The organism is Sphingomonas sp. UNC305MFCol5.2 (genome assembly GCF_000712135.1).
Classification (GTDB): Bacteria; Pseudomonadota; Alphaproteobacteria; order Sphingomonadales; family Sphingomonadaceae; genus Sphingomonas.
In genome coordinates this window covers 1-56020 of the sequence record NZ_JOOE01000003.1, presented here as the reverse complement: position 1 = coordinate 56020, position 56020 = coordinate 1, and the positions used below count along the sequence as shown (strand labels likewise).

The 56020-nt window shown below is 66.4% G+C and carries 58 protein-coding genes (1 of these 58 cut by a window edge); 27 read left to right on the top strand and 31 right to left on the bottom strand.

Going from position 1 to position 56020, the window contains the following annotated elements; translation table 11 throughout:
• From BR78_RS0111990 to hisB, 9 genes are all read right to left on the bottom strand, one after another.
• Positions 1-61, bottom strand: partial view of an amino acid permease gene (locus BR78_RS0111990; RefSeq protein WP_025560145.1) — the 5' portion only. 1466 nt of this gene lie to the left of the window's left edge; 61 of the gene's 1527 nt are visible here — the first part of the coding sequence; it begins with the start codon at positions 59-61; its stop codon lies off the left edge, out of view.
• A gap of 100 nt (positions 62-161) precedes the next feature.
• Complete coding sequence (locus tag BR78_RS0111985; protein ID WP_025560146.1) at positions 162-539, bottom strand: histidine triad nucleotide-binding protein; 378 nt, start codon at positions 537-539, stop codon at positions 162-164.
• The gene (locus BR78_RS0111980) at positions 529-849 is read right to left on the bottom strand and encodes a phosphoribosyl-ATP diphosphatase (RefSeq protein ID WP_025560147.1); all 321 of its coding nucleotides are present in this window, start codon (positions 847-849) and stop codon (positions 529-531) included. The genes BR78_RS0111985 and BR78_RS0111980 overlap by 11 nt, the downstream gene beginning before the upstream one ends.
• A 32-nt stretch (positions 850-881) precedes the next feature.
• The gene (locus BR78_RS0111975; protein ID WP_025560148.1) at positions 882-1073 is read right to left on the bottom strand and encodes a hypothetical protein; all 192 of its coding nucleotides are present in this window, start codon (positions 1071-1073) and stop codon (positions 882-884) included.
• A gap of 43 nt (positions 1074-1116) precedes the next feature.
• Positions 1117-1875, bottom strand: a complete 759-nt coding sequence (hisF, locus tag BR78_RS0111970) for an imidazole glycerol phosphate synthase subunit HisF (RefSeq protein ID WP_025560150.1) — start codon at positions 1873-1875, stop codon at positions 1117-1119.
• A gap of 109 nt (positions 1876-1984) precedes the next feature.
• Complete coding sequence (gene hisA / locus BR78_RS0111965; protein WP_029725102.1) at positions 1985-2731, bottom strand: 1-(5-phosphoribosyl)-5-[(5-phosphoribosylamino)methylideneamino]imidazole-4-carboxamide isomerase; 747 nt, start codon at positions 2729-2731, stop codon at positions 1985-1987.
• Positions 2719-3321 (bottom strand): imidazole glycerol phosphate synthase subunit HisH, encoded by a 603-nt coding sequence (hisH, locus tag BR78_RS0111960; RefSeq protein ID WP_025560152.1) that lies wholly within the window; start codon positions 3319-3321, stop codon positions 2719-2721. Before hisH ends, hisA begins: the two co-directional genes overlap by 13 nt.
• On the bottom strand, positions 3318-3590 hold the full coding sequence (locus BR78_RS0111955; RefSeq protein WP_025560153.1) for a YciI family protein: 273 nt from the start codon (positions 3588-3590) through the stop codon (positions 3318-3320). The genes hisH and BR78_RS0111955 overlap by 4 nt, the downstream gene beginning before the upstream one ends.
• Entirely contained in the window at positions 3590-4177 is a 588-nt protein-coding gene (hisB, locus tag BR78_RS0111950; RefSeq protein WP_025560155.1) for an imidazoleglycerol-phosphate dehydratase HisB, read from the bottom strand. Before hisB ends, BR78_RS0111955 begins: the two co-directional genes overlap by 1 nt.
• 100 nt (positions 4178-4277) lie before the next feature.
• On the opposite strand from hisB, the gene BR78_RS0111945 reads away from it, so the two are divergent.
• From BR78_RS0111945 to BR78_RS21745, 5 genes are all read left to right on the top strand, one after another.
• Complete coding sequence (locus BR78_RS0111945) at positions 4278-4760, top strand: SspB family protein (RefSeq protein ID WP_025495413.1); 483 nt, start codon at positions 4278-4280, stop codon at positions 4758-4760.
• Between the two features lie 224 nt (positions 4761-4984).
• Positions 4985-6376, top strand: coding sequence for a class II fumarate hydratase (gene fumC / locus BR78_RS0111940; RefSeq protein ID WP_025560156.1), 1392 nt, complete (start codon positions 4985-4987; stop codon positions 6374-6376).
• Between the two features lie 88 nt (positions 6377-6464).
• Entirely contained in the window at positions 6465-6659 is a 195-nt protein-coding gene (locus BR78_RS20520; RefSeq protein WP_025495418.1) for a hypothetical protein, read from the top strand.
• Between the two features lie 62 nt (positions 6660-6721).
• Positions 6722-7372: a guanylate kinase gene (gene gmk, locus BR78_RS0111930; RefSeq protein WP_029724736.1), complete on the top strand. Its 651-nt coding sequence runs from the start codon at positions 6722-6724 to the stop codon at positions 7370-7372.
• Positions 7373-7431: 59 nt separating this feature from the next.
• On the top strand, positions 7432-7608 hold the full coding sequence (locus BR78_RS21745; RefSeq protein ID WP_156022308.1) for a hypothetical protein: 177 nt from the start codon (positions 7432-7434) through the stop codon (positions 7606-7608).
• A gap of 3 nt (positions 7609-7611) precedes the next feature.
• Here BR78_RS21745 and BR78_RS0111920 read toward each other — a convergent pair whose 3' ends face one another.
• The 7 genes from BR78_RS0111920 to BR78_RS0111890 are packed head-to-tail and all read right to left on the bottom strand — an operon-like array spanning position 7612 to position 12028.
• Positions 7612-8292 carry an ATP12 family chaperone protein gene (locus tag BR78_RS0111920; protein WP_029936536.1) on the bottom strand — a complete coding sequence of 227 codons (681 nt, stop codon included), beginning with the start codon at positions 8290-8292 and terminating at the stop codon, positions 7612-7614.
• Positions 8289-8516 (bottom strand): hypothetical protein, encoded by a 228-nt coding sequence (locus BR78_RS0111915; protein WP_025560158.1) that lies wholly within the window; start codon positions 8514-8516, stop codon positions 8289-8291. Before BR78_RS0111915 ends, BR78_RS0111920 begins: the two co-directional genes overlap by 4 nt.
• On the bottom strand, positions 8513-9172 hold the full coding sequence (locus BR78_RS0111910) for an HAD-IA family hydrolase (RefSeq protein WP_025560159.1): 660 nt from the start codon (positions 9170-9172) through the stop codon (positions 8513-8515). Before BR78_RS0111910 ends, BR78_RS0111915 begins: the two co-directional genes overlap by 4 nt.
• Positions 9169-9768: an FMN-binding negative transcriptional regulator gene (locus tag BR78_RS0111905; RefSeq protein WP_029936535.1), complete on the bottom strand. Its 600-nt coding sequence runs from the start codon at positions 9766-9768 to the stop codon at positions 9169-9171. Before BR78_RS0111905 ends, BR78_RS0111910 begins: the two co-directional genes overlap by 4 nt.
• A gap of 1 nt (position 9769) precedes the next feature.
• The gene (locus BR78_RS0111900) at positions 9770-10861 is read right to left on the bottom strand and encodes an RluA family pseudouridine synthase (protein WP_025560161.1); all 1092 of its coding nucleotides are present in this window, start codon (positions 10859-10861) and stop codon (positions 9770-9772) included.
• Positions 10858-11235 carry a fluoride efflux transporter CrcB gene (crcB, locus tag BR78_RS0111895; protein WP_025560162.1) on the bottom strand — a complete coding sequence of 126 codons (378 nt, stop codon included), beginning with the start codon at positions 11233-11235 and terminating at the stop codon, positions 10858-10860. The genes BR78_RS0111900 and crcB overlap by 4 nt, the downstream gene beginning before the upstream one ends.
• Positions 11236-11293: 58 nt before the next feature.
• The gene (locus BR78_RS0111890) at positions 11294-12028 is read right to left on the bottom strand and encodes a hypothetical protein (RefSeq protein WP_025560163.1); all 735 of its coding nucleotides are present in this window, start codon (positions 12026-12028) and stop codon (positions 11294-11296) included.
• Between the two features lie 120 nt (positions 12029-12148).
• Between BR78_RS0111890 and BR78_RS0111885 the strand changes: the two genes are divergently transcribed.
• Positions 12149-12376, top strand: a complete 228-nt coding sequence (locus tag BR78_RS0111885; protein WP_025560164.1) for a hypothetical protein — start codon at positions 12149-12151, stop codon at positions 12374-12376.
• Between the two features lie 434 nt (positions 12377-12810).
• Here BR78_RS0111885 and BR78_RS0111880 read toward each other — a convergent pair whose 3' ends face one another.
• Positions 12811-13362, bottom strand: coding sequence for a glycine zipper 2TM domain-containing protein (locus tag BR78_RS0111880; protein WP_029724570.1), 552 nt, complete (start codon positions 13360-13362; stop codon positions 12811-12813).
• Between the two features lie 117 nt (positions 13363-13479).
• Entirely contained in the window at positions 13480-14304 is an 825-nt protein-coding gene (locus BR78_RS0111875) for a class I mannose-6-phosphate isomerase (RefSeq protein WP_025560166.1), read from the bottom strand.
• Between the two features lie 168 nt (positions 14305-14472).
• On the opposite strand from BR78_RS0111875, the gene BR78_RS0111870 reads away from it, so the two are divergent.
• The 10 genes from BR78_RS0111870 (at position 14473) to BR78_RS0111825 (ending at position 24898) form a co-directional block, all read left to right on the top strand.
• Positions 14473-15282: an outer membrane protein assembly factor BamD gene (locus BR78_RS0111870; RefSeq protein ID WP_025560167.1), complete on the top strand. Its 810-nt coding sequence runs from the start codon at positions 14473-14475 to the stop codon at positions 15280-15282.
• A gap of 51 nt (positions 15283-15333) precedes the next feature.
• On the top strand, positions 15334-16995 hold the full coding sequence (gene recN, locus BR78_RS0111865; protein ID WP_025560168.1) for a DNA repair protein RecN: 1662 nt from the start codon (positions 15334-15336) through the stop codon (positions 16993-16995).
• 140 nt (positions 16996-17135) lie between these two features.
• On the top strand, positions 17136-17501 hold the full coding sequence (locus BR78_RS0111860; protein ID WP_025560169.1) for a hypothetical protein: 366 nt from the start codon (positions 17136-17138) through the stop codon (positions 17499-17501).
• Between the two features lie 138 nt (positions 17502-17639).
• Complete coding sequence (locus BR78_RS0111855) at positions 17640-18362, top strand: response regulator (protein WP_025560170.1); 723 nt, start codon at positions 17640-17642, stop codon at positions 18360-18362.
• Positions 18359-19690 (top strand): ATP-binding protein, encoded by a 1332-nt coding sequence (locus tag BR78_RS0111850; protein ID WP_029936534.1) that lies wholly within the window; start codon positions 18359-18361, stop codon positions 19688-19690. Before BR78_RS0111855 ends, BR78_RS0111850 begins: the two co-directional genes overlap by 4 nt.
• 156 nt (positions 19691-19846) lie before the next feature.
• Entirely contained in the window at positions 19847-20962 is a 1116-nt protein-coding gene (locus BR78_RS0111845; RefSeq protein WP_025560172.1) for a Gfo/Idh/MocA family protein, read from the top strand.
• Positions 20963-21023: 61 nt separating this feature from the next.
• Complete coding sequence (locus tag BR78_RS0111840; protein WP_025560173.1) at positions 21024-22367, top strand: GntT/GntP/DsdX family permease; 1344 nt, start codon at positions 21024-21026, stop codon at positions 22365-22367.
• Positions 22368-22377: 10 nt separating this feature from the next.
• Positions 22378-23394, top strand: a complete 1017-nt coding sequence (locus tag BR78_RS0111835; RefSeq protein WP_029725106.1) for an SMP-30/gluconolactonase/LRE family protein — start codon at positions 22378-22380, stop codon at positions 23392-23394.
• A gap of 29 nt (positions 23395-23423) precedes the next feature.
• Complete coding sequence (locus BR78_RS0111830) at positions 23424-24170, top strand: NUDIX hydrolase (RefSeq protein ID WP_025560176.1); 747 nt, start codon at positions 23424-23426, stop codon at positions 24168-24170.
• The gene (locus tag BR78_RS0111825; RefSeq protein WP_025560177.1) at positions 24167-24898 is read left to right on the top strand and encodes an extensin-like domain-containing protein; all 732 of its coding nucleotides are present in this window, start codon (positions 24167-24169) and stop codon (positions 24896-24898) included. The genes BR78_RS0111830 and BR78_RS0111825 overlap by 4 nt, the downstream gene beginning before the upstream one ends.
• Before the next feature lie 19 nt (positions 24899-24917).
• Here BR78_RS0111825 and BR78_RS0111820 read toward each other — a convergent pair whose 3' ends face one another.
• A complete protein-coding gene (locus BR78_RS0111820) occupies positions 24918-25469 on the bottom strand; it encodes a hypothetical protein (protein WP_025560178.1) in 552 nt (183 codons plus the stop codon).
• Positions 25470-25876: 407 nt separating this feature from the next.
• Here BR78_RS0111820 and BR78_RS0111815 point away from each other — a divergent pair, with 407 nt between their 5' ends.
• A complete protein-coding gene (locus BR78_RS0111815) occupies positions 25877-26446 on the top strand; it encodes a CHAP domain-containing protein (RefSeq protein ID WP_025560179.1) in 570 nt (189 codons plus the stop codon).
• On the opposite strand, the gene msrB is transcribed toward BR78_RS0111815, so the two are convergent.
• The 4 genes from msrB to BR78_RS0111795 form a co-directional block, all read right to left on the bottom strand.
• Positions 26443-26922: a peptide-methionine (R)-S-oxide reductase MsrB gene (gene msrB, locus BR78_RS0111810; RefSeq protein WP_025560180.1), complete on the bottom strand. Its 480-nt coding sequence runs from the start codon at positions 26920-26922 to the stop codon at positions 26443-26445. The two genes, BR78_RS0111815 and msrB, sit on opposite strands and share 4 nt — an antisense overlap.
• Positions 26923-27055: 133 nt before the next feature.
• The gene (locus BR78_RS0111805; RefSeq protein ID WP_025560181.1) at positions 27056-28291 is read right to left on the bottom strand and encodes a cytochrome P450; all 1236 of its coding nucleotides are present in this window, start codon (positions 28289-28291) and stop codon (positions 27056-27058) included.
• A 30-nt stretch (positions 28292-28321) separates the two neighbouring features.
• The gene (locus tag BR78_RS0111800; protein ID WP_025560182.1) at positions 28322-29566 is read right to left on the bottom strand and encodes an ABC transporter permease; all 1245 of its coding nucleotides are present in this window, start codon (positions 29564-29566) and stop codon (positions 28322-28324) included.
• Positions 29563-30480, bottom strand: a complete 918-nt coding sequence (locus BR78_RS0111795; protein WP_025560183.1) for an ABC transporter ATP-binding protein — start codon at positions 30478-30480, stop codon at positions 29563-29565. The genes BR78_RS0111800 and BR78_RS0111795 overlap by 4 nt, the downstream gene beginning before the upstream one ends.
• Before the next feature lie 39 nt (positions 30481-30519).
• Between BR78_RS0111795 and queG the strand changes: the two genes are divergently transcribed.
• Complete coding sequence (queG, locus tag BR78_RS0111790) at positions 30520-31587, top strand: tRNA epoxyqueuosine(34) reductase QueG (RefSeq protein WP_025560184.1); 1068 nt, start codon at positions 30520-30522, stop codon at positions 31585-31587.
• Between the two features lie 88 nt (positions 31588-31675).
• Here queG and BR78_RS0111785 read toward each other — a convergent pair whose 3' ends face one another.
• Both BR78_RS0111785 and BR78_RS0111780 read right to left on the bottom strand, forming a co-directional pair.
• Positions 31676-32062, bottom strand: coding sequence for a hypothetical protein (locus BR78_RS0111785; RefSeq protein WP_025560185.1), 387 nt, complete (start codon positions 32060-32062; stop codon positions 31676-31678).
• Entirely contained in the window at positions 32059-32751 is a 693-nt protein-coding gene (locus BR78_RS0111780; protein WP_025560186.1) for an EI24 domain-containing protein, read from the bottom strand. The genes BR78_RS0111785 and BR78_RS0111780 overlap by 4 nt, the downstream gene beginning before the upstream one ends.
• A 56-nt stretch (positions 32752-32807) precedes the next feature.
• On the opposite strand from BR78_RS0111780, the gene BR78_RS0111775 reads away from it, so the two are divergent.
• The 3 genes from BR78_RS0111775 to BR78_RS0111765 all read left to right on the top strand — a co-directional run bounded on the left by BR78_RS0111775 (position 32808) and on the right by BR78_RS0111765 (position 37528).
• On the top strand, positions 32808-33797 hold the full coding sequence (locus BR78_RS0111775) for an adenosine kinase (RefSeq protein WP_025587663.1): 990 nt from the start codon (positions 32808-32810) through the stop codon (positions 33795-33797).
• 126 nt (positions 33798-33923) lie between these two features.
• Entirely contained in the window at positions 33924-35159 is a 1236-nt protein-coding gene (locus BR78_RS0111770) for an HD-GYP domain-containing protein (protein WP_025561218.1), read from the top strand.
• A gap of 221 nt (positions 35160-35380) precedes the next feature.
• The gene (locus BR78_RS0111765) at positions 35381-37528 is read left to right on the top strand and encodes a TonB-dependent siderophore receptor (RefSeq protein WP_029727505.1); all 2148 of its coding nucleotides are present in this window, start codon (positions 35381-35383) and stop codon (positions 37526-37528) included.
• Positions 37529-37571: 43 nt separating this feature from the next.
• On the opposite strand, the gene purD is transcribed toward BR78_RS0111765, so the two are convergent.
• Positions 37572-38846 carry a phosphoribosylamine--glycine ligase gene (purD, locus tag BR78_RS0111760; protein WP_025587659.1) on the bottom strand — a complete coding sequence of 425 codons (1275 nt, stop codon included), beginning with the start codon at positions 38844-38846 and terminating at the stop codon, positions 37572-37574.
• Here purD and xseA point away from each other — a divergent pair.
• The 4 genes from xseA (at position 38845) to BR78_RS0111740 (ending at position 44545) form a co-directional block, all read left to right on the top strand.
• On the top strand, positions 38845-40227 hold the full coding sequence (xseA, locus tag BR78_RS0111755; protein ID WP_025587604.1) for an exodeoxyribonuclease VII large subunit: 1383 nt from the start codon (positions 38845-38847) through the stop codon (positions 40225-40227). The genes purD and xseA overlap by 2 nt on opposite strands.
• Positions 40228-40251: 24 nt before the next feature.
• Positions 40252-40452 carry a DUF2093 domain-containing protein gene (locus BR78_RS0111750; protein WP_025587602.1) on the top strand — a complete coding sequence of 67 codons (201 nt, stop codon included), beginning with the start codon at positions 40252-40254 and terminating at the stop codon, positions 40450-40452.
• On the top strand, positions 40449-41312 hold the full coding sequence (locus BR78_RS0111745; RefSeq protein ID WP_025587600.1) for a M23 family metallopeptidase: 864 nt from the start codon (positions 40449-40451) through the stop codon (positions 41310-41312). Before BR78_RS0111750 ends, BR78_RS0111745 begins: the two co-directional genes overlap by 4 nt.
• 263 nt (positions 41313-41575) lie before the next feature.
• Positions 41576-44545 carry a TonB-dependent receptor plug domain-containing protein gene (locus BR78_RS0111740; RefSeq protein WP_025587599.1) on the top strand — a complete coding sequence of 990 codons (2970 nt, stop codon included), beginning with the start codon at positions 41576-41578 and terminating at the stop codon, positions 44543-44545.
• 72 nt (positions 44546-44617) lie between these two features.
• Here the strand turns inward: BR78_RS0111740 and clpB are convergent, their stop codons facing one another.
• From clpB to BR78_RS0111725, 3 genes are all read right to left on the bottom strand, one after another.
• Positions 44618-47197, bottom strand: coding sequence for an ATP-dependent chaperone ClpB (gene clpB, locus BR78_RS0111735; RefSeq protein ID WP_025587598.1), 2580 nt, complete (start codon positions 47195-47197; stop codon positions 44618-44620).
• A 68-nt stretch (positions 47198-47265) separates the two neighbouring features.
• On the bottom strand, positions 47266-49755 hold the full coding sequence (locus BR78_RS21985) for an eCIS core domain-containing protein (protein ID WP_197021366.1): 2490 nt from the start codon (positions 49753-49755) through the stop codon (positions 47266-47268).
• Between the two features lie 119 nt (positions 49756-49874).
• Complete coding sequence (locus tag BR78_RS0111725; RefSeq protein WP_025587595.1) at positions 49875-50954, bottom strand: M28 family metallopeptidase; 1080 nt, start codon at positions 50952-50954, stop codon at positions 49875-49877.
• 142 nt (positions 50955-51096) lie between these two features.
• Between BR78_RS0111725 and BR78_RS0111720 the strand changes: the two genes are divergently transcribed.
• Together BR78_RS0111720 and BR78_RS0111715 are read left to right on the top strand one after the other, a co-directional pair.
• Positions 51097-53961: a M16 family metallopeptidase gene (locus tag BR78_RS0111720; protein WP_025587593.1), complete on the top strand. Its 2865-nt coding sequence runs from the start codon at positions 51097-51099 to the stop codon at positions 53959-53961.
• Between the two features lie 23 nt (positions 53962-53984).
• Positions 53985-54284 carry a hypothetical protein gene (locus BR78_RS0111715; protein WP_029936533.1) on the top strand — a complete coding sequence of 100 codons (300 nt, stop codon included), beginning with the start codon at positions 53985-53987 and terminating at the stop codon, positions 54282-54284.
• Positions 54285-54369: 85 nt separating this feature from the next.
• Here the strand turns inward: BR78_RS0111715 and BR78_RS0111710 are convergent, their stop codons facing one another.
• Positions 54370-55443 carry a 5-(carboxyamino)imidazole ribonucleotide synthase gene (locus tag BR78_RS0111710; protein ID WP_025587484.1) on the bottom strand — a complete coding sequence of 358 codons (1074 nt, stop codon included), beginning with the start codon at positions 55441-55443 and terminating at the stop codon, positions 54370-54372.
• Positions 55440-55925, bottom strand: a complete 486-nt coding sequence (gene purE, locus BR78_RS0111705) for a 5-(carboxyamino)imidazole ribonucleotide mutase (RefSeq protein ID WP_025587486.1) — start codon at positions 55923-55925, stop codon at positions 55440-55442. Before purE ends, BR78_RS0111710 begins: the two co-directional genes overlap by 4 nt.
• Positions 55926-56020: the final 95 nt, after the last annotated feature.

Here is a 56020-nt window from a genome sequence, read left to right as displayed (position 1 = left end):
GCGATTTCTTCTCTGCCGTCGCCAGAATGGCGTCGAGTGGTTTTACGCGCCCGAATATCATTGAGTGGTCCCCTTCGCGGCGCAATCTCCGCGCCGCCCCGAATTTGAAAGGCGCGAGCCTAGCCGCAAAAGCCGCGTGCGCAATCCCTTAGTGCAGCGGCTCAGCGCGCGAGCATCGGCCCCAGCGGGCGCCCGGCGAAGATATGGACGTGGAGGTGCGGCACTTCCTGATGCGCGTCCTGCCCGATATTGGCGAGCAGCCGGTAGCCCGGCGCCACCATCCCCGCCGCGCGCGCGACATGGCCCACTGCGCGGACGAAACCAGCGATCTCGGCGTCCGGGGCCTTGGCCGCGAAATCGTCCCAGCTGACATAAGGGCCCTTGGGGATCACGAGGATGTGCTGCGGCGCCTGCGGATTGATGTCGTGGAAGGCGAGGGCGAAATCGTCCTCATAGACCCTGTTCGACGGAATCTCGCCGCGCAGGATCTTCGCGAAGATGTTCTGGTCGTCATAGGGCAGAGTGGCGTCAATCGGCATTTCGGCTCGCCTTTTCATCGATGCCCGACACGCCTTCGCGGCGGGCGAGCTCGGCGCGGACGTCGTCGAGGCTGAGCCCCGCATCGGCGAGCAGCACCGCGAGGTGGAAGATCAGGTCGGCGGCCTCGCTGACGATTCCCGCCTTGTCGTCGGTGACGGCGGCGATCACCGTCTCGACGGCTTCCTCGCCCAGTTTCTGCGCGATCTTGGCGCGGCCCCGGGCGGTCAGCCGGGCGACATAGGAGCTGTCCGGATCGCCGCCGCGGCGTTCGCGGATCACGGCTTCGAGCGCGTCGAAAGTATCTGCCATGCCGCTCCGGCTGCGGGACCGACGCGCCTCTGTCAATCCTTCGGCGCTTTGCCGCGGAAGCGCGCGCGCAGCCGATTGCGCACGAACCAGACGGCGAAGGCGGCGCAGGCGAACAATGCCAGGTCCGAAAGCTCGGGCATCGAGCGGCTGCCCGCGACGCCGCTGTGCGGGGCAGCGGCGAAAGCGGGAGTGGCGATCAGCAGGACGAATGCGATGCGGAGCATGGGGCGAGTATAGGACGGGCGAGTTGGAGAAGCGTTAAATCCGCTACTTGCGCACCGGGATCCCCGCCGCTGCCAGCGCGGCATGCGCCTCGGCGATGGTCGCCTCGCCGAAGTGGAAGATCGATGCGGCGAGGACTGCCGAGGCATGGCCATCGCGAATGCCTTCGACGAGATGCCGGAGATTGCCGACGCCGCCGCTCGCCACCACCGGCACCGTCACCTGGTCGGCAATCGCGCGGATCAGTTCGAGGTCATAGCCGTCGCGGGTGCCGTCGCGGTCCATCGAAGTGACGAGCAACTCGCCGGCGCCGAGTTCGGCCAGCCGCAGCGCATGCTCGATTGCGTCGATCCCGGTTTCGCGGCGCCCGCCATGGGTGAATACTTCCCATCGCTCGCCCACGCGTCGGGCATCGACCGAGGCGACGACGCATTGCGAGCCCATGCGATCGGCGATCTCGGCGACCACTTCGGGGCGCGAGACAGCGGCCGAATTGACCGCGACCTTGTCGGCGCCCGCGAGCAGCAGCGCGCGCGCATCCTCGACATTGCGCACCCCGCCGCCGACGGTGAGCGGCATGAAGCAAACCTCGGCGGTGCGGCGGACGACGTCGACCATCGTGCCGCGGCCCTCATGGCTCGCGCCGATATCGAGGAAGCAGAGCTCGTCCGCGCCGGCGGCGTCATAGGCGCGCGCCTGCTCGACCGGATCGCCGGCATCGATCAAATCGACGAAGTTGACGCCCTTCACGACACGGCCGTTCGCCACGTCGAGACAGGGGATCACGCGCGCGCGGACGGTCATCTGGGGAGGACTCCAAGTCCGTTCGTTTCGAGCGCAGTCGAGAAACCGAAACCGGGGGAGATGTGACCGTTTCTCGACTTCGCTCGAAACGAACGGGAGGAGAGCGAAGTCATCCCTTGGCCACCTCGATCGCCCAGGCGAGATCGAGCCGGCCATCGTACAGCGCCCGCCCGGTGATCACGCCCTCGACACCGTCCGCGACATGGCCCTTGAGCGCGTGGATGTCGCCGATGTCGGTCACGCCGCCGCTGGCGATCACGGGAATCGTCACCGCGCGGGCGAGTGCTACCGTCGCCTCGACATTGCAGCCCTTGAGCAGTCCGTCGCGGCCGACATCGGTGAACAGCAGGGCCGCCACGCCGGCATCCTCGAAGCGGCTGGCGAGATCGACCACCGACACGTCGGACACATCGGCCCAGCCGCGCGTCGCGACCAGCCCGTCGCGCGCATCGACGGCGACGACGATCCGGCCGGGATTGTCACGCGCCGCTTCGCCGACCAGATCGGGATTCTCCAGCGCAGCGGTGCCGATCACCACGCGTTCGACGCCGAGATCGAGCCAGCGCTCGATCGATTCGCGATTGCGGATGCCGCCACCCAATTGGACCTTGCCGCCGAAGCGCCCGAGGATCGACGCAACCGCCGCGCCATTCACCGATTCGCCCGCGAACGCGCCGTCGAGATCGACGACGTGGAGCCATTCGGCGCCGGCAGCCATGAAGATCTCGGCCTGCGCGGCGGGATCGTCGCCATAGACGGTGGCGCGGTCCATATCGCCCTCGGCGAGGCGGACGACTTGCCCGGCCTTGAGATCGATGGCGGGGAAGACGATCAGGCCAGAACTTACGGCGCCCATGTGAGGAACCTCTCCAGCAGCGCGATGCCGTAGCGCTGGCTCTTTTCGGGATGGAACTGGACGCCGACGAAATTGTCGCGGCCGATTGCGGCGGTTACCGTGCCGCCATGCTCGGTGGTCGCCAGCACCGAATCGCCATCGAAGGCGAAGCTGTGCAGGAAATAGGCCTCGCCGGCTTCGATCAGTGGATGATCGGCGGCGGGGATCACATCGTTCCAGCCCATGTGCGGGACGCGGACGTCGGAAGAGGGGAGCAGGGGGCGAACCACCCCGGGGATCCAGCCGAGCCCCTGGTGGACGCCATGTTCCTCGCCGGTATCGGCCATCAGCTGCATGCCGACGCAGACACCGAGAAACGGCGCACCGTCGTGCCGGACGCGACGGTCCAGCGCTTCCACCATGCCCGGGATCGCGCGCAATCCTGCGGCGCAGGCAGCGAAGGCGCCGACGCCGGGCAACACGATACGATCGGCCTGCGCCACCGCATCGGGATCGGCGGTGATGACGAGTCCTTCGGCGCCCGCCGCCTTCAACGCATTATGGACCGAATGGAGATTGCCCGCGCCATAGTCGATCAGCGCGACGCTCACGGCAGCAGCGACTCCAGCCCCGGCGCCGCCATGCTCGGGGTGAACTCGACGAAGTCGTTCGTCGCCACGCCCGCCAGCCGGTACGGATCCTGCGCGGCCCACGCCTCGACGTCGCTGCGTTCGCCGCGTGCGATCAGCACGCCGCCGGTCTCGGGCTGGCGTCCGGCGGTGATCAGCCGGCCCTCGGCCAGCGCCTCGCGCAGCCACGCGACATGCGCGTCGCGGTGCGGCGTCACGTCGCCGGTGTAGCGGAGCAGGACGATGATCATCAGAGAAAGCCCTTGGTGCTGGGAATCGCGTCCGCCTTGCGCGGATCGATCTCGACTGCCTCGCGCAGCGCCCTGGCGAGGCCCTTGAACGCCGCCTCGGCGATATGGTGGTTGTTGGTGCCGTACAGCGTCTCGACGTGCAGCGTCACGCCCGCGGTCTGGGCGAAGCTGTGGAACCAGTGTTCGAACATCTCGGTGTCCATCTCGCCGAGTCGCTTCTGGCTGAACTCGGTCTTCCAGACGAGGAAGGGCCGGCCCGAGATGTCGATCGCGACCCGCGCCAGCGTCTCGTCCATCGGCGAAAGCGCATCGGCGTAGCGGCGGATGCCCTTCTTGTCGCCGAGCGCCTTGGCCACCGCCTCGCCGATCGCGAGCCCGGTATCCTCCACGGTGTGGTGCTGGTCGATGTGCAGGTCGCCCACCGTCTTCACGTCCATGTCGATCAGCGAATGGCGGCTGAGCTGCTCGAGCATGTGATCGAAAAAGCCGATGCCGGTCGAAACCGCATAGGCGCCGGTGCCGTCGAGGTTGACGGTGACCTCGACCGAGGTCTCGCTCGTCTTGCGGCTGATCGTGGCGATACGCATCGCGCCCCCATAGCGCCCGCTCGGCCCCAAGCAAAATAGCCTTGCTTGGGGCCAAGCAGCATACGCTTGACCCGTGGGCTCCACGCGCTACCCAAGGCCTATGACCGGTACCGTGCCTGACAGCCTGATTCCCTATGACGAGATCGTCCAGGAGGCGCTTCGCGCCGTGGTCGGCCGTGTGCTTGGGACGGTTGCCGCGACTCAGGCGCTCCCCGGCGCGCACCATTTCTACATCACGTTCAAGACGCACGCGCCCGGCGTCGACATCCCGCAGCGGCTGATCGAGCGTTTTCCGGACGAGATGACGATCGTCCTCCAGCATCGCTTCTGGGACCTCAAGGTCGACGACGAGAAATTCTCGGTCGGGCTGAGCTTCAATCAGGTGCCGGCGATCCTCAACATCCCCTTCTCGGCAATCACCGGTTTCCACGATCCCGCGGTCAATTTCGAGCTCCGCTTCCAGGCGCAGGACGTGCCCGAGGGCCCCGAGCCGCACGAAGAGGCCGAGAATGACGGCCCGACCGTGACGCCCGCGGACGACGGATCGAACGTCGTCTCGGTGGACTTCAAGCGGAAGAAGTAAACTGTCCGGATACACCGGGACGGTTTTTGCTGAACATCGTTCTACCTCGTCACCCCGGCCGAAGTGCCGGGGTCCACTGCGCCGCTGGTCGAATCCCTTGAGCCTCTTGCTTTTCCTTCGCCGATCCGTGGACCCCGGCACTTCGGCCGGGGTGACGGTTGGGGCGCTTGTCGAACCGTAGCACTTGCCTCTAGAGCGCCCGAAAAGGCCACTGGAGGTTTACTTTGTCCGCGACCCGCACTGAAACCGATTCGATCGGCGCCATCGAAGTTCCCGCCGATTGCTATTGGGGCGCCCAGACCCAGCGCTCGATCGAGAATTTCCCGTTCGGGCCGATGGAGCGCATGCCCCTGGGCATCGTCCATGCGCAAGCCATCGTGAAGCAGGCCGCGGCGCGGGTGAACCGCAAGCACGGCCTTGACGCGAAGATCGTCGATGCGATCGAGGCCGCGGCGCAGGAGATCGTCGCGGGCAAGCTCGACGATCAGTTCCCGCTGGTGATCTGGCAGACCGGCAGCGGCACCCAGACCAACATGAACGTCAACGAGGTGATCGCCGGCCGCGCCAACGAAGTGCTGACCGGCAGCAAGGGCGGCAAGAGCCCGGTGCACCCCAACGACCATGTCAACATGAGCCAGTCCTCGAACGACAGCTTCCCGACCGCGCTGCATGTCGCGACGGCGATCGCCACGCGTGACGTGCTGGTCCCTGCGCTCGAGCAATTGACCGCGTCGCTGGCCGCCAAGGCCGAAGCCTGGGATCATATCGTCAAGATCGGCCGCACCCACACCCAGGACGCGACGCCGCTGACGCTCGGTCAGGAATTCTCGGGCTATGCCGCGCAGCTCATCAGCTGCAAGGCGCGGATCGAAGGCGCGCTGAACGGCAATATCCGCAAGCTCGCGATCGGCGGCACTGCGGTCGGCACCGGGCTCAACGCGCCCGAGGGCTGGGCCGAGGACATGGCCGCGGCGATCAGCGACATCGCTGGCACCGCGTTCGAGCCCGCACCCAACAAGTTCGAGCAGCTCGCCGCCAAGGACGGGCTCGTCTTCTTCTCGGGCGCGCTCAACACGCTGGCGGTGGCGCTCAACAAGATCGCCAACGACATCCGCTTCCTCGGCTCGGGCCCGCGCTCAGGGCTGGGCGAGCTGTCGCTGCCCGCCAACGAGCCCGGCAGCTCGATCATGCCCGGCAAGGTCAACCCGACCCAGTGCGAATCGCTGACGATGGTCGCGGCGCAAGTGATCGGCAACCACCAGGCAGTCACCGTCGGCGGGATGCAGGGCCATTTCGAGCTCAACGTGTTCATGCCGCTGATCGGCGCGAACGTGCTGCGCTCGATCCATTTGCTCGCCGTGGGCATGACCAGCTTCGCCGAACGCTGCGTCGACGGCACTGAGGCGAACGAGAAGCAGATCGCCGATCTGGTCGGCCGCTCGCTGATGCTGGTGACCGCGCTGGCGCCGGTGATCGGTTATGACAATTCGGCCAAGATCGCGAAATACGCCCATGAGAAAGGCCTGACGCTCAAGGAGAGCGGGCTCGCGCTGGGCCTGGTCGACGAGGCGACGTTCGACCAATATGTCCGCCCCGAGACGATGGTCGGCCGCTGATCCATTCCTCCCCGAGCCAAATCCGGGGAGGAACCTGGAAGCGTTTCAACCGCTTACCCCTCGACTCATGTAAGCGAGGGAGTATCCGATGATCGGTGACGCAATTGCAGGCTGGATCGGCAACAGGATCGACCGCCGCGACGGCAAGGGCGGCACGCTCGGCGCGATCGCAGGCGTGCTCACCTGGAAGGCGACCAAGCGGATCGTGCCCGCCGCGCTGGTGCTCGGCGCGGTGGCATATGGCGCCTACAAGCTGTCGCAGGGCTCGAACCCGCCCGTCTAGGCCGGTGCTCCGACGTGACGCTCTGACTTGACGGGGGGCGAGTCCGCACGCCAGTAGCGCCCATGCCCCATCGCACCGAGAACGATCCGCACAAATTCCGCCGTCGCGGCGTCCTCTTCGTCCTTTCGTCGCCTTCGGGTGCGGGCAAGTCGACGATCGCCCGGAAGCTGCTCGCGGCGGATCCGTTCCTCGAAATGTCGGTGTCGTACACCACGCGGCCGATGCGCCCGGGCGAAGTCGACGGCGTCGACTATCATTTCGTCGACCTCGAGAAGTTCCGCGAGATGGTCGCCAACAACGAATTTCTGGAATGGGCGCACGTCTTCGACCAGCGCTACGGCACGCCGCGCGAAGGCGTGAACAAGATCCTCGCCGCGGGCCGCGACGTGCTGTTCGACATCGACTGGCAGGGCGCGCAGCAATTGTTCCAGCTCGCCGGCGGCGACGTCGTCCGCGCCTTCATCCTGCCGCCGTCGCTCAAGGAACTGCACGAGCGCCTGATCCGCCGCGCGACCGATTCGGTCGAGGTGATCGACGCCCGCATGGCCCGCGCCACCGCCGAGGTCAGCCACTGGGACGGCTATGATTATGTGCTGGTCAACGACGACGTGGAGGAGTGCTTCGAGTCGGTGCACACCATCGTCAAGGCAGAGCGGCTGCGGCGCTCGCGGCAGACGGGGCTGATCGGGTTCATCCGCGGGCTGAACAAGTAGCGCAAGGAACCTTGGGTTTCGTGACCGGTTACCTCCCGACAACGATGGGAGGACGTGACATGGCGGACGACAAGACGACCGTAGTCGAAAGCGGCGGCGGTGCGGGCACCGTGATTGCCGTGGTGGTCGGCATCATTGCGATCCTGGTGGTGGCCTATTTCCTGTTCGGGCAGGGACTGCTCAACGGCGGCACCAAGAAGGTCGACGCCGACGTCAAGGTCGAAACGCCGAAGTAAGCGCTAGAGCAGGTCGAGGAACCGCGCGCCGGCTTCGAAATCGGCGCGGTGCGCATCCCGCGCCCGCGTCGCGAGGTCGTCCTCGCCCCATTGCTCGGCCTGCCAGTCCTCGTCGATCTGGGCCGCGCGCCACACCGTCTCGCGGTCGGCAGCGCCTTCGAGTAGCGCCAGCGCGGCGATCAGCGACCCGCTGACTGTCACCAGCGGTGAAAGCCCCGCCAGCCGGAACGGATCGAGCGCAGCCACCGCCTCGCTGAGCCGGGCCACGGTCGCCTCGGGCTGGGCGCGGTGCATCACGCCGGTGGTCGGCTCGAAATGTACGTCGTAGCGCCCGCGCGCCCACTCCAGCAGCGGGTCCCACGCCGCTTCCTGGCGCGCGACCAGCTCGGGCGGGTCCTCGGCGCGGTAATAAAGCAGGTCGCTCTCGCCATAGGCCGCGAGCCCCGCGGCGAAGGCGGCGGGATCGGCGGCGATCCGGTCGATCGCGGCGTTGGCCAGCCCGGTCAGCGGCATCGCGCGCGGATCGATCGTCTCGCCCACCGTGCGCCATTCCGCGGCCACCGCCTCGGCCAATTGCGGCGTCGGCAACGCGAGCGGCGCGCGGCCGGGCGTGCGCACCGGCTTGCCGTCGAGCGCGATGCCGTTGCCGGGCTCGACCGTCACGTCCTTCCAGAATCGCCTCACGGCTGCTCCGGCTTCGGGGTCCGCCAGCGGCGCGCCATCGCGCGCGGCACCACGGCCATGAAGTAGAGCGAGGAAAGCAGGGTCGCGCCGCCGAGCACGCTGCCTCCCCAGCTGTTCGAGCGCCCGGCGACGAGCAGCCCGAGCACGGCGCCCGCAGTCGCGAGCAAATTGACTCCGACGATCATGTAATAGCGCTTCTGCGCAAGGCGGTCGGCATCGGTCATAGGGCCTCCAGATGCGCGGGCAGCGCGGCCGCATGATCGACGACATGGCCGGCGCCCGCCTGCAGCAATTCATGCATGGTGTGGTAGCCCCATGCAACACCTACTGCATGCGCACCCGCCGCGCGCGCCATCAGGATGTCGAAGCTGGTGTCGCCGATCATCGCGGTGGTTTCCGGCGAAGCGCCCGCCTCGGCCATCGCCGTCTCGATCATCGACGGGTGCGGCTTGGAGGGGTGGCGATCGGCGGTTTGGAGCGTGACGAAGCGATCGTAGAGGCCGTGATGCTCGAGGATGTGCCTGAGCCCGCGATCGGACTTGCCGGTGGCGACGCCGAGCAGCCAGCCATTGGCGTCCAACGTCTCGATCGCGTCGGCGACGCCGTCGAACAGCGGCTCGGGATCGAGCGCACCGCTCGCTCGCATCGCGAAGAAGGCGCGCTTGTAATCCTCGGCCATCGCCTCGTGCTGCCGCGCCTCGGCCTCGGGCAGCAACTGGGCGATCGCCGGCACCAGGCTCAGCCCGACGATCCGCCGGATCGCCTCGCGCGGCGGCGGATCGAGCCGCGACGTGGCGAAGCATTCCTCCATCGCCCGGCAGATATTGGCCTGGCTGTCGACGAGCGTGCCGTCGCAATCGAAGAGCGCGAGGCGGTTCACGGGTTCCGCATCCAGTGCGCGATGGCGCGGCGGCCCTGCGCGTCGAGCGCGTCGGCGGCGGCGAGGCGGGCGGTCTCGGGCTTGTTCTGGCCGAGCTTCCGGGTGCCGCGCCACGCCTGCACCTCGAGCCGGAAGCCGATGATCGCGCCGAGCATCTTCTCGATCAGCGCAGGATCGACCTTGGCGCGCGTCCATTCGGGCTTGGGCGCGAGCCGAGCCTCCTGCTCGTGACTGAGCGCGTCGACCTGCGCGACCAGCGCGTCGCAGTCCATCTTCACCAGCCGGCCTTCGAGTTCGACGGCGACATAATTCCAGGTCGGCACCTGATCGGGGCCGAGACCGTACCAGTCGGGGCTGACATAGGCGTCGGGCCCATGCGCAGTGAACAGCCCGGTCGCGCCGTCGAGGTGGCGGGCGATGCCATTGCCGCGCGCGACGTGGAGGCCGAGGGTCGCATCGTCGAGCCATACCACCGGCACATGCGCGACGCGCGGCCCGTCGGGCGTGGCGGTGAACAGGCTGCCGAAGCCGAGCTGCGCGACGAAGCCCCGCATCGCCTCGCGGTCCTCCCAGCGAAAAGCCGGATTGGGGTGCATGTCAGTCCTTCTGGCCGCGGCCGCGCCGCTCGCCCCGCCGTTCCTTGCGCACCGACTTGGCATGCGCCCGCGCGAGGCCCTTTTTCTGCTCGCGGCTGAGGGGAGGGCGATCGTCGAGCGCGTCGGTGTTGCCCAGCGCCAGGTCGAAGCCGAGCGTGTGCATCGATTCGGCAAAATGCTTCGGCAGCTCGGCAGTGACGTCGATCTTGCCCTCATCCGGGTGATCGATCCGGATGCGCCGAGCGTGCAGATGCATCTTTCGCGAGATGCCGCCGCTCAGGAACGCTTCCTGCAGCCCGTATTTGCCGTCGCCGACGATCGGATGGCCGATCGCCGCCATGTGGACGCGCAATTGGTGGGTGCGCCCGGTGAGCGGCTGGAGCTCGACCCAGGCGGTGCGGTTGCCCGCCTGCTCGATCACGCGGTAGCGGGTGCGGCTGGGCGCGCCTTCCTTCATGTCGACCTGCATCTTCTCGCCGCCGGTGCCCGGCTGCTTGCCGATCGGCAGCTCGATCAGCCCGTCCTCGATCTCGGGCACGCCCATGACGAGCGCCCAATAGAGCTTCTTCGCGCTGCGGCCCGAGAAATGCTTGGAGAAAAAGGCGGCGGCGCGGCTGGTGCGCGCCAGCAGCAATGCGCCGCTGGTGTCCTTGTCGAGCCGGTGGACCAATTTGGGGCGCCCCTCGGCCTCGAACTGGAGCGCGTCGAGCAGCCCGTCGACATGCTCGAAGGTCTTGGTGCCGCCCTGCGTCGCGAGGCCCGGCGGCTTGTTGAGCACGATCGCCTGCGAATCCTTGTGGATCACCATCTCGCGCGCGAAGGCGATCTGGTCGTCGCTGAGCGGCGGGCGGTTCGATTTGGGCTTCGCCGCGCTCGCCTTGACCGGCTCGGCCGGGGGCACGCGGATCATCTGGCCGGTGGCGACGCGGTCGCTCGGGTCGGCGCGCGCGCCGTCGACGCGGAGCTGGCCGGTGCGGGCCCAGCGCGAGACGATGTTGAAGCTGGTGTCGGGCAGATGCCGCTTGAACCAGCGATCGAGCCGGATCCCGTCGTCATCGGCGGCGACCACGAACTGGCGGACGTCGGTGCTCATGCCACTGCCCTCGCGATGCCGAGTCCCAGTGCTAGCGCCGCGACCGCGCCGATCACCGAGGCGAGGACATAGCCGAGGCCCATCGCCCAATCGCCGCGCTGAAGCATGTTCATCACGTCGAGCGAGAATGCCGAGAAGGTCGTGAAGCCGCCGAGCACGCCGACCCCGAGCAGCAGCCGCCATTGCTCGCCATTCTCGCCGAACCGGACGAGGCCGCCGGCGAGCAGGCCCATGGCGAGTCCGCCGAGCAGGTTCACGGCGAGCGTGCCCCAGGGATAGTTCGGGCCGAGCAGGCTGAGCGTCGCACGGCCGACGAGATGTCGGCCGCCGGCGCCGAACGCGCCGCCGAGCATGACGAGGAGAAGAGAAGGCATGATGCGCCGGTAGCGCGGAATGCCCGTCAGGGGAACCGCGCTGTTCGCGCGCGGCGTTTCAGACCCCGTTATTGGCGACCAGGTCCACGTCGGTGCCGCCGTCCTTGCGGGGGGTCATGAACAATACATAGGCGCCGTCGTCGCGTGCGCGCGCGCCGCCGAGGATGTGCTGTGCGCCGTCCACCTGATGCTCGGCGCTGTACCCGGCGCGGACTGCCTTGGTGTAATACCAGTCGAGCAGGATCTGCATCGGCTGCGCGGCGGAGAAGCTGACGACGCGCAGCGCGCAATTTCCCGGGGCGCCCGCAGCCTCGGTCACGCGTGCCTGCGGATAGAGCGGCAGGTCGGCCGGAAGGCGCTGCGCCCAGCTCGCCGAATATTTGAGCGAGCCTGCACAGGCTTTGGTCCGCGCGTTGGTCTGGCGCGCGGCGATCCCGGCGAGCGTCACCGATTCGCGGGCCGCGGCGCACTGGGGGCATTCCTTGCCGCTGACCGGGGCAGGGGTCTTGAGCAGCCCGGCAGTGTCGACCTTGCTGCCGTTGGCGGCGACCGCGTCGTCGGGAACGCCGCCCGAATAAGGCTGGCTGGGCGGACGGATCGCGTCGCCGTTGGCCTGACCGCCGAGCTGCGGATCGACCATGATCTGGTCCTGCAATGCGCCGGTCAGCGCCGGATCGGCGGCATTGCCCAGTTCGGCATCGCTCAGCGTATTGTTGGCCATGTCCGCGCCACCACAGCCGGCAAGCGCCAGCGGCAGGAAGACGAACAGGATGAAACCGATGGTGCGGAACATTGCGAAAAGGCGCTCCTTTGGGCGTCCTCGTCATGCCGCAGCAAGGTTAAGGAAAGCTTGGGAAAGCGGCGCGATGCGCTTTAGCTTGCCAACACACCTGGCCGTCCCCATGTTCGCGGCATGCTGAACCTCGTCTCCATCCTGATCGGCCTGTTCGCGATGCTCTTCGCGCTGGTCGGCGTGATTCCGTTCCCGCTGGTGCCGATGCTGAACTGGATCGCCTTCCCGATCGCGCTCGTCGGCGCGGTGATCGGCATGCTCTCCAGCCACAATACGGGCAGGAACCTCAATCTGCTGGTGCTGCTGATCAGCGGCGTGCGGCTCTTCCTCACCGGCGGCCTGATCTAGGAACGCACGGTTCCCGAAGCGGTCATCCGCTTTCGACCCAGGTGCGGACGTTGCCTTATCCTCCCCCGCCAGGGGGAGGTGGCGCCGAAGGCGTCGGAGGGGGAGGTGGGCGACGTAACTTCAGCTAGAGCGACCTGCTTCCGCCCCCTCCGTCATGCTGCGCATGCCACCTCCCCCTGGCGGGGGAGGATTGAGAAGCAAACGTCCGCAATCCACTTCCTGACCGGCGGCTCTTGCAATGTAGGATTTCGTCTGCTTGCCTCGGGCGGTCGGCCTTGCCGGCCGCTCTTTGACATTGCCGGCAGTGATACCCGCGAGAAAGCGTTTTTCGCCTAACCTTTACTAACCTTTCGCGCTGCCCGCCCTTGTCCGCCGCAACGAAAAGGGCCCGGTGCCGAAGCACCGAGCCCTCTCCTGCCTGCGTGGCAAAGGCGTTAGCGGCAGCGGACCTGGCCGCGATCGACCGACGAGCCCAGCGCAGCGCCGGCGGCTGCGCCGAGCAGCGTGCCGAGCGTGGCATTGCGGCCGTTCGACAGCGCGTTGCCGAGGAAACCGCCGGCGACGCCGCCGACGATCAGGCCGGTCGTGCCGTCCGAGCGGCGGCAATAATAACGGCCGTCGTTACCGCGATAGATCCGGTCGTTCCGGCTCAGGCGGCGCTCCTGATAATAGCGGCCGTCGCGATAATATTGATCGGCATAATAAGCGTTCGTGCCGCGGGGCAGGCGGTTATAGTCGTAGTTGCGATATTGGCGCCAATCGCGGCTGTCGCGGCGATATTCGCGCTGCGCCTGCCGCATTTCCCGGCGGCATTCGCGCATCTCGCGATCATATTCGCGGCGGCTGTCGGCACGGCGCAGCTCGCGGTTGCAGTCGCGCTGCACGTCGCGCACGTTTTCGCGATATTCCTGGCGGGGCGTCTGCGCCATGGCCGGAACGGCCGGAAGCGCGACGGCGGCAATGGCCGCTGCAAAAAGAACACGCATGGTTCGGCTCTCCTGTTTTTATCTAATTATGGTGCCGAACCAACGTGCCGACCTGCAGGCGAGTTGCGTGAACGCAAAACTACCTCGCGTTCATGTCAGGGCCATGTGGCGCCCCGCTCAGAAACGCCGCGCGCCCGGATAGGCGAAAAGCAGGTCGCTTCCCGTTTCGGCATGGAGGTCGCATTCACCCTCCAGCGTCACGCATTCCCCGGCGTGAAACGCGACTCCGTCGACCACACCTTCGCCCGCGAGCGGAATCAGCCAGCCGGTAACGCCCGCGGGCAGGGTGAAGACGCGGCGCCCGCCTTGCCAGCGCTCGAGCACGAATTTGGGCCCTTCGACCAGTATCTCGCGGTCGTCCGCGACCTTGCCCGGCATCGGATGCGGCACATAGGGCACCGGGTCCGATACGGCGACGCCGTCCTCCAGATGCAGCTCGCGCGGGCGGCCATAATCGTAGAGCCGATAGGTCGTCTCGCTGTTCTGCTGCACTTCGACCAGCGTGATCCCCGCGCCGATCGCGTGGACCGTGCCCGACGCAGAATAGAAGAAGTCGCCCGCCTTGACCGGCTTCCAGTCGAGCAGGTCCTCGATCGATCCGTCGAGCGCCGCGGCGCGCAGCGTCTCGCGGTCGACCGGCTCCTTCGTCCCCAGCGCGATCGTCGAATCGGGTTCGGCGTCGAGGATCACCCAGCATTCGTCCTTGCCGCGCGGCAATCCGCGTGCGCGCGCCTGTTCGTCGTTCGGGTGGACCTGCACAGACAATTTCTCGCTGGTGAAGAGATATTTGATCAGCAGGTCGGGCGCGGCGTTGCCGGGCGTCTGGAACCAGATCTCGCCCACTGGCTCCTGATCGGGCGCCGGATCGGCGAAGCCCGGCCACAAAGTGTGGCGTCCCCAGGGCTTTTCAACACGGTGCGTGGCGAGAAGCGTCGCAGTCACTCAATTTCCTTCCCGATACTCGGATGCGCAATGACCAGCGCAACGCGCCCATGCGGGAGAAGGTCCCGCGAAAAAAGCGCCCGCCGCACCGGCCGCCGCGGCCTATGACACAATCGCGCCGCGAAAAGGATTGTTTGACGCCCCACCGCTCGGCTAAGACCCCCATATATGCGTACTCCCCTTGCTCGCGCGTTCGCGCTCGCCCTCGTTCCGGTGCTTGCCTTCTCGGTCGCAGGCTGCGCCAAGCGGGGCGCGAAGACCGACCTTCCCTATGTCGCGCGCGACGTCGGCACGCTCTATTCGGCGGGCAAGCAGCGGCTCGATCAGCGCCAGTACAAGCTCGCCGCCGCATTGTTCGACGAAGTCGAGCGCCAGCATCCCTATTCGGTCTGGGCGCGCCGCGCGCAGCTGATGGGCGCGTTCAGCTATTATCTGAACCAGGATTATTCGGAGTCGATCGCTTCGGCGCAGCGCTTCCTCGCGGTCCATCCGGGCAATCGCGACGCGCCTTATGCCTATTATCTGATCGGTCTCAGCTATTACGAGCAGATCGCCGACGTCACGCGCGACCAGAAGATCACCCAGCAGGCGCTCGATTCGCTCGGTGAGCTGACCCGCCGCTATCCCAATACCCGCTATGCCGCCGATGCGCGCCTCAAGATGGATCTCGTCCGCGATCACCTTGCGGGCAAGGAAATGGAGATCGGCCGCTTCTACGAAGGCCGCGGCCAATGGCTCGCCGCGACGACGCGCTTCCGCAACGTCGTCGACAATTACCAGATGACCACGCACGTGCCCGAGGCGCTGCTGCGGCTGACCGAGGCGTATCTTGCGCTCGGCGTGCCGATGGAAGCGCAGAAGGCCGCGGCGGTGCTCGGTGCCAATTATCCGGGTACCGACTGGTACAAGCGCGCGTATGACCTGATGCAGAAGAATCAGGACAAGCTCGCCAAGGCGCAGAATCCCGCCGCGAGCTGATGCCCGCGGCGGCTTCCGTTCTTCCTCCGTTCCTGCAATAAGGCGCCGCGCATGCTGACGGCGCTTTCCATCCGCGATGTCGTCCTGATCGAGGCGCTGGACCTGGAGTTCGGCATCGGTCTGGGCGTGCTGACCGGCGAGACCGGCGCAGGGAAATCGATCCTGCTCGATGCATTGGGGCTCGCGCTCGGCGCGCGCGGCGAGAGCGGGCTGGTGCGCCAGGGGGCGACGCAGGCGGTCGTCACCGCCAGCTTCGAGACTCCGCTGCCGGGCGGCGCGATCGCCAATGCGATGGCGCAGAACGGGCTCGATCTGGAGCCGGGAGAGCCGTTGCTCGTGCGCCGCATCGTCAAGTCCGACGGCGGCAGCCGCGCCTTCGTCAACGATCAGCCCGCCTCTGCCGGGCTGCTTCGCGAGCTCGCGCCGCATCTGGTCGAGATCCACGGCCAGCACGACGATCGCGGCCTGCTCAATCCGCGCGGCCACCGGACCTTGCTCGACAGCTTCGGGCGGCTCGACATCGGTCCCGTCGCCGTGGCGCACCGTACGTGGCGCGAGGCGGAGGACGCCCTTGCCGTCGCGCGGGCCGAGCAAGACCTCGCCGAGCGCGACCGCGAATGGCTCGATCACGCCGTAACCGAGCTCCGCGCGCTTGCTCCTGAAGTGGGCGAGGAAGAGCAGCTCGCCGGGCGTCGCGCGACGATGCAGCGCGGCGAGAAGGTCGCGGGCGAGCTTCAGACGATCGCGCAATTGCTCGAAGGATCCGAGGGTGGGCTCAGCCAGCTCCGCCAGGCCGCGCGTGTGCTCGAACGGATCGCCGAGAGCCATGATGCGCTCGGCGAGGCGCTCGCCGCGATCGATCGCGCGATCACCGAGGGTGCGGAGGCGCAGGAACGGATCGATATCGCCGCCGAGGCGCTGGCCTTCGATCCCGCTGCGCTGGAGGCCGACGAAGCCCGATTGTTCGAGCTGCGTGGCATCGCACGCAAGCATCGCGTCCAGCCAGACGAGTTGCCGGCGCTGCTGGAGGAACTGGCCGCACGGCTCGAACGCGTCGAGAGCGGTGGTGCCGGTATCGCCCGGCTCGAACTCGCGGTGGAGGAGGCGCATCGCACTTATCGCGACGCCGCGCGGGCGCTGTCGGCTGCGCGGGCCGAGGCGGCGGCGCGTCTCGATGCTGCAGTCGAAACCGAGCTCAAGCCCCTGAAGCTCGACACTGCGCGCTTCCGCACCGTGGTCGAGCAGCTCGACGCGCCGCAATGGTCGACCGCCGGCATGGACCGTGTCGAGTTCGAGGTCTCGACCAACCCCGGCGCGCCCTTCGCGCCGCTGATCAAGATCGCCAGCGGCGGCGAACTGTCGCGCTTCATCCTCGCATTGAAGGTCGCGCTCGCCGAAGAGGGTGGCGCGGCGACGCTGATCTTCGACGAGATCGATCGCGGCGTCGGCGGCGCGGTCGCGAGCGCGATCGGCGAGCGGCTCGCGCGACTCTCGTCGAGCGCGCAGGTCCTCGTCGTGACGCACAGCCCGCAGGTGGCGGCGCGGGGGGCGCGGCATCTGCTGATCGCCAAGAGCCATGACGGCTTCGTCACGCGGACCGATGTCACGCCGCTCGATGCTACGCAGCGCCGCGAGGAGATCGCGCGGATGCTCTCGGGCGCCGAGATCACGCCTGAAGCCCGCGCCCAGGCGGAGCGTCTGCTCGCCGCCTGAGCGGAGTGAACCTGAACGCTCCTTTCGCACCTGTGACAAAATGCGACACAAAAAGCCGGGCGGTGGGACACTCCCGCGACAGGGGCATTTCATAACGCTCTTCGACCGCAGCCGCGGTCCTGTTGCAAAAGGAGAGTAACATGAAGAAATTCTCGCTCGTTCTTGCCGGCCTCGGCATTGCCGCCGCTTCTGTCCCCGGCGCTGCCATTGCGGCGCCTGCGCCGCATTTCGCGAGCTATCAGGGTGGCTGGCAGAGCATCAATGCGCGCCAGGCGAAGCTCGACGCCCGCATCAATCAGGGCATCCGTTCGGGTTCGCTCACCCGCGCCGAGGCCGTCCGGCTCCGTGCGCAGCTCCGCGATCTAGGTCGCCTCGAGGCGCGCTATCGTGCGACCCGCCCCGGCCTGACGCTCGCCGAGCGCCGCGACCTTGATCGCCGCTTCGATGCGCTCTCGGCGCGGATCCGCATCGAGAAACATGATCGCCAGGGATATCGCGGCCGATAAGCGGCTTTGGCCGAAAGACCATGACGGGCTCCGCCAGCGATGACGGGGCCCGTTCTACACGGCCCATGCCCGCCATGCATTTGCGCCCAAAGAAAAATTAGGGCAGTAATTCAGACACATTCTCTGTACAAGGTCGCCATGTACGCCGCCTCCCAACCCCAGACCGATTCCGCGACGCTGCTCGTCGTCGACGACGATCACGACATTCGCCACCTGCTCGCGAACAGCCTCGGCGCGCGCGGCTTTCGCGTCGAGACTGCTGCCGATGCGCAGGGCATGGACGAAGTGCTTGCGCGCACTTCGGTCGATTGCGTGATCCTCGACATCATGATGCCGGGCGAGGACGGCCTGTCCGCCTGCCGTCGCGTCGCAAAGCGCGATGGGCCTGAGGTCATCCTGCTGAGCGCGCTCGGCGAGGAACAGGATCGCATTCTCGGACTCGAAGTCGGCGCCGGCCATTATCTGCCCAAGCCGTGCAGCCCGCGCGAGATCCTCGCCACGGTGCGCGCGGCGCTCCGCAAGCGCGGGACGACCTGTGCGCTGGTGAGCGAAGTCTATATGTTCGATGGCTGGCGGATCGATCTCGGCAGCCACGAGCTGTTCGATCCGAACGGCGTGCTGGTCGGGCTCACCGACGGCGAGTTCGCAGTGCTGCGCGTGTTCATCGAGCGGCCACGGCGCGTGCTCTCGCGCGAGGCCTTGCTCCAGGCGGCGCGCGGCCCCGATTCGGACGCCTATGACCGTGCGATCGACGTGCAGGTCAGCCGCCTGCGGCGCAAGCTGCGCTCCGGCGCCGACGAGATCATTCGCACCGTCCGCAACGAAGGCTATTTGTTCGTGCCGCGAGTCGTGCGCGCATGATCCCAGCCGGGGGCGCGGCCCGATCGCCGCTGTTCCTGCGTATCTTCGTGCTGATGCTGGTCTGCGTCGCCGTGGTTCAGCTGATGAACCTCGCGCTGCTGATCGCGGCGCAAGCCCCGTCGGCAAAGCTCTACACCATCGATAATATCGTACAGACCATGAAGCAGGGCCGCGATCCGGGAAGCGAACTGCAGGTCGAGCGCGTCGCGGAGGTGCAGCCCGTGCCATGGAATCCGCGTAGCGAGCGGATCGGGGCGGCGCTGGCAACCGCGCTCGGCACGTCGGCCGACAAAGTGCGGATCCGTTTCCCCCCACTCTTCCTCCAGCGTGAGCGCGTGTTCGAACGCTCCGCCGTGCCGCGTCCCTCGCCGATCAGCCCCGCGGTGGCGCGCAACGTCATCATCATCGGCGGCTTCTCGGCGGCATGGCGTCAGCCCGACGGGCAGTGGCTCCAGGTGGAGCCTGTGGAGGTCTTCGAGCCGTGGCGCTGGTTCGTGTTCCTGTGGCTCATCGTCTCCGCGCTGGCCGTCGCGCCCTTCGCCTGGGCCCTCGCGCATCGTTTCGCCAAGCCGATCCGCGCCTTCGCGGCTGCCGCCGAGAGGCTGGGACGCGATCCGCGCGCGCCGCCGCTCGAACTGAAAGGGCCGGGCGAGATCGCCGAGGCTGCGGCGGCGTTCAACACGATGCAGGCACGGCTCAATCGCTATGTCGACGATCGCACCACGGTGATCAGCGCGGTGGCGCACGATCTGCGTACCCCGCTGATGCGGCTCGGACTCAGGCTCGAAACCGCGCCCGACGATCTGCGTCGGGCGTGTGAGAGCGACATTCGCGACATGCAAGGTCTGGTCTCGACCGCGCTGGCTTATGTCCGCGAGACGAGCGAGAAGCCGGTGCGGCGTCCGCTCGACCTGCGGTCGCTGACCGAGACGGTGGTCGACGATCTCGCCGATCGCGGGGAAGCAGTGACCCTCGCGCCGGGGGAAACCGTGGTGCTCGACGCCAATCCCGCCGCAATCAAGGCGCTGGTGACCAATCTCGTGATGAACGCAGTCAAATATGCCGGCGGCGCCGAAGTCTCGCTGGATCGGATCGACGGTCATGCCGTACTCGAAGTGCGCGATCGCGGCCCCGGCATTCCACCCGAGGATCTCGATCACGTCTTCGAACCGTTCTTTCGCGGTGAGCGATCGCGTAACCGGGACACGGGCGGCGTCGGGCTCGGCTTGCCCAGCGCACGGGCGGTGGCGCGCGCGCATGGCGGCGATGTCGAGCTCGCCAACCGCCCGGGCGGCGGGCTGATCGCGACCGTGCGCCTGCCGGTTTAGCGCGAGGGCTTCTCTTCGGCCGGCATACGACCACGAGGGCCTTTCGCCCCCTGCCGTCATCATGATAGCGCTAACGCTTGCCGGCGGCAGATCGATTCACGCGTGAGACGTGATCGAGCGATCGGGCTGGCCCGGGCAGTGCGAGAGGAGAGGATGATGGGCAACGGACAGAGCCGCCGCGAGATCCTGACCGGTTCGAGCGCGGCATTGCTGGCGGCGACGCTGCCGGCATGCGGTTGGGCGCAGCAGCCCCCCAAGCGCAAGCTCGGCTATGCGATTGTCGGGCTGGGCAGTTACGCCACCAACCAGATCATGCCGCGGCTGAAGGACTGCGAATTCGCCCGGCTCTCCGCACTGGTCAGCGGCACCCCAGAGAAGCTCGAGCGCTACGGCACCGAATACGGCATCCCGAAGACGCATCGCTACAATTACGCCAATTACGACAGCATCCGCGATAATCCCGACATCGATCTCGTCTACGTCGTGCTGCCCAATTCGCTGCATGCCGAATATTCGATTCGCGCCAGCCAGGCCGGCAAGCATGTGCTCTGCGAGAAGCCGATGGCGGTCTCCGCGGCCGAATGCGAGGCGATGATCGCCGCCGCGAAGAAGGCGGATCGCAAGCTGATGATCGGCTACCGCTCCCATTTCGAGCCGTATAACCGCCACGGCATCGAGCTGGTGAAGAACGGCTTCATCGGCCGCCCGCGGCTGATCACCTCCGAGCACGGCTTCACCATCCGGCCCAATCAGTGGCGGCTCGACCGGCCTTTGTCGGGCGGCGGATCGATGATGGACATCGGCATCTACAGCCTCAACGCCGCGCGCTACCTCTCGGGCGAGGAGCCGATCGAAGTCAGCGCGATGGAATCGACCGATCGGAACGATCCGCGCTTCCGCACTGTCGAGGATCGGATCGACTGGCAGATGCGCTTCCCCTCGGGCGCGCTGGCCGCGTGCGTGTCGAGCTACAGCTCCAACCACAATGCCTGGCGTGCCACCGGAGTCGATGGCTGGGTGGGGATGGAGCCCGCGACGCCCTATGAAGGGCACCAGATGTGGACCCGCAAGTACGGCAGGCCCGAGCAGGTGACCTTGCCGGAGCCGGCCAAGAACCAGTTCGTGGCGCAGCTCGATCACCTCGCCGAATGCGCGATGAGCGGCCGCCAGCCGATCGTCGCGGGCGAGGAAGGTCTCCGGGACATGCGGCTGATCGAGGCGATCTATCGCTCGGCGCGCGAAGGCAAGGCGATCCGGGTGGCCAAGGCGTGAAGGCGGATCGAAGGCAGCTTCTCACCGCCACCGTCATCGAAGCCCGCGTGGAGATCGCCTGATGCCCGAACCCTGGTACACCCTGACGATCGTTGCCGCGAGCATCGCAGCAGTGATCGTCCTCGTCCTGCGCTTCAAGCTGCAGCCGTTCCTCGTCCTGCTGCTGGTGGCATTGGTCACTGGGCTGGCATTCGGCGGCGAGCCCCAGTCGGTGATCGCCGCGATCCGCAAGGGCACGGGCGAGGCGCTCGGCTTCGTCGCGGTGGTGATCGGGCTGGGCGCAGTGCTCGGCGGGCTGCTCGAGGCGAGCGGCGGCGTCAACGCCATCGCACACCGCCTGCTCGATCTGTTCGGCGAGAAGCGGGTGCCCTGGGCGCTGACGGCGGTGGGCATCGTCGTCGGCGTGCCCCTGTTCTTCGACGTGGCCTTCATCATCCTCGCGCCCTTGCTCGCCACGCTGGCGATCCGGGCCGAGCGCCGGGTGACCTATTTCGCCCTGCCTTTGATGGCCGGGCTGATGACGATGCACGCCTTGCTGCCGCCGCATCCGGGCCCGGTGGCGGTGGCGGAGCTGATCCACACCGATTACGGGCTGCTTGCCTTCTACGGCCTGATCTGCGGAATTCCCTCGGCACTCCTCGCCGGGCCGATCTTTGCGAAAATGTTCCATGGCGCGCCCGGTTTCGGCGACCAGGTGCCGCCGCCGATGCTCGACGAAGGCGCTCCCCAGACCAACCCGATCGGCTTCCTGCCGGCGTTGCTCGCGATGCTGTTCCCGCTCGCCTTGATCCTGATCGCGGCAGTGGCAGGGCAGGCGATGGCGCCGGGCCCGGCCAAGACCTTCCTGCTCTTCTTGGGTCACCCCTTCACTGCGCTGATGCTCGCCGCATTGTCGGTGACCGGCTGGCTCCGCGTGCGCGAAGGCGCGCCCTGGGCGACGCTCTCGCGCATCATGACCCGGGCGCTCGAACCCGCCGGTCTGATGGTGCTGATCATCGGCGCGGGTGCGGCGTATAAGGAAGTGCTGATCGAATCGGGGGCGGGGCAGCAGATCACTGCCCTGGTCACCGCGGCACAGGTCTCAGTGCCGGTCTTCGCCTTCCTGCTCGCGGCATTCGTCCGCATCGCGCAAGGCTCGGCCACCGTCGCGATGGTCACCGCCGCGGGCCTCGCCGGGCCGCTGATCACCGCGGCGGCGCTCAGCCCCAGCCGGATCGCGCTGGTGACCGTCGCTATCGGCGGCGGCGCCACGATCGCCAGCCACGTCAACGACACCGGCTTCTGGCTGGTGAAGCAATATCTGGGGCTGACCGAGGCGCAGACCTTCCGCAGCTGGACGATCGGCGCCACGATCGCCGGCCTCACCAGCTTCGGAATCGCGCTGCTGATCTGGCCATTCGTGTAAAGAGAGGGACATGACCAACTCCATCACGCGCCGCACGGCGCTCGCCGGAATGGCGGCACTCCCCTTCGTGCCTGCGCTCGCACGCGGCGAAACCATCGGCAGCATCACTCGGTTCGATCCCGGCCTCGACGCCGTGATCGACGTGAATGCGCAGATCGAAGTGCTGGGGACCGGCTATAGATGGACCGAAGGCCCGGTCTGGGTGAAAGAAGGCGGCTATCTGCTCTTCTCGGATGTCCCCGCCAACATCGCCTATCGCTGGAAGCAAAGCGAGGGCATCACGCCGTTCCTGAATCCGTCGGGACTGGTCGGGCCGATCCCGGCCGGCATTCGCGAGGCGGGATCGAACGGCCTCGGAGTCGATGCGCAGGGGCGGCTGATCATCGCCGATTCGGGAACCCGCGCGATCGCCGCGCTCGACCTTGCCACCAAACGCCGCACGATCCTCGCCGATCGCTATGAGGGCAAGCGCTTCAACAGCTGCAACGATGTCGCGTTCGGGCGGGACGGCGCGATCTATTTCACCGATCCGCCTTACGGCCTGACCGAAGGCGACACGTCGCCGCTCAAGGAACTGGCGTTCAACGGCGTGTTCCGGCTCGATCGTGACGGCAAGGTCCGAGTGATCGACGATACGCTGAAGCGCCCCAACGGCATCGGCCTCTGCCCCAAAAAGACCACGCTCTACGTCGCGATGTCGGACGAGGCGCGGCCGCAGATCCTGGCCTATCCGCTGGGCGCCGACGGCATGCCGCGCGCCGCGCCGACCGTCTTCCACGATTTCAGCGAACCGCTCAGCCGCAAGCTGCCGGGGATGCCCGACGGGCTCGAGGTCGACAAGGCCGGCCGGCTGTTCGCCAGCGGACCCGGCGGCATCTATGTCCTCTCGCCCGAGGGCAAGGCGCTGGGCCTGATCGCCACCGGCAAGGCCACCGCCAATTGCGCGTTCGGCGAGGATGGCAGGACCCTGTTCCTCACCTCGAGCGACACGCTCGCGCGCGTCCGGCTCAAGAGCGCGGGCTGGTAGAGCCGGGGATCGCCGCCTAGATCGGGTGAATGTCCGAACCCGAGGCGATTCCCGCGGCCACCGTGATCGTGATGCGCGAGACCGCCGATGGTCCGCCCGAATTGCTGATCGTCGAGCGCGCGCGGGCGATGTCGTTCGCGGGCGGCGCTTTGGTGTTCCCCGGCGGGCGCGTCGATCCGGGCGATCATGTGCTGGCGATGACGCTGGACGGCGACCCCGAAGACCTCGCCGCGCGGATCGCCGCGGTGCGCGAGACGATCGAGGAAGCCTGCGTCGCGGTCGGCGTGACGGTGCCGGTCGCGACGATCCCCGATCTCCAGCGCCGCCTTTATGCCGGCGAGGCGATGGGGACACTGCTCGACGAAGTCGGCGGCGCGCTCGATCTGGATGTTTTGGTTCCGTTCGCGCGCTGGCTGCCTGCCGGGGTTCACCACAAGCTGTTCGACACGCGCTTCTATCTCGCCCGCGCGCCGCAAGGCGCCGAGCCGGTGGTCGACGGCAACGAAAATGTCCGCGTCTTCTGGGCCTCGGCGCGCGCAGTGCTGGACGCGGCCGACCGCGGCGGGGCGACGATCATTTTTCCGACACGGCGCAACCTCGAGCGGCTGGCGCTGTTCGCCAGCTTCGCCGACGCCGTGGCTGACGCCCGCGCGCACCCGGTGCGTATCGTCACGCCGTGGATCGAGACGCGTGACGACGGCGATCATCTCTGCATTCCCGACGATCTAGGCTATCCGGTCACTTCGGAGCCACTCGCGCGAGCGATCCGGGCATGAGGACGATCCGCCAGGCGATCCTCGCTGTCTTCGCCTTCGCGGTGCTGCTGGGGCTCTTCTTCACGATCTATGCGCTGGTGCGAAACCGTCCGCAGGACCTGCCCTGGACGCGGCTCGATCTCGGCCAGCCGATCGGTGCCTTTACCGGGCGCAAGCTTGCCGGCCTCACCGACAATTTCGCCGAATGCCGCGCGCTGCTCCAGTCGGCGGGGGTGCGCTACGCGATCCTGCCGACCGTCCAATCGGGCGACAAATGCGGCTATGCGGATGCGCTGCGCTTCGCCCCCGGCGGCACCCAGAAGATCGAGTTCAGTCCGGCACGGCTCGGCGTTTCATGCCCGGTGGCGGCCGCGCTGGCGATGTGGGAGTGGAATGTCCTCCAGCCCGCCGCGCAGAAGCATTTCGGCGCGCGGGTCGAGCGGATCGAGCATCTCGGCAGCTATTCGTGCCGGCGCATCTACGGCCGCAGCGCGGGCGACTGGAGCGAGCACGCCACTGCCGACGCGATCGACATTGCCGGCTTCAGGCTGTCGGACGGCACGCATGTCCGCGTGCTCGGCGATTGGGAGGGGGGCGGAGAAAAGGCCGCGTTTTTGCGCGAGGTGCGCACCGGGGGATGCAAATTGTTCTCGACGGTATTGTCGCCCGATTACAACGCGGCGCACCGCGATCATTTGCACCTCGACCAGGCGACACGCGGGGAAATGGGATGGCGGACCTGCCGGTGAGGGCAGGCCCGCGCGAAGATCAGTTCGGCAATGCCGCCGCGTCGACCTTTTCCACCCATTGCGGGAAGAAGGCCGGCTGGCGGTTCGACCAGCCCGAGGCAGTCGCTGCCGCTTCGCTGATCGACTGGAGCAGTTTCCGGCGCAGGTCCGGGTGCAGATGCGGCAGCGCCGCGGCCGAGCAGAAGGCCGAGGGGAGCCAAGGCCGGACCTCGGCGCCGATCAGCCGCTCATAGAGGAAGCGATAGGCCGAGAAGGTCGTCAGCCGCCCCTGGCCGAGATCGAATGCCGATACGGTCACCAGCGGCGCCATGAACGGCTCGATCGAACCGAGATCGCTGTCGTCGGGCATCAGCGCACGCAGTTCGGGGATGCGCTCGTACATGTGCGCCTGGGCGCGGATGCTCGCGGCTTCCACTATGTCGCGCGACCAGCGCTCCAGGGCGTCCTCGCGCTCGAGCCCGATGTCGAGCGCGCGGCGGACATAACGCTGCGTCGATGCGCTGAACCCCGCGAATTCTTTCATTTCGGCCAACGTCATGGCGCCTTCGGCCGGCTTCATTCTCGATGCCATCACCTTAACTCCCACCCCACTCAATCCCCGACGGCGATCATGCGACAGAATGGTTAACGCGCCGCTTAATCAGCCGTTGGCTCCCGTTCATTATAGGAATCGAAAAGGTGTTGCGGCGCAACAATGCTGCGACGAATCGCAGTCTCACTTGGGGAAAAGTTGCAAGCTGATGCTCTTGCGCAACAATGGGGCTTTTACGGAGCCCATGCCCAAAAGGGGCCTGGGATTAAGAAAGTATAAATCTTTGAAGCGAGCCAAAGCCGCTGTTTTCCGCGGTTTTTTGGCTGGTTCCTTCAATCCGTCGGTTCGTCGCAACGGTTCGTCGGATCGGCGGGCCGCAGGGCTGTACCGCCGTCCTATGTTGCGGTTAGCAACAATCAACAGCTTGATTCCTGACCGGGGGGTCTATGAAGTTTCGTGTTCTCGCAGCGCGTTTTGCGCTGACGGCGTTCTGCGCCCTGATGGCTTCGGTGCCCGCCCAGGCGAAGAGCGCCTATCTGCAGTGTGCGCCTTATGCCCGCCAGGTCTCCGGCGTGGATATCCACGGCAATGCCTGGACCTGGTGGAGCCAGGCCGCCGGCCGCTACGAGCGCGGCGATACCCCCAAGGTCGGCGCGGTGATGTCGTTCAAGAAGACCGCGAGGAACCCCTTCGGGCATGTCGCGATGGTTTCGGAAATCGTCAGCGACCGCGAAGTGCTGCTCACGCATGCGAACTGGTCGCGCCGCGGCGGCATCGAGCGTAACGTCCGCGCCGTCGACGTCTCGGCAGCCGGCGACTGGAGCGAAGTCCGCGTCTGGTTCGCTCCGCTCGGTGACCTCGGAACCTCGACCTATCCGATCAACGGCTTCATCTATTCGGACGGTGCACCGGACACGTTTGCTGCGCCCCAGATGGCGAAGAAGGCCGATCCGATCGTCGTCGCCTCGCTGAACCTCGATCTCAGCGATCTCAAGCTCGAGACCGTCGCCAACTAGGCTTTGGGCGTAAACGTCAGCGCTACGCCGTTCATGCAATAGCGCTTGCCCGTCGGCTGCGGTCCATCGTCGAAGACATGGCCGAGATACCCGCCGCAGCGCCGGCACAAGACTTCGGTCCGCGTCATCCCCAGGGTCCGGTCGCTCTTCGTTATCACTGCATTGGGCAAGGCCGCAGTGAAGCTCGGCCAGCCCGTACCGCTGTCGAACTTGGTCGAAGAAGCGAACAGCGGCAGCGCGCATCCCGCACAAGAGAATGTCCCCGCGCGATGCTCACGGTTGAGGGGGCTCGTCCCCGGAAACTCGGTCGCGCCCTGGCGCAGCGTCCGATAGGCGGCCGGGCTCAGCCTTTTCTTCCATTCGGCATCGGTGAGCGTGAAGGAAAAGCGCTGCGCCGCTTCGGCGGGCACGCCACAAGCGGCGGTGATCGCGCCGAGCCCGGCGACGACGAGGAGGTTGCGGCGGTTGGTCTGCATAGGGTGGATGTGGGATCGAGCGAGCGATTTTCCAATCTCCCTCTCCCCTTGTGGGAGCCTCAATCCCCCTCATCCTTCCCACTCGCTGCGCGAGCGGGCCCCTTCCTTCTCCCACAAGGGGAGAAGGATTTAGTTAGTACCTGCTCAGCTCCACCGGCATCTTCTTGTAGCCGTGGACGAAGCATGCGGCCACGCGCTCGGGTTCGTGGAGGACGTTCACGCGTAGCCTCCTTTTCGCCATCTCCTCGAGCAGGATGCCGATCTGCAATTCCGCCAGCCGCGCGCCGACGCAGCGATGGATGCCGTGCCCGAACGCCAGATGCCGCCGCGCATTCTCGCGATCGACGATGATCTTGTCGGCATTGGGAAACACGCTCTCGTCGCGATTGGCCGAGAGATACCAGAGCGCCAATTTGTCGCCCGCGCGAATTTGCCGCCCTTCCAGCTCGCTGTCCTGGGTGGCAGTGCGGCGCATATGGGCAAGCGGCGTCTGCCAGCGGATGATCTCCTGCACTGCATTGGGGATCAGCGCCGGATTGGCTTCGAGCTTCGCGCGCTCGTCGGGAAACTGCTCGAGGCCCCAGGCATAAGCGCTCATCGAATTGCGCGTCGTGTCGTTGCCGCCGACGATCAGCAGGATCAGGTTCCCGAGGAACTCCATCTGATCCATGTGGCTCATCGCGTCCGAATGGATCATCATCGAGATGAGGTCCGGGGTCGGCTCCTTGCCCATCTTCCCCTGCCAGAGATTGCCGAAATAAGCGGCGCATTCGAACAGGATCGTCCGCCTTTGGTCCTTGCGCACCGGGTCCTTGGCGATCTCGATATCGCCTGCCCAGTCGGACCAATAGGTCAGCAACCGCCGCTCTTCCCACGGGAAGTCGAACAGGATCGCCAGCATCTGGGTGGTCAGCTCGATCGAGACGGTGTCGACCCAGTCGAATTCCTTGCCCACCGGCAGCGAATCGAGGATCTCGGCGCTGCGCGTGCGGATATTCTCGTTCATCCGCACCATCTCGGAGGGCGTGAACGCCGGCGCGACCGTCCGCCGCTGGCCAGTGTGCTTGGGCCGGTCCATAGCGATGAACATCGGCATCTTGATGTCGCCTTCCTGCAGATCGGCGATGGTGATTCCGCCCGCTTCGGACGAGTAGAGGTCGGGCAGCGATTCGACCTGGACGATCGGCTTGTACGACGAGACGGACCAATAGGGGCCGAAGGCGCTATGCTCGGTATAATATACCGGGGCTTTCTCGCGCAACTCGCGGAACGGCGCCTGCCAGACATCGTCGCGGTACAGTTCGGCGCGACTCACATCGAGCGGATCGACGGCCTTTTCCGGGCTCGACTCAGTCGCAAGCGTAGCCATTCTGCCTCTCCTTTACGGGGGAGGAGAACCTTAACTGACACTAATGTCAATAGCGGGTCGCTCGGCCTGCCGCTTGCTGCGCTTCGGCCCGCCCGACTTGAGCACGCCGCGCCGGAAGAGCCGCGCCGCGACCGTCACGGTAATTGCCACCCACAGCATCTGCCAGACCAGCGCCACTGCGTGCGGCCACAGAGCCGGCGAATTCGCCGCATGCGCTGCCATCGCCAGGGGCGAGCTGAAAGGGAAGATTTCCGCCGCCCGCGCCACCCAGCTATCGGCATGGCCGGCGGCATAGGATGCGAAGCCGAGCATCGAGAACTGGAAGATCGTGATCGGCAGCGACAGCATCTGGATCTCGCGCTGGGTGCCCGCCAGCGCTCCGACGCCGAGGAACACGGCGCTCTGCAGCATGTACGCCATGGTGAAATAGACGACGAACAGCAAGGGGAAGATCGGGCCGACGGCGGTGCTCAGATTACCCAGTTCGGCCGCCCAGCTCGCGGGCACAACCTTGGGCAATTGTGCGATCAGCGTCCCCCAGAAGCAGACGAACAGCAACGCCGATCCGAACGCGCCGAGCAATTTGCCGAAGAACACGCTTTCCAGCGGGATCGCCGCGGCAAGCACTTCGATCACCTTGTTCGATCGTTCCTCGGCCATCGCTCCAACCGCCTGGCCAGAGAGCATCAACGTCAGGAAGAAGATGCCAAGGGCGGCAAAATAGGCTGCCTGGCTGCGCCCTCCGGTCGTCGCCTGGCCTGAGGTAACCTCGGTGACATTGGCCTTGCTCAATTGCTTCGCACCGCCGCTGCGTTCGGCACGCAGTGCCTGTTCGGCAAGCTGCGTCAGATATATTCCTTCGGCATAGCCCGAGGGCCTGCGCAGGATCTGCGGCCGATCGAGCGGACCATAGAGCACTGCCGCCACGTCGAATTGGCTGCTGTCCAGCAAGGCGAGGGCCTGCGCCGGAACGTCGTCGCCCGGGCCCTCGATCTGCAGCGCCGGCCGCGCCGTCGGCACAGTGAACACCTGGCGCAATTGCTTATCGACCGCGGCGATCTCATCGGCCTTGTCGGGCGCGGCGATCACCACCACACGCTGCCGTTCCTCGCCGCCGCCGGCCGCGCTGCTCGCGGTCATGCTGCCTACCGTCGCGAATGCGATCATCAGGAGCGGGCTCAGCAGGAACAGCAGGAAGGTCGGGGTCATCACCGTCGCGGTGAAGTCGCGGCGCGCCACGGTGAGCGCCTGGCGGAGCAAGCGTCCGAACTTCATGCCGCCTGCTCCAGCGCTTCGGGGCCGACGATGCGGACGAATGCGTCGTGCAGCCCCGGGCGCTCGATCGACAGGCCGGAAATGCCGTAACCCGCGTCGATCAGCCGCACCAGCAAAGCCTCGATCCCCTCGGGCGGCACCGTGAAGCGCCAGCTCCCGTTCTCGCGCTCGGCGTCGGCGGGCAGCAGCGCGCCCGCGGTGTCGGCATGATGATGCGGCGTGTAATGCGCCTTGAGCGGCAGCATCGATCGGGCCTCGTTCACCGTGCCTTCGAACTTCACCACGCCTCCTGCGATGATCGACAGCCGGTCGCACAGCCTTTCGGCATGCGCCATCACATGGGTCGAGAACAGGATCGTCGCGCCGCGGTCGCGCTGGCCACGGATCAGTTTCTCGAGCCGCTCCTGGTTGACCGGGTCGAGCCCCGAAAAGGGCTCGTCGAGCACCAGCAGTTCGGGCTCGTGCACCACCGATCCGAGCAATTGGACCAGCTGCGCCATGCCCTTGGAGAGCTTGCGGATCTTGTCGTCGGCGGCGTGGCCGAGCCCCGCTGCCTCGAGCAACTCGCTTGCACGCTTGCGCCCCACGCTCCACGGCAGCCCACGCAGTGCGCCCATGAAGGCGATGGCTTCACGACATTTCATGTTGGGATAGAGCCCGCGCTCCTCGGGGAGGTAGCCGACCCGGTCGCTCGCGTTGCGCGGCGCGTCGTGCCCCAGCAGCATGCGCTCGCCTTCCTCGGGCTCGATGATCCCGAGCAGCATGCGCAGCGTCGTGGTCTTGCCCGCGCCGTTGGGGCCGAGCACGCCATAGATCAGTCCCTTGGGGACTGCGATGCTGACCCCGTCCACTGCGCGCCGATCGCCGAAGCGTTTGACGAGCCCGTTGGCGCTTACCGCCAGATCGCTGCTCAAATTGGTGCCCTCCCTCGCGCTTCGTGGTAGCGGGTGCGCGTGCGCCAAGACAAGCCACTGGAAGAACGCCTCAAGGAGAAAGCCGCCGAAATCGGTTTTGCTGCTTGCGGAGTCACGCGCGCCGACGCTGCCCCCGCGGCGGGAGAACGCCTGCGCCAATGGCTCGCCGACGGCAGCCATGGCTCGATGATCTGGATGGAGGAGCGCGCGCACCACCGCGAAAGCCCCGCGTCGCTGTGGCCGGGGGTCCGCTCGGTGATCGCGCTCGGGATGAGCTATGCCCCCGCCGCCGATCCGCTCGCGTTGGCCGGGGAAGGGGAGGTCGGCCGGATCTCGGTCTATGCCCAGGGCGGCGACTATCACGACCTGATCAAGCGCAAATTGAAGGAGCTCGCGCGCTGGCTGGTCGGCGCGGCGCCGGGCGCGGACGTCAAGGTGTTCGTCGATACCGCGCCGGTGATGGAGAAGCCGCTGTCCGAAGCCGCCGGGCTCGGCTGGCAGGGCAAGCACACCAATCTCGTCAGCCGCAGCCATGGCAGCTGGCTGTTCCTCGGCGCGATCTACACCACGCTCGATCTTGCGCCCGACCGCGCCGGGCGCTCGACCTGCGGCAGCTGCGACGCATGCCAGACGGCCTGCCCCACCGATGCTTTCCCTGCGCCCTATCGTCTCGATGCGCGCCGCTGCATCTCGTATCTGACGATCGAGCACAAAGGTCCGATCCCGCACGAATTCCGGGAGAAGTTGGGCAATCGCATCTATGGCTGCGACGATTGCCTCGCGGTTTGCCCGTGGAACAAGTTCGCGGCCGCCGCGCAGGCAAACCTCGCCTTCGCCCCGCGCGCCGAACTGACCGCGCCGGAATTGGCCGATCTGCTCGCGCTCGACGATGCCGGCTTTCGCGAGGTGTTCGCAGGCTCGCCGATCAAGCGCATCGGCCGCGATCGCATGGTCCGCAATTGCCTGATCGCCGCCGGCAACAGCGCCAGCCCTGCGCTGGTCGAACCGGTCCGCGCCCTGCTCGTCGATCCCGACGAAGTGATCCGCGAAGCGGCGGAGTGGGCGCTGGAGCGGCTAATTCCCCCTCTCGCTTGCGGGAGGGGTTAGGGGAGGGTGCGACGGGGAGGTTTCGCGACTCACGCACGTCAGACCCTCCCCCCGACCCCTCCCGCAAGCGAGAGGGGAGCGCGCTTGGCTACCGCCCCGACGGCCGGCCCGCCGCCAGCGCCGCGAGGCAGCTCGCCTGGTCGATCGGCCTGCCGTCGTGCTGACGCGTCTCCAGATAGGTCACCACCGGCTCGCCGCGTGCGTTCGACGGCGGATAGAGATAAGTGTCGAGCACGCAAATCGGCCCCGCGAACTGAAGCTTGCGCGCCGGGCCCTCGGCCGCGTCCAGCGTCGGCTGGCCGAACTGGGCGATCAGCCGCGCCGCCGGTTGCCCCTTTACCGCAGTCACGCTCGCCGGCGCAGCCGCCGGGGCCGCGCTGGGGACGGGGACATGGGCGGCGGGGCGCGCTTCGGGGATCATCTCCGCCCCGCAACCGCCCAGCGCCACCGCGCCCGCCAGAACCCAGAATCTCATGCGTTTCTCCTGCGGTGGAATGCGTGCGTCGCCATCGCCGCACCCAGCACCGGCGCGACCAGATTGATCAGCGGCACCAGGAACAGCCCCGTGCCGACAGCCCCCAGGCCGAAGCGACGCAGCCGCGTCTGCCGCCGCCATTCGGCAATCTGCGCATAAGCCATGTGCCGCGCCGCGACCATGTCTCCAAGATCGCGCCCCAGCAGCCAGGCATTGACTCCGAAAAACGCCAGCGCCGTGCCGAAGCCGGTGATCAGCAGCATCAGATAGATCGGTGAAAGCAGCAGATTGACTGCGATCGTCCGCAGCGCCGAACCCACGCCCATCGTGATCGAGCGTCCCAGCGGCACGGCGCGCGCCGCGGCATGCGCCGCCGGATAGTGCTTCGCCTCGACCGCCGCGACCACTTCGTCGGCGAAGATCCCCAACACCGCCACTGCGACTGCGCGAAACAGCAGCCACCAGCCGAGCAGGAACAGCAGCAATGTCGCCACATCGGCGAACGCCCCGGCGTCGCTGCCGATCCCCATCCATTCGCTGGTCGCACCTCCCAGCCAATCCATCGCATACCAGAGCCCCAGCCCAAGTCCTGCGAAGAGCAGCAATGTCAGCGCCAGGGACTTGAGCAGGACCAATAATACCGGCCGGTCGAACAGCTGTCCCAGCGCGAGGAAGAACGCGTGCATCATTGCGCTATGCTTTGCCGCGCTCTAGGGCGCCCGCGCAACCCTGTCGGAGCCCAGATTTGACCAGCCCCACCTATGACGTCGTCGCCATCGGCAACGCCATCGTCGACATTCTCGCCCAGGCCGAGGACAGCTTCATCGAAGAGATCGGCGTCGCCAAGGGCTCGATGCAGCTGATGTTCTCACCCGAGGAAGCCGACGCGCTCTACGCGAAGATGGGCCCCGGCCGCGAAGTCTCGGGCGGTTCGGCCGCCAATACCGTCGCCGGCATTGCGGCTCTCGGGGGCAAGTGCGCGTTCATCGGCCAGGTCGCCGACGATCAGCTTGGCACCGTCTTCGCGCACGATATCCGCGCCGCCGGCGTCGACTTCGCCACCGCGGTTCGCCCCGGTCAGCCGACCACCGCGCGCTGCCTGATTTTCGTCACCCCCGACGGCCAGCGTACGATGAACACTTTCCTCGGCGCGTCGCAGTTCCTGCCCGCCGCCGCGCTCGACGAAGCAGTAATCGCCAATGGCGCGATCCTCTATCTCGAAGGCTATCTGTGGGATCCCGAAGAGCCCCGTGCCGCGATGCGCAAGGCGATCGATATTGCCCGGGCCAATGGCCGGAAAGTCGCCTTCACGCTCTCCGACGTCTTCTGCATCTCGCGCCACGGCGGCGATTTCCGCAAGCTGATCGAGGACGGCCTGATCGACATTCTCTTCGCCAACGAGAGCGAGTTGCTCGCTTTGTGCGAGCACGAGACGTTCGAGGCGGCGGTCGAGCATATCCACGGCAAGGTGCCTCTGCTCGTCGTCACACGCAGCGAGAAGGGCGCGATGGCCCTGCAGGGTTCGGAGCGGGTCGAAGTGCCGGCCGAGCCGATCGAGCGCCTCGTCGACACCACCGGTGCCGGCGACATGTTCGCTGCGGGCTTCCTGTTCGGCCAGGCGCAGGGCCGGAGCTTGCAGGAATCGCTCCGACTCGGCGCGATCTGCGCTGCCGAGATCATCCAGCATTACGGCGCGCGCGCCGAAGCCGACCTCAAGCAGCTGGCCGCTGTCTGAGGATTCGGCGATTCTGAAACATGATGGAAACATATTCGCCTGTTTTCAGACGCTTTTTTAAGCACTGCTAAACCTCGAAACGGATAGACAGCTGGAAACGGCTACCGTTTCGCGGGGGGCAAATAGTTGCTGCGACGGATCGCACCCGGGCAGGCCAGGATGGGCATGTACATCCACGGATTCGAAGGATCGTGGTTCAGTCATCCGTTCTGGCGCACGCGTTTCCTGCTGGAACGGCCTGAGGATCTTGCCGCGCTGCTTGCCAGCGATGTCCCCGCCGTTCTGATCGACGTCGAACGCGGCGTCGGCCCCGAGGGAGGCGCCGCGCCACGGGCGCATATTGCGGGGGGAGTGCTCAAGCCGGCGTTGGCTGAAATGTCCGTTACTTCCTGCGCGCCGGTCGATTCGGTGAGGATTGATCGCGAGCTTGCCCGCAAGACGATCGCACGATCGAAGCACGCGGTGAAAAGCGTGTTCGACGGTGCTCGCCTCGGCCAACCGATCGACGCCGAAGCGGTCGCGTCAGTCGTCACCGACATCTCGCAAGCCGTCGATCGCAACCCTGCGATGTTCATCGACATGGTGCGGCTGAAGTCGAAGGACGAATATACCTATCTCCATTCGGTCTCGGTCTGCGCGCTGATGGTCAATCTCGCCAATCAGCTCGGTCTCGACGAGCCGACCGTGCGGTCGATGGGGCTGGCCGGCCTGCTCCACGATATCGGCAAGATGGCGGTGCCCGACACCGTCCTGAACAAGCCCGGCCCGCTCGACGAGGATGAACTCGCACTGATCCGCACCCATCCCGAGCACGGCCATGCGATGCTCGCCAATGGGGAGAGCGTCACCCAGGAAGTGCTCGACGTCAGCCTGCTCCACCACGAGAAGATCGATGGAACTGGCTATCCCAAGGGCCTCAAGGGCGATGCGATCAGCCTAGCCGCGCGGATGGGCGCGATCTGTGACGTGTATGACGCGCTCACCTCCGCTCGCCCCTACAAGGAAGGCTGGACGCCGCTCCGGGCCGCGACCGAGATGCATGGCTGGGAAGGCCATTTCGATCGCGAATTGCTGTTCAAGTTCTTCCGCAGCGTCGGCGTCGCGCCCACCGGGCTGCTGGTGCGGATGCGCTCGAACCGCCTCGGCATCACGCTGCCCGATGGCGCCAGGGAGGCGCGCAGCAAGGTCCGCATCTTCCACTGCGCGCTCGAACGCGCGCCGCTCACGCTCGAGGATGTCTTCCTGTCCAGCGCGGGCGGGAGCGACCAGATCGTCAGCGAGGAAGACCCCGATCGCTGGGGCTTCGGCGACTGGCGGGCATTGTCGCAGAAGCTGATCGCCGGACAATCCGCGCGGGGCTGAGGGCTTCGGCTGCCTGCCCACTCTTGTAATTGCAACTCAATCGCATTAGCGATCCGCCCCGGGAAGTCGAATCGTCGTTCGGCCGTCGCGATCGTTGCGCTCGCTCATCCCGCCAGATCCCGCCGGTTCGCCTCACGCTGCCGGCTTCGTTCTGGCGGCGATCGAGTGCGCGCCCGGCGCATCGGAAGCACGATGCGAGGGAAGCCAAAAAGGGGAAAATGATGCGCCGTTCATTTTGTTTGCTGCTGACGGGCACGGCTTGGCTGTTCACGCCGGCACTGGTCCACGCGCAGGAAGCGCCGCAAAAGGACGCGGCAACGAACGACGGGGCTGACGAAGACATCGTCGTTACCGGTTACGGCCGAAGCAACGAACCCACCGCGGCCACCGGGCTCCCCCTCACGCCCATCGAAACGCCGCAGACGATCAGCGTCATCACCCGGCAGCAGATCACCGATCAGGCGCTGACGTCGATCAACGACGCGCTCGACTTTGCCGTGGGCATTTCCAAGAAGGACATCGATCGCGGCCGCAGCGCCATTTCCGCGCGCGGCTTCGAGGTCCAGAATTTCCAGCTCGACGGCGCGCCGTTCGTCAACGGCAATGTCGGTTTCGGTGAGACCAGCACGGTATTGTACGAGCGCGTGGATCTGGTCCGCGGCGCGGCTGGCCTCATGCACGGCGCGGGCGATCCGTCGGCGGTGGTCAATTTGATCCGCAAGCATGCGGATGCCGGCGAATTCGACGGCTATGCCAGCCTCGAAGGCGGTTCGTGGAACCGCATCGCCGCGACGGTGGATGTCCAGTCGCCGCTCAACGCATCGGGCACGGTGCGCGTCCGTGCCGTCGCCCAGGCATATCGGCAGGATGGGTTCGTCGACCGCGAGGAAAGGACGGGCCTCGTCCTCTACGGCGTGCTGGATGCCGATCTGGGCGAGCGCACCAAATTGTCCTTCGGCGCCAGCTATCAGCGTGACGATCGGGACGGCGTGATGTGGGCGCAGCTTCCCTATTGGTACAGCGACGGCACGCGGACCGATTGGCCGCGGTCGAAGACCACCGGCACCGACTGGGGCCATTGGAACACCACCGAGATCTCGGCCTTCGCCACGTTGACACACGATCTGGGCGGCGGTTGGCGCATCCGCGGCGACCTCGGCTATCACAAGGGGCTGGAGGATTCGAAGCTGTTGTGGCTCGACGGCATGCCGGATTGGGTGACCGGGCTGGGCATGACCAGCTATGGCTATTGGTACAAGGCCGATCCCGAGCAATGGCACGGCAGCATCCAGGCCAACGGCACGTTCGCGCTGCTCGGCGGCACCCATGACCTCTCCTTCGGTGCCATGGCGAGCTATCTCGACGGCGGCTGGACCAATCGCGATCCCATCGCGATCGACCCCGTCGGTGATTTCAATCGCTGGGACGGCACGCTTGCCGAACCCGAATGGGGCAATCGTTACGTGCTGTCCGACAAGGGCAACACTACGCAGGCGGCACTTTACGGCACGACGCGGATCAGCCTGTTCGACGGGCTGAAGCTGATCGCCGGCGGGCGCCTGAGCAGCTTCAAGCGCAACGAGGAGGCACTTCCTTCGGGCAGGGCTGCTTACAGTTTGGCGTATAAGGGCGTGTTCACGCCCTATGCCGGGCTGATCTACGACATCACCGACAATCTCTCGGCCTATGTGAGCTACACCGACATCTTCAAGCCGCAGGGCAATCTGCGCGACCGCGAGGGCCGGTTGCTCGATCCGCTCGAAGGGAAAAGCTACGAGGCGGGCGTGAAGGCGCTGCTGCTGGGCGGCAAGCTCCTCGCGACGGCGGCGGTGTACCGCATCGAACAGGATAATCTCGCCGTGCCCGATCCGGGCCAGTTCGTGCCGGGCACGTCCAATCCGGCGTATCGCGGGGCGAGCGGGACTGTCGCCAAAGGCTACGAGCTGGAAGTGGTCGGCAAGATCACCCCGCAATGGGACGTCAGCGCGGGCTGGAGCGATTACAGCGCGAAGGACGCGGACGGTGCCGACGTGCTCAGCCATCAGCCGCGCAGGGCGTTCAATTTCGCGACCGCTTACGGCTTTACCGGCACCCTCGACGGCCTGCGGATCGGCGGCGCGCTCAAATGGGAGAGCCAGCCGCCGGTCACTGCGGCCAATCCCGGCTCGGGAGTCGTCGAGAAGATCGGCCAGCCCGATTATGCGATCGTCAACATCATGGCGCGCTATGACCTGAACAAGCAGGTGTCGCTTCAGCTCAATGTCGACAATCTGCTCGATCAGACCTTTTTCAGCGGCAACAGCTGGTTCCCGGGCTTCGTATATGGCGAACCGAGGAATGCGCGGGTGACGTTGAAATACGCGTTTTGACGGCGGGGCGTGGCGGTGCGCCCGCCCGCCCGCCCGCCCGGGCCTAGGATTTCGCCTTGCCCTCGCGTGCCACTTCGCGCCAGCCAATGTCCCGCCGGCAGAAGCCGGTGGGGAAGTCGATCGCATCCACCGCGCGATACGCCGCCGCCTGTGCAGCGCGGACCGAAGGCCCCTGCGCCGTTACTCCCAGCACGCGCCCGCCGCTCGCTACCAGGGTGTCGCCGTCCATCCGCGTGCCGGCATGGAACACCTTCGCGCCGGTCGCTTCCGCCGCGTCGATCCCGCGGATCGCGCCGCCGGTCTCGGGTGTGTCCGGATAGCCGTCCGCCGCCATCACCACCGTCAGCGCCGTATCCGCCGAGAAGACGGGATCCGGCCGACCCGCCAGTTCGCCCTTCGCCGTCGCGATCATCAGTTCCAGCAAATCGCCTTCGAAGCGCAGCATCAGCACCTGGCATTCGGGATCGCCGAAGCGGGCATTATATTCGATCAGCCTCGGGCCCCGCGCGGTCAGCATCAGTCCGGCATAGAGCACGCCCGAATAAGGCGAGCCCATCCGCGCCAGCGCCTCGATCGTCGGGCGGACGATCGTCTCGATGGCCTCGCGCTCCAGCGCGGGCGTCAGCACCGGGGCGGGGCTGTACGCGCCCATGCCGCCGGTATTGGGTCCGGTGTCGCCGTCGCCGACGCGCTTGTGGTCCTGCGCCGAGCCGAACGGAAGCAAGTGCGTCCCGTCGGTCAGCACGAACAGGCTGGCTTCCTCGCCCGCCAGGAATTCCTCGATCACTGCGCTGCCGCCGGGCACTGCGAAGATGCCGCGGATCGCCTCTTCGGCCTCCTCGTGCGTCATCGCCACCGTCACGCCCTTGCCCGCAGCGAGCCCGTCGGCCTTGACTACCACCGGCAGCCCGAAGTCGCTCAACGCGGCGAGCCCGCCGTCGCGGCTTTCCACCTTCACATAGCCCGCGGTCGGAATGTTCTCGCGCGCGCACAGATCTTTGGTGAACCCTTTCGATCCCTCTAGCTGCGCCGCCGCCTTGTTCGGCCCGAACACCCCGATGCCCATGGTGCGAAGGTTGTCGCCGAGCCCCGCGACAAGCGGGGCCTCGGGGCCGATCACGACGAAGCCGATCGAATGGCGCAGGCAGAAATCGATCACTGCGCGATGGTCCGAAACTGTGATTTCGGCGCATTCGGCGTGCTCGGCTATTCCCGGATTGCCGGGCGCGGCGTAGAGCTTCGCGAGGAGCGGCGATTGCGCCAGCTTCCACGCGAGCGCATGTTCGCGGCCTCCCGACCCGAGTAGCAGGACGTTCATGGCCGACCCCTTCTTCGATACGTCATCTGGACGGCTCGTAGCCGAGCAAATGCCGGGGGACAACGCGCCTGAAATGAGCGTCAGCGAACTCTCGCTCGCGCTCAAGCGCATGGTCGAGGGCGAGTTCGGCCATGTCCGGCTGCGCGGCGAGATTTCGGGGTGGAAGCGCGCCGCCTCGGGCCATGCCTATCTCTGCCTCAAGGATGCCGACGCAGTGATCGACGGGGTAATCTGGCGCGGCGCCGCGAGTGCACTGGCTTTCTCGCCGCAGGACGGAATCGAAGTGATCGCCACCGGCAAGCTCACCATCTATCCCGGCCGCTCCAAATATCAGATCGTGATCGAGCGGATGGAACTCGCCGGCGAAGGCGCGTTGATGGCGCTGTTCGAGAAGTTGAAGGCGAAACTGGCGGGCGAGGGGCTGTTCGATCCGGCGCGCAAGAAGCGCTTGCCCTATATGCCGCGCACGATCGGCGTAGTGACGTCGCCCACCGGCGCGGTGATCCGCGACATCCTGCACCGGCTCGCCGATCGCTTCCCCAGCCATGTCCTCGTCTGGCCGGTCAAGGTGCAGGGAGAGGGTGCCGCCGCGGAAGTCGCCGCGGCGGTGCAGGGCTTCAACGCGCTGCCCGCGGACGGTCCGGTTCCGCGTCCTGACCTGATCATCGTCGCGCGCGGCGGCGGTTCGATCGAGGATTTGTGGGCGTTCAACGAGGAGGTCACTGTCCGTGCGGTCGCGAACAGTGAAATTCCGGTGATCTCAGCGGTCGGGCACGAGACCGATACGAGCCTTTGCGATTTCGCCGCCGATCTCCGCGCGCCGACGCCGACCGCCGCCGCCGAGATCGCGGTGCCGGTCCTCGCCGATGTCCGCCACACCGTGGCGACGCTCGCGCACCGTACCGAGCGCTGTGTCCGCCGCTATCACGAGCGCGCAGGCGAGCGACTCGTCGCCCTGGTTCGCGTGCTCCCCCGTCGCGATACGCTGCTCGGTCCTCAGCGTCAGAAGATGGACGACCTCGCCGGCCGCCTCGATCGCGCGCTCGAGCGTCGGGTGACGCTCGCCCGCGCGCAGCTCGATCGCGATGCCGGGGCGCTGCGCCCCGCCATACTCGAGCAACTCGTCGCCACCGCGCGGCATCGCTTCGAGGGCGCATCGCGTCTGCTCGACAGCGTCAATCCCGACAATCTGCTCCAGCGCGGCTATGTCCGGGTTAGCGCGAAGGTGTCGGGAAAGGTTGTCAGCAACGTCGCCGAAGCCCATGCGGCGGGAGCGATTACGCTCCAGTTCAGGGACGGCCCCGTAGACGCCCGGGTTGAGCGGCCGGGCGGCAAATCGTACGCAGGTTCCTCAGCTCCTGAACAACCGAGCTTGTTGTAAACCAGACACTGAATCGAGACCGCCATGCTGATGTCCAACACCGCCCGCGCCGCCCGGCTCCACTATATGGCCAACGGCTTCCGCGTGCTCGCCCCGGGCGATCACGTCGTCTGCGCGGTCAGCGGCGAACGCATTCCGCTCGATATGCTGCGTTACTGGAGCGTCGAGCGCCAGGAGCCTTATGCCAGTGCCCAGCATGCCGCCGAGGCGATCCACGGCAAATGAGGCGCGCTCGGTTCGGGGCCGCGCTTGCGCTCGGCCTGCTCTGCGCCGCCGCACAGGCCCGTGACGCCGAACCCCCAGCGGAGGCAGTGCAAGCCGATCCTTTCGCGTTGACCGGCAAGCTGGTGCAGGGCGGCCTCGCGACCGGCACGGCGCCGCGCGGAACGACATTGCTCAGTCTCAACGGCCGACCGGTGCAGATCGCTCCCGACCGGCGCTTCCTGATCGCGTTCGACCGCGATGCCGGCCCGACGGCGATGCTCGTCGCCCGGCTCGATGCCGGCGGCGAGCTCCGCAAGCGGCTTTCGATCGCTCCGCGCGCCTGGGACATTTCGCGCCTGAGCACCTTGCCCAAATATCCGGTGCCCCGCCCCGAGTTCGAACGGGTGCGCCCGGCCGAGCTCGCCCAGATCAACGCGGCGCGCGCGTCGAGAAGCGATTCCCAAGGCTGGCGGCAGACCTTCCTGTGGCCGGCGGTCGGCCGCATCTCGACGCTGTTCGGCTCGCAACGAATCTATGCCGGCGAGCCCGGCGCTTATCATTCGGGCATAGACATCGCGCGGCCGACGGGCACGATCGTATTGGCGCCGGCGGACGGAGTGGTCATCCTCGCCACGCCCCGGCCCTTTACGCTCGAAGGCAATCTGGTGCTGATCGACCATGGCATGGGGCTCAACAGCGCGTTCATGCACCTTTCCCGAATCGACGTGAAATTGGGCGAGCGCGTCCGCCGCGGCCAGCCGATCGGGGCGGTCGGCAGGAGCGGGCGGGCCACCGGTCCGCATCTGCATTGGGGGCTGCGCTGGAACGACGCGCGGCTCGATCCCTTGCTTGTCGCGGGGCCGATGCCGGCCGCGGACTGATGTGTCTCGCTCATTGCGGCGCAACATTATTTTTCAAGTATCGAGTTACTCACGCAACATTCAAACCCGCAATGTGTCATTTGGGATACACTGCTCCCAAAAGGCGGGCCGTGAACCTGAATGCCCGCTTTACAGCGAGCGGACCCCTCTTCATCCATCGCCTCAAGCTTTGCCCGAAGTGTGCCTAATGCGCATCCGGGGAGAGCGGGGAGACACTCCGGACGCCGCATCGCGGCATGCGCCGGAACAAGCGAGGGATACTCATGAAGCACACGCAATTTGCACGCCTGCGCGGCAGCTCGGCTTTGTCCGCGCTGGTGCTGGCAGGTACGCTGTTCGCCGCGCCTGCGTTCGCGCAGGACGCATCGACGCCGGGGCAGACCCAGGTCGACGCGCAGACCGATGATGCGCAGGACTCGGGCGACATCGTCGTCACCGGCACGCTGTTCCGCCGTACCGACACGGAGACCGCGTCGCCGGTGACCGTGGTCACCAGCGAGACGCTCAGCCGCGCCGGCACCACCACGATCGCCGATGCGATTCGTCAGGTCTCGGCCGATAGCGCCGGCTCGATCCCGACCGGCTTCCAGGGCGGCTTCTCGGCAGGCGGTTCGGCAGTGTCGCTGCGCGGCCTCGGCGTGTCGTCGACCCTCGTCCTCATCGACGGCCTCCGTTCGGCGGCTTTCCCGCTGAACGACGACGGCCACAATTCCTACACCGACCTCAATTCGATTCCGTTCAGCATCGTCGATCGCGTCGAAGTCCTGAAAGACGGCGCCTCGTCGACCTACGGTGCCGAGGCGATCGGCGGCGTGGTCAACGTCATCCTCAAGAAGCAGTTCACCGGCGTCGCCGGTACCGTCGAGGGCGGCGTCGCCGAGGGCGGCTATGGCGCGCGTTATCGCGGCAACCTGACCGCGGGCTTCGGCGACTATGAAGCCACCGGCTGGAACCTCTACGTCAACGGCGAATATCAGCAGGACCGCCGCATCTCGGTGCAGGATGTCGGCTTTCCGTTCAACACGACCGACCTGAGCTCGATCGGCCTGATCGACAACAACACCGCCGACAGCGCGCTGTCGACCCCCACGATCAACGCCGTGGTTCGCCGCACCACTCAGAGCGATCTCAACAATCCGTTCACCGGCGGCGTTGCTGCATCGGGCCTCTACACCACGCTCAATCTCTCGAACTGCCCGGGCAACACTTACACCGTCGCCGGTGCGTCCGGCGGCGTCGGCTGCCGGCACGACAACACCTATGAGTTCAGCCAGGTTCAGCCGTTCCAGGAGCGCTTCTCGGTCAACGGCCGCCTCAGCATTCGTCTGACCGACGACATCGAAGCCTATGTGCTCGGCAGCTATTCGCACAGCCAGGTCAATATCAAGGGCACCCCGCCGGGGATCCGTCAGCGCCAGCCTTATGGCGCCCCGCCGTCGGCCGCGTCGAACAATCCGGGCATCGTGCTGCCTTATTATGTCTGTGCTGCGGGCGTGAACTGCATCACCGCCGCTGACCGCCGCCTGAACCCGAACAACCCCTATGCGACCGTCAACGGCGCCGACGCCGCAACCGCGGCGGCTAACGCGGCACGCATCTACTATCTGTTCGGCGACATCCGCACGGGCACCGAGCGTGGCAACGAAGTCATTCGCGGCGCGATCGGCTTCAACGGCTCGTTCGGCGAGAAGACCCACTGGAGGGTCGAGGCTGTCGGCGCGCGTGACAATCTGGAGCTCAACGCGTTCGGTGTGATCAACATCGCAGGCCTCAAGCAGGCGGTGAACACCGGCGCGTACAATTTCATCAACCCGTCGGCTAACACCGACGCGGTGCGTCAGATGGTCGCTCCGAACATCACCAACCGGGCAACCACGTCGCTCGCATCGCTCGATGCATCGATCACGCACGAGTTTTTCGAGCTTCCCGGCGGTCCGCTCCAGGTCGCTGTCGGCGGCCAGATCCGTCGTGAGACGCTCGACAATCCGGGCCTGAATCCGAACCGCGAGAATTATGCCAACACGGCGGCCGCTTTCGGCGCGCACACCGTGACTGCGGGCTATTTCGAAATCAGCGCGCCGGTCCTGCCGATCCTCGAGCTGAGCGGCTCGGGCCGGTACGACCATTATTCGGAAGGCTTCTCGCGCTTCTCGCCGAAGGTCGGCGCGAAGTTCACGCCGATCCGTGAAGTGGCGATCCGCGGCACCTATTCGCAGGGCTTCCGCGCTCCGACCTTCGCGGAAAGCAATCCGCGCTCGAGCTTCCCGGGTTTCGTGACCTTCACACCGCCCGCGAGCTTCCAGATCGCGCACGGCGGTCTGATCAGCGGTGGCAACACCAACCCCTATGCGCAGTCGTACAGCGTCGGCGGCGGTTTCTCGGGTAACCCGAACCTCAAGCCGGAGACCTCGCGCGCCTTCACCGGCGGCATCGTTGTCGAGCCGACCCGTGGCGTCAGCATCACGGTCGACTATTACAACATCAAGAAGAACGACGTGATCGTTGCCGGCCCGGATGCCGGTGCGGCACGCGCGGCCTACTTCGCCGGTCAGCCGCTTCCGGCAGGCTATACGGTGGGCGCCGTCGACGCGATCGACCCGCTCTTCCCGAACGCCCTGCCGCGCGTGCTGGTCATCAACGGCCCGTATGTGAACGCCGGTTACTTCAAGACCGAGGGCCTCGACTTCTCGGCTTCGCTCGATCTGCCGATCACGGACGGCGTGCGGTTCGTCAGCCGTCTCGACGTCAACAAGATCCTGAAGTTCGACGTCGATTTCGGCGATGGCACGACGCGCCCGTATGTCGGTACGCTTGGGCCGTACGAGCTGTCGTCGGGTGCCGGTACGCCGGAATGGCGCGGCAACTGGCAGAACACGCTCGAACTCGGCGACTTCTCGATCAGCGCGACGACCTATTACGTCTCGCGGATCAAGGCGGTTGCCGCCGACGAAGTCGAGCCTGATGCCAATGGCGATCTCGACCTGTCGTGCGACCAGAACCTGTACGGGACCGGCGAAGATGCGTGCTACATCAAGCGCTTCATCTATGCCGACCTGAACATGACGTATAAGGTGAACGACAACTTCACGTTCTACATGAACGTGGGCAACTTCACCAATGAGCGCGCGCCGATCGCACCGGCGTCTTACTCGGGCGTGAACTACCTGCCGACCTGGCATTTCCCGGGCGTTATCGGCCGCACCTTCCGTGCGGGCGCTTCGTTCAAGTTCTAACGACTGAACGACGCAACAAAATGGGGCGGCTCCGCGAGGAGCCGCCCCTTCTTTTTGCCCGGCGATCGCGCCTCAGCCCACGCTGAGTTTCAGCGCCCCGTCCCCCTCGTCGATCGTGACCGTAGCCCCGTCCTTGACGTCGCCGCGCAGGATCAGGTCCGCGAGCGGGTCCTGCAGATAGCGCTGCACTGCGCGTTTCAGCGGACGCGCGCCATAGACCGGATCATAGCCGACCCGCCCGAGCCAGGCGCGCGCGGCATCGGTGAGCTCGATCTTGATCTTCCGATCCGCGAGCAATTTGCTCACCCGGCCCACCTGGATATCGACGATCGGCGCCATGTGATCCGCCGCCAGCCGATGGAACAGGATGATCTCGTCGAGCCGGTTGAGGAATTCGGGCCGGAAATGCGCGCGCACGATTTCCATCACCTGCGGCTCGACATCCTCGACCTTCTGTCCGTCGGCGAGGTTGGTGAGGAACTGGCTCCCGAGGTTCGAGGTCAGGATCACGATCGTGTTCGAGAAGTCGACAGTGCGGCCCTGGCCGTCGGTCAGCCGGCCGTCGTCGAGAACCTGGAGCAGGACGTTGAACACGTCGCCATGCGCCTTCTCGACTTCGTCGAACAGCACGACCTGATAGGGCCGCCGGCGAACCGCCTCGGTCAGCACGCCGCCTTCCTCGTAACCGACATAGCCGGGAGGGGCGCCGAGCAGCCGCGCGACCGAATGCTTCTCCATGAACTCGCTCATGTCGATCCGCACCATCGCGTTGGAATCGTCGAACAGGAATTCGGCGAGCGCCTTGGTCAGCTCGGTCTTGCCGACCCCGGTGGGCCCGAGGAACAGGAACGAGCCGAGCGGGCGGTTGGGATCCTGCAGCCCGGCGCGCGAGCGCCGCACCGCGGTCGATACCGCTTTCACGGCATCGGCCTGGCCGATCACGCGCTTGCCGAGCTGTTCCTCCATGTTGAGCAGCTTCTCGCGCTCGCCCTCCAGCATCCGCTCCATCGGGATGCCGGTCCACCGCGCGACCACCGCGGCGATGTCGTCGGCGGTCACTTCCTCGCGCAGCATCGCGCCCTTGGTTGTCGCCTGCGCTTCCTCGAGCTGTTTGGTCAGCGTCGGGATGGTGCCGTAGGAAAGCTCGGCCATCTTCGCGAGATCGCCGGCACGCTGCGCCTGCTCGAGCTCGCCGCGCGCGGCGTCGAGCTGCTCCTTGATCCGCGATTCGGAATGGATCTTATCCTTCTCGGCCTGCCAGCGCGTCGTCAGCTCGGCCGATTGCTGCTCGAGATTGGCGAGTTCGGCCTCGAGCGTCGCGAGCCGGTCCTTCGACGCGGCATCGGTCTCTTTCTTGAGCGCCTCGCGCTCGATCTTGAGCTGGATGATCCGCCGGTCGAGATTCTCGATCTCCTCGGGCTTGCTCTCCACTTCCATTCGGATGCGACTGGCGGCCTCGTCCATCAGGTCGATCGCCTTGTCGGGCAGGAAGCGGTCAGTGATGTAGCGGTTGGAGAGCGTCGCGGCGCTGACGATCGCGCCGTCGGTGATCCGCACGCCGTGGTGCAGCTCGTATTTCTCCTTCAATCCGCGCAGGATCGAGATCGTGTCCTCGACCGTCGGCTCGCCGACGAACACCGGTTGGAAGCGCCGCTGGAGCGCGGGGTCCTTCTCGACATATTTGCGATATTCGTCGAGCGTGGTCGCGCCGATGCAATGGAGCTCGCCGCGGGCGAGCGCGGGCTTGAGCAGATTGCCCGCATCCATCGCGCCTTCGGTCTTACCCGCGCCGATCAGTTGGTGCATCTCGTCGATGAACAGGATGATGTCGCCTTCGCCGGCCTTGACCTCGTCGAGCACGCCCTTCAGCCGCTCCTCGAACTCGCCGCGATATTTGGCGCCGGCGATCAGGCTGCCCATGTCGAGCGACATCAGCGTGCGATCCTTGAGATTGTCGGGCACGTCGCCGTTCGCGATGCGCAGCGCGAGGCCTTCGGCGATCGCGGTCTTGCCGACGCCGGGCTCGCCGATGAGGACGGGATTGTTCTTGGTGCGCCGCGCGAGGATCTGGATCGTGCGGCGGATCTCCTCGTCGCGGCCGATCACCGGATCGAGCTTGCCGTCGCGCGCCGCCTGGGTGAGGTCGCGTGCGAATTTCTTGAGCGCGTCATAGCGATCCTCGGCGCCCGCGGTGTCGGCGGTGCGTCCACCGCGAAGCTTGTCGATTGCGGCGTTGAGGTTCTGCGGCGTGACGCCGGCGGCGGCGAGTGCCTTGCCCGCGGTGGTGGTGCCGGCCAGCGCCAGTGCGAGCAGCAGCCGCTCGACGGTGACGAAGCTGTCGCCGGCCTTGGCTGCGACCTGCTCCGCCTGGTCGAGCACGCGCACCGCGTCATTGTCGAGCCCCGGCGTCTGTTGCGCGCCGCCGCCCGACACGGCGGGAACCTTGGCCAGCGCCGCATCGGTTTCGGCAAGCGCGCGTTTGGCGTCGCCGCCCGCCGCGCCGATCAGCCCGGTCGCCATGCCCTGCTCGTCCTCGAGCAGCGCCTTGAGCAGATGCTCGGGCGAGATGCGCTGGTGATTCATCCGGATCGCAACGGTCTGCGCCGATTGGAGGAACCCCTTGGCGCGGTCGGTGAATTTTTCGAGGTTCATGCTGGCCCCTATTGGTTACGGAGCCGATGTAGTGTTGCCATTGTGCAACACAAGAGCGATTGGGGCCCTCAGAGGTTTGATTTTCGCTTGCCCTCTTTCTTGAGCTTGCCCACCTCGTTGAGCATGATCAGCCTGGTTTCCCAGGCCTTCTGGAACTTGGCGCTGTTCGGGGGAACCGCGGTGATCTCGGGCGCCTTGGGGAAGCCGTCGGTCCGGCTGCGGATGATCGTGGCGGTCAGCTGCTCAATGTCCGGTCCCGGGACGAACGGATAGCGCGCGGCGATGTGCATCGCGAGCTGGGTGCGATCGTCGGTTATGAAGTCGGCGACGGAGGCGATATTAGGCCGGACATAATCGAGCTGCGCTTCGATCTGGCTGCGCGACGGCGTCAGCTGGTCGTTGAGCAGCACGTTCGGGGGCAGCGAATCGATGACTGGCCTCATCGTGGGAGGCTTCTGATCGGGGTGCCGGAAGCCGGCCGCGCCAATCAGCTTGAGCGAGCCGCCGCTCTTCGACCGGTGTTCCATTCCCAACACGGTGTCCTGCTGCTTGACCTGTCCGCTCTTCACGTCGGGGTTTTCCCGGCTCGTCGGACTGAGAAAGCGAAGATTTTGGTCGATGACCGGCGTCATCTTGCTCCGCAGCGACTCGAAGATTTGCAGTGCCGATCCGTCCTGGCCATGGGCATAGACGTAGAGGTCGCCCGATACCGTTCCAACGGTCCGCTCACCAAGGACGAGTCCGATGTCGACCTGCGTGCCCTTGAGCGAGACAGCGCCTGCATCGGCGAAATGAACTGCCTCGAAACGCGCCGTCTCGGCGAAATAGTCGACCACGCCCTTGAGAAGCACGTGCTCCTGCCCGGCATATAGCTGCTCCAGATGCCGCCTGATCTCGGCGACCTTTTGCTTGCTGTCCACCGAAGCGGCGCGGCCGCCGGTTGCCGAGAATTGCGCCGAACGATCCATCGCATATTTGGCCGCATAGTTGAAAAAGCCTTCGAGGAAGCGCGGTCCGCCGGCCCCTACCAGCCAGGTCACGCGGAAGCCCTTTTGCAGCGCGGTGAACGCGACATCGATTCCGCCATTGCCGCCGGACAGGACCATATGGATCGCGGCGCGCGCTTCGCGCCCGGGAACGGCCTGGCCTTCGGGTGCCAGCATAAGCTTGGCGGCGCTTCCGGCGCTCCCACCGCTCCCGCTGGCGCCGTAGATGCGGTCGGCGACTCGCGTGAACACGTCCATGTTCATTACCCGCTTGGCGATCGCGCTGTTTTGCTGCGGATTTTCCGCAACGTCGCTCGGCTTGGCTGCGATCGCACTGGCGTCGACCTTGGGCGGGCGATGCTCGCCGCTGCCCATGCCGCCGACAATGTTGCGCGCGCGCACCCGTCCGCCGGTGGTGCTGACCAGATAGGTGCCGTCGGACATTTCTTCGACGCGCAGCACCTTCTCGCGGATCAGCGGCAGCCCGGATCGCTGGATCACCGTCGCCACCAATTGCGCGAATTTGCCGCGTTCGGTCCAAACGCTGTCGGTCTTCTGGCCGAGAAACTCGAGCATCGGCGTGATCATGCTTTCGGGGTGCGCCACCACACCCGGCCCACGCTTGCCCCCCCACGGATCGGCGAGACCGATGATGATCGATGCGCTCGGTGAATATTGGCCGCGCCCGGCGGCGAGATAATAAGCTATGCTCGCACCCGCGCCGAGGAACACGGTCTCGAAGGCCTTGCTCGAACCGCCGCTGGTCTGCGGTTTGGACGAAGCGCTCGCGGTCTGGCCACCGCTGCTCCCATTTGCGCCCTTGCCGCCCTGGACAGGCTGCGGCGCCTTGCCGAGGCTCAGCAACTCGTAAGTCAGGAATGCCGCGCCCTGCTCGCTATCCAGATCGAACGTGTCGTGCCGGCCCTCGTCATGCATCAGCCGGAAGAGCAGCCTGGGAAGCTCGGGAATCGCGGCGAGGTCTGGGAGCTTGCCCTCAAGCTTCCTTTCGGTCTCGATGAGCCGGACCAGGATCGCGTGCATGCCCTTCACGCCGGGAGGCACTGCCGCTTGGTCGAGCAGGAAGACCGGCTGGCGCTGAATGGGCATGCGGGCCTGAATCGCGGCATCCGGCGTCGGCGCGGGGCCGGACGCCTGCGCCGACGCGGCGCGCGCACCCATCGCATCGGCCTCGCGCTCCAGTCCGGCCTCGTCGTTGAGCGGCTGGCCCAATGCTTGCCCGGTCGCACGAACCCGGCCTTGCTTCTGCTGGACGACATGCGCCACTTCGTGCGCCAAATGCCGCTCCTGGCCCGGGCCGAGATGGACCTGATTGCCTTGCGCATAAGCCAGCGCCGCGAAGCGCGCGGGCTCGGCCGAATTGCGATGTACCGTCACGTCGTCTAGCGACACGCCCGACATGCCCTCCATCCCGCGCTTAAGGCCGTCAGGGATTCCGGTACGGTTCGCGCGGCCGGCGTTGAGCTGAATCGCCTGCGCGCGCATCGCCTGTAGCGGACCTCTGCCCTGGAGCGGATGCGTGGCAAGCGATGCGGCGACCCGTGGCGTCGTCACGGTCCGCTTCGCGCGAGGCTGCTCGCAATGGCCGGGCATCGGGAGTCCTCCACCCGCGGGCGGCGGGCGGGCGCGAGGATGCCGCGTTCGCGGCGGCAAGCAGAGCTATATCCGATCCGTTATGGAGCGGTCTGCGCCGGCCGCTGTGCCCGAGGCGCGCCCTTGGCGAAACGGTCGCCATAACGATTGCCTTCGTACCAGCGCGGCGCCTCGGGCAGGTCGGCCACTTCGCGGGCGATCAGATAGTTGAGCCGCGCGAACTTGGCGCCCGCTTCCCAGTTGAACGGCAGATCGGCCTGATCGGAGGGCTGGTGATAGTTCTTCGCAAGGAAGCTCCGGAAGGCCTTCTCGCCGCCGTTCTTGAATCCGGTCATCAGAAAGATCGAGGGCACGCCGACCTTGACGAAGCTGTAGTGATCGGAGCGCTCGAAGAAATCCTCTTCGGGCATCGGGTCGGGGGAGACAGAGACGCCCATGCTGGCGCCCGCACGCGCGACGACTTCGCCCATCGTCGAATTCTCGCCGCCGAACGCGATCACATCTTTGAAGTCGTAGAGCAGGATCGGCATGTCGAGATTGACGTCCGCCACCACCTTGCCTTTCCCGACCACCGGGTTGCGCGCGAGATAATCGGATCCGAGCAGCCCGCTCTCCTCGCCCGCCAGCGCGACGAACAGGATCGATCGCTTTGGCCGCTGCTTGCTCCCCGCGAAGGCGCGCGCGGTCTCGAGCATGGTCGCGACACCTGAGGCATTGTCCATCGCGCCATTGTAGATCTTGTCGCCGGCGCGCGACGGATCGGTTCCGACATGGTCGAGATGCGCGCTCAGCACGACATATTCGTTCCTGAGTACCGGATCGGAGCCGGGCAGGATTCCGATGACATTGGGCGCCTTGTAGATACGCTTGCGCGGCGGGTTGCCCCTCGTGATCGGAAGTTTGGCAAGCTGGAACCAGCCCGCGTCGGTCCGGGCCTGGACCAGTCCGAGCGCGGCGAAGCGCTCGGCGACATAGACGGCGGCGGTCAGATAGCCCTTCGACAGCGTGTAGCGGCCCCCCAGCGCGTCGTCGGCGAGGAACTCCACATGCTTGCGCACTTCGCTCGCGCTGAACGTCGGTTCGTCTGGTGCCGCCTGGGCGTGCGCGGCCATTGGCGCGAAGGCGAGCGAAAGCCCGACGAGGAGCATCGAAACGCGCATGGGAAGTCTCTCGGAAAAGGCGCCAATCGGTTGAGGCTAATCAAAAAACGGCTGACTACAAGCGACTACGGATTCGGTTGCAGCGGTTACTGTCTGCGCTATGTTCGGCGCAGCCTCATCCTTTCCGGGAAGTCCAGCTCACATGAAATCGTTCCTGATGTACTGCAGTGCAGCCACGGTTGCGCTCGCTACCGCCTCGATCCCCGCCGCCGCGCAGCAGGTCACCGCGAGCGCCACCGCCGCCAGGCCGGTGCCCGTGGCCGAGCTGGTGAAGCGCGTCGATATTCCCTATGAGGAATTCACGCTCAAGAACGGCCTCCGTGTCATCGTCCATACCGATCGCAAGGCGCCGATCGTTGCGGTCTCGACCTGGTACGATGTCGGTTCGAAGCACGAACCGCAGGGCAAGACCGGCTTCGCGCATCTATTCGAGCATCTGATGTTCAACGGCTCCGAGAACGCCCCGGGCGATTTCTTCGAACCGCTGAAGCAGGTCGGCGCAACCGACTTCAACGGCACCACGTCGTTCGACCGCACCAATTATTTCGAGACCGTCCCACGCCCGGCGCTCGATCGAGCGCTTTTCCTCGAGAGCGATCGCATGGGCTATCTGCTCGGCGCGATCACGCAGGACGTGCTCGATGAGCAGCGCGGCGTGGTCCAGAACGAGAAGAGGCAGGGGGACAACCAGCCTTACGGTCTCGTTTATTACAAATTGCTCGAGGAGCTGCTGGCGGGTAACGCCTATGGCCATAACGTGATCGGATCGATGGCCGATCTCGACGCCGCCAGCCTCGACGACGTCAAGAACTGGTTCCGCTCGCATTACGGGCCGAACAACGCGGTGCTCGTGATCGCAGGCGATGTCGACGCGAAGGAAGCGCGCCCGCTGGTCGAGAAGTATTTCGGCGCGATTCCCGCCGGGCCGAAGAGCGTTCTTCCCAAGGTCGAAGTGCCGACGCTGGCCCAGTCGAAGACCGTGACCATGAAGGATCGCGTCGCGGCGACGATGGTGCTGCGCACCTGGGCGGTGCCGGGGATGAACGATCCCGATGCGGTCGCGCTCGACGTGTTCGGCGACGTGCTCGGCGGGCTCGCCAGCTCGCGGCTCGACAATGCGCTGGTGCGCCAGGAAAAGGCGGCGGTGCAGGTCTCGGCCGGCGTCCAGTCGATGGCGCAGCTCGGTATCTTCCAGGTCCAGGCGATCGTGAAGCCCGGCGTCGACGCCAATCTGGTGGCGAAGCGGCTCGACGAGATCGTCGCCGATCTGATCAAGAACGGTCCTACCGCGGATGAAGTCCAGCGTGTCGCCACCACGACGGTATCGGGTCGCATCTCGGGGCTCGAATCGGTCGGTGGCTTCGGCGGCAAGGCAGTCGCGCTGGCTTCGGGTGAACTCTATTCGGACGATCCCGCTTTCTACAAGAAACAGCTCGCCGAAACCGCGAAAGTCACGCCAGCGCAGGTGCAGGCCGCGGGCAAGAAGTGGCTCAGCCGTCCGTCGCTGACGATCATGGTCGAGCCCGGCCAGCGCGAAGCCTATCAGGAAGCGCAGGCGGTGCCCGCCGCTACCAAGCCCGCCGAGGGTCCGAAGGCCGAAGCGGTCAAGGGCACGCGCGGCGCGCTTCCGGGCGTGTCGCCGATCGGCGATCTCGACTTCCCCGACGTCACCCGCACCAAACTCTCCAACGGCATGGAAATAGTCTACGCCAATCGCACCGCCGTTCCCGTCACCCAGGTGGTGATGAGCTTCGACGCAGGCGTTGCGGCGGATCCCGCCGCCAAGCTGGGCACGCAGACCCTCGTATTGTCGCTGCTCGACGAAGGAACCACCAGCCTCGATTCGACTGCGATCGCCGAGGCGCGCGAGCGACTGGGCGCGAGCATCAGCACCGGCAGCTCGGCCGATCGCACGTATCTCGGCGTGACGGCGCCCAGCCCGAATCTGGGCGGCGCACTCGACCTGTTCGCCGATGTCGTGCGCAACCCCGCATTCGCGCCCCAGGAGATCGAGCGGATCCGCGCAACGCAGCTCACCGGAATCGCGCAAGAACTCACCAGCCCGCAAGGGCTCGCCAGCCGTGCGCTGCCGCCGTTGCTCTATGGCGCCGGCAATCCTTATGTGAAGCTCGCCGCCGGATCGGGCGATCCGGCCGCGGTCAAGTCCCTGACCCGCGACGACCTGCTCGCATTCTACCGTGCGTGGATCCGCCCGGACAAGGCCAAGGTCTTCGTCGTCAGCGATCGCCCGCTCGCCGAGGTCAAGGCTGCGCTCGAGGCGCGTTTCGGCAACTGGAAGGGCGAGGGCGCGGCAGGCGTCAAGGCGTTCACCGTCGCGCCGACCCAGGCTGCTCCCAAGATTCTGCTGGTCGATCGCCCCGATTCGCCGCAGTCGCTGATCCTCGCCGCACAGATGACCCCGCTCGATCCCGCGAGCGAGCTGCTCGTTCCCGTCACGGCCAATCAGGTGCTCGGCTCGGGCTTCCTCTCGCGCATCAACATGGAGCTGCGCGAGAACAAGCATTGGTCCTATGGCGCGCGGGGCGGGTACGACTGGCTCGAAAAGGCAGTGCCCTACACGATCAGCGCCCCCGTCCAGGCCGACAAGACCGGCGAATCGATCAAGGCGATCCAGCAGCAGGTCGGCGACTTCCTGGCCACTAAGGGCGTCACCGACGCCGAGCTGACCCGCGAAGTCAACGGTACCACGCGGGAGCTCGCCGGCCGATTCGAAACCTCCGGCGCGGTGCTCTCGGCGATGCAGCAGAACGACCTGCGGCACCGTCCGGACAATTTCTACGACACCGTCACGCAAAAATATCGGGCGATGACCGTCGCGCAACTTGACGCTGCGGCACGCGCGGCTTTGGACCCGAAGAAGTTCGTCTGGGTGGTCGTGGGCGACGCCGCGAAGGTCAAGCCGCAGCTTGACAGCCTCGGCCTGCCTGTCGAGGTGGTTCCCGCAGTATCGGTGGCAGGTTCGGCCGCGACCGCCGCATCGAAATAACTTCCGCGATCAGGAGAGACGCAATGGCGAATGTCGATGGCAGCTGGAACACGGTGACCAAATCGCCGATGGGCGATCAGCAGGCGGTGCTCACCGTGCAGAGCGCGGGCGACAGCTTCACCGGCAATTTCTCGGGCGGGCTCGGCACCACCGACATCAAGGACGGCAAGGTCGACGGCGACACGCTGACCTTCTCGCTCGACATCACCGTGCCGATGCCGATGACGCTCACCGTCGATGCGACCGTCGACGGCGACAACCTCAACGGCACCGTCACTGCGGGTGCGTTCGGCAGCTTCCCGATCACCGGCACGCGCGGCTGAGGTTGCACTTCTGGTGAGGTAAAAGGGTTCGCTCCCGAAAGGAAGCGAACCCTTTTCTGTTTAATCCTCCTCCTAGCGGGGAGGATCAGGTGCGCTTCACTCGTGTCACATGGCCCATCTTGCGGCCCGGCCGGATATTCGCTTTGCCGTAGAGGTGCAGATGCGCGCCCGACTCGGCGAGCAGTTCCGCCCAGCGATGTGCCTCGTCGCCGATGAGGTTCTCCATCTCGACATGGCTGCCGGTCAGTGCGGTTGATCCCAACGGCAGCCCGCAGATTGCGCGGATATGGTTTTCGAATTGCGAGGTTTCGGCGCCCTCGATCGTCCAATGTCCCGAATTGTGCACTCGCGGCGCCATCTCGTTGAACACCGGTCCGTCGTCGGTCGCGAAGAATTCGAGGGTGAGCACGCCGACATGGCCGAGCGCTTCCGCGACGCGTCCGGCGAGCGTGGCGGCTTCGGTCCAATGCCGTGCGATCTCGGCAGGGGCGGGGAGCGAGGAACGGGCGAGGATCCCGTCCTTGTGCTCGTTCCACGGGGGAGGATAGCTGGTAAGCGCGCCGTCCGCGCCGCGCACGGTGATGATCGAGAATTCGTGGCTGAAGGCGACGAAGCCTTCGAGGATCGCCGGCCGCTCGCCGATCTCGGCCCACGCCGCCTCCGCTTCGGCGGCGTCGCGGATGCGCACCTGGCCCTTGCCGTCATAGCCGAGCCGCAGCGTCTTGAGGATCGCCGGCGCGCCGATCTGGTCGATCGCAGCCTTGAGCTCTTCGAGCGTAGAGACCGGTGCCCAGGACGCCGTCCGTCCGCCCAGAGCGCCGACGAACGCCTTCTCGCGTGCACGGTCCTGCGCGATCGACAGGCTCTGCGGGCCGGGCCGTACCGGAACCTTACCCGACAGATATTCGACCGGGCCGATCGCGATATTCTCGAACTCGTAAGTCACGACGTCGGTCTGCCCGGCGACTTCGTCGAGCACGATGCGGCTGTGATAATCGGCGCGGGTGTAGCTCGATGCGGTCTGAGCGGCGACGCTCTCGGCATCCGGCGCGAGGACGTGCGTGCGATAGCCGAGCTGCGCCGCGGCGACCGCGAGCATCCGCCCGAGCTGGCCGCCGCCCAAAATGCCGATGATCGATCCGGGAGGGAGCGCAGTCATTCGGGGTCGGTCGCCACGCCGTCAGTCTGCGCCGTGCGCCATGCCTTGAGCCGCCCGGCGAGCGCGTCGTCCGAGGTCGCGAGGATCGCCGCGGCCAGCAGGCCCGCATTGATCGCGCCGGGCTTGCCGATCGCCAGCGTGCCGACGGGGACGCCGCCGGGCATCTGGACGATCGAATAGAGGCTGTCGACGCCCTTGAGCGCCTTTGACTCGACCGGCACGCCGAGCACGGGCAAGTGCGTCATCGATGCCGCCATGCCGGGGAGATGCGCCGCGCCGCCCGCGCCCGCGATCACCACCTTTAGCCCGCGGTCCGCGGCGCTGGTGGCGTAATCGTAAAGCCGCTGCGGCGTGCGATGCGCCGAGACCACCTTGGTCTCGTGCGGCACACCCAGTTCGTCGAGCACGCGCGCGGCATGGCGCATCGTCTCCCAATCGGAAGTGCTGCCCATGATGATGCCGACTTTAGGTGCGTCCGACATGCTTGCCCCGTCTTCAGGAAGCGTGGGTTGTTAGTGGGGAGGAGCGGGGAGGGCAACACACTTAAGCCCCTCCCCTTCAGGGGAGGGGTTGGGGG

Coding starts and splice junctions, on each gene's coding strand:
- BR78_RS0111985 (WP_025560146.1), bottom strand. CDS start 539: ATGCCGATTGACGCCACTCTGCCCTATGACGACCAGAACATCTTCGCG.
- BR78_RS0111980 (WP_025560147.1), bottom strand. CDS start 849: ATGGCAGATACTTTCGACGCGCTCGAAGCCGTGATCCGCGAACGCCGC.
- BR78_RS0111975 (WP_025560148.1), bottom strand. CDS start 1,073: ATGCTCCGCATCGCATTCGTCCTGCTGATCGCCACTCCCGCTTTCGCC.
- hisF (WP_025560150.1), bottom strand. CDS start 1,875: ATGACCGTCCGCGCGCGCGTGATCCCCTGTCTCGACGTGGCGAACGGC.
- hisA (WP_029725102.1), bottom strand. CDS start 2,731: ATGGGCGCCGTAAGTTCTGGCCTGATCGTCTTCCCCGCCATCGATCTC.
- BR78_RS0111955 (WP_025560153.1), bottom strand. CDS start 3,590: ATGATCATCGTCCTGCTCCGCTACACCGGCGACGTGACGCCGCACCGC.
- hisB (WP_025560155.1), bottom strand. CDS start 4,177: ATGCGTATCGCCACGATCAGCCGCAAGACGAGCGAGACCTCGGTCGAG.
- BR78_RS0111945 (WP_025495413.1), top strand. CDS start 4,278: ATGACCGGTACCGTGCCTGACAGCCTGATTCCCTATGACGAGATCGTC.
- BR78_RS20520 (WP_025495418.1), top strand. CDS start 6,465: ATGATCGGTGACGCAATTGCAGGCTGGATCGGCAACAGGATCGACCGC.
- gmk (WP_029724736.1), top strand. CDS start 6,722: ATGCCCCATCGCACCGAGAACGATCCGCACAAATTCCGCCGTCGCGGC.
- BR78_RS21745 (WP_156022308.1), top strand. CDS start 7,432: ATGGCGGACGACAAGACGACCGTAGTCGAAAGCGGCGGCGGTGCGGGC.
- BR78_RS0111915 (WP_025560158.1), bottom strand. CDS start 8,516: ATGACCGATGCCGACCGCCTTGCGCAGAAGCGCTATTACATGATCGTC.
- BR78_RS0111905 (WP_029936535.1), bottom strand. CDS start 9,768: ATGCACCCCAATCCGGCTTTTCGCTGGGAGGACCGCGAGGCGATGCGG.
- BR78_RS0111900 (WP_025560161.1), bottom strand. CDS start 10,861: ATGAGCACCGACGTCCGCCAGTTCGTGGTCGCCGCCGATGACGACGGG.
- crcB (WP_025560162.1), bottom strand. CDS start 11,235: ATGCCTTCTCTTCTCCTCGTCATGCTCGGCGGCGCGTTCGGCGCCGGC.
- BR78_RS0111890 (WP_025560163.1), bottom strand. CDS start 12,028: ATGTTCCGCACCATCGGTTTCATCCTGTTCGTCTTCCTGCCGCTGGCG.
- BR78_RS0111885 (WP_025560164.1), top strand. CDS start 12,149: ATGCTGAACCTCGTCTCCATCCTGATCGGCCTGTTCGCGATGCTCTTC.
- BR78_RS0111880 (WP_029724570.1), bottom strand. CDS start 13,362: ATGCGTGTTCTTTTTGCAGCGGCCATTGCCGCCGTCGCGCTTCCGGCC.
- BR78_RS0111870 (WP_025560167.1), top strand. CDS start 14,473: ATGCGTACTCCCCTTGCTCGCGCGTTCGCGCTCGCCCTCGTTCCGGTG.
- recN (WP_025560168.1), top strand. CDS start 15,334: ATGCTGACGGCGCTTTCCATCCGCGATGTCGTCCTGATCGAGGCGCTG.
- BR78_RS0111860 (WP_025560169.1), top strand. CDS start 17,136: ATGAAGAAATTCTCGCTCGTTCTTGCCGGCCTCGGCATTGCCGCCGCT.
- BR78_RS0111855 (WP_025560170.1), top strand. CDS start 17,640: ATGTACGCCGCCTCCCAACCCCAGACCGATTCCGCGACGCTGCTCGTC.
- BR78_RS0111850 (WP_029936534.1), top strand. CDS start 18,359: ATGATCCCAGCCGGGGGCGCGGCCCGATCGCCGCTGTTCCTGCGTATC.
- BR78_RS0111845 (WP_025560172.1), top strand. CDS start 19,847: ATGGGCAACGGACAGAGCCGCCGCGAGATCCTGACCGGTTCGAGCGCG.
- BR78_RS0111840 (WP_025560173.1), top strand. CDS start 21,024: ATGCCCGAACCCTGGTACACCCTGACGATCGTTGCCGCGAGCATCGCA.
- BR78_RS0111835 (WP_029725106.1), top strand. CDS start 22,378: ATGACCAACTCCATCACGCGCCGCACGGCGCTCGCCGGAATGGCGGCA.
- BR78_RS0111830 (WP_025560176.1), top strand. CDS start 23,424: ATGTCCGAACCCGAGGCGATTCCCGCGGCCACCGTGATCGTGATGCGC.
- BR78_RS0111825 (WP_025560177.1), top strand. CDS start 24,167: ATGAGGACGATCCGCCAGGCGATCCTCGCTGTCTTCGCCTTCGCGGTG.
- BR78_RS0111820 (WP_025560178.1), bottom strand. CDS start 25,469: ATGGCATCGAGAATGAAGCCGGCCGAAGGCGCCATGACGTTGGCCGAA.
- BR78_RS0111815 (WP_025560179.1), top strand. CDS start 25,877: ATGAAGTTTCGTGTTCTCGCAGCGCGTTTTGCGCTGACGGCGTTCTGC.
- msrB (WP_025560180.1), bottom strand. CDS start 26,922: ATGCAGACCAACCGCCGCAACCTCCTCGTCGTCGCCGGGCTCGGCGCG.
- BR78_RS0111805 (WP_025560181.1), bottom strand. CDS start 28,291: ATGGCTACGCTTGCGACTGAGTCGAGCCCGGAAAAGGCCGTCGATCCG.
- BR78_RS0111800 (WP_025560182.1), bottom strand. CDS start 29,566: ATGAAGTTCGGACGCTTGCTCCGCCAGGCGCTCACCGTGGCGCGCCGC.
- BR78_RS0111785 (WP_025560185.1), bottom strand. CDS start 32,062: ATGAGATTCTGGGTTCTGGCGGGCGCGGTGGCGCTGGGCGGTTGCGGG.
- BR78_RS0111780 (WP_025560186.1), bottom strand. CDS start 32,751: ATGATGCACGCGTTCTTCCTCGCGCTGGGACAGCTGTTCGACCGGCCG.
- BR78_RS0111765 (WP_029727505.1), top strand. CDS start 35,381: ATGCGCCGTTCATTTTGTTTGCTGCTGACGGGCACGGCTTGGCTGTTC.
- xseA (WP_025587604.1), top strand. CDS start 38,845: ATGGCCGACCCCTTCTTCGATACGTCATCTGGACGGCTCGTAGCCGAG.
- purD (WP_025587659.1), bottom strand. CDS start 38,846: ATGAACGTCCTGCTACTCGGGTCGGGAGGCCGCGAACATGCGCTCGCG.
- BR78_RS0111750 (WP_025587602.1), top strand. CDS start 40,252: ATGCTGATGTCCAACACCGCCCGCGCCGCCCGGCTCCACTATATGGCC.
- BR78_RS0111745 (WP_025587600.1), top strand. CDS start 40,449: ATGAGGCGCGCTCGGTTCGGGGCCGCGCTTGCGCTCGGCCTGCTCTGC.
- BR78_RS0111740 (WP_025587599.1), top strand. CDS start 41,576: ATGAAGCACACGCAATTTGCACGCCTGCGCGGCAGCTCGGCTTTGTCC.
- clpB (WP_025587598.1), bottom strand. CDS start 47,197: ATGAACCTCGAAAAATTCACCGACCGCGCCAAGGGGTTCCTCCAATCG.
- BR78_RS0111725 (WP_025587595.1), bottom strand. CDS start 50,954: ATGCGCGTTTCGATGCTCCTCGTCGGGCTTTCGCTCGCCTTCGCGCCA.
- BR78_RS0111720 (WP_025587593.1), top strand. CDS start 51,097: ATGAAATCGTTCCTGATGTACTGCAGTGCAGCCACGGTTGCGCTCGCT.
- BR78_RS0111715 (WP_029936533.1), top strand. CDS start 53,985: ATGGCGAATGTCGATGGCAGCTGGAACACGGTGACCAAATCGCCGATG.
- BR78_RS0111710 (WP_025587484.1), bottom strand. CDS start 55,443: ATGACTGCGCTCCCTCCCGGATCGATCATCGGCATTTTGGGCGGCGGC.
- purE (WP_025587486.1), bottom strand. CDS start 55,925: ATGTCGGACGCACCTAAAGTCGGCATCATCATGGGCAGCACTTCCGAT.